This window comes from Flavicella sediminum, assembly GCF_006381105.1.
Lineage (GTDB): Bacteria > Bacteroidota > Bacteroidia > Flavobacteriales > Flavobacteriaceae > Flavicella > Flavicella sediminum.
Window position 1 is genome coordinate 1 of the sequence record NZ_VDET01000027.1, and the last position, 44,317, is coordinate 44,317.

A 44,317-nucleotide genomic window follows, 5' to 3' on the forward strand; every position below is an offset into this window, starting at 1 on the left:
ACGTTTAACGCCAAAATCAAAGACTTTAGAAGGAATTTTAGAGGCGTAACTGACCTAAAATTTTTCTTATTTAGATTGACCAAAATTTATGCCTGCACAGAAGAGAACCCAGAAATTGCACCTGATCCGTAATTATCAAAATCCCACAACTTTTACGACTGACCCTAAAAAAGCTCCACATAAAAAATGTGAAGCTTTTTGTGACCGGGCTGGGGCTCACTTCGACAGGCTCAGTGTAAACTTCTTGCCCCAAACCAAATTAGAATAAAAAAAGCTCCACATAAAAAATGTGAAGCTTTTTGTGACCGGGCTGGGGCTCGAACCCAGGACCCTCTCCTTAAAAGGGAGATGCTCTACCAACTGAGCTACCAGGTCGTAGTTAAAAATAAAAAATTGAAATATAGTGGTGAGAGAAGGATTCGAACCTTCGAAGCTTGCGCAGCAGATTTACAGTCTGCCCTCGTTGGCCACTTGAGTATCTCACCAATATTTCAATAAAAGTTAAAATTCACTTTCGCAAATTTTTGTATCCAGAATATTCAGTAAAAACTTAGCATTCTAAACAGTTTCGTAAAAAAAGCTTCACATAAAAAAATGTGAAGCTTTTTGTGACCGGGCTGGGGCTCGAACCCAGGACCCTCTCCTTAAAAGGGAGATGCTCTACCAACTGAGCTACCAGGTCAGACTAAAACTAGAAAATAGATTGAAATATAGTGGTGAGAGAAGGATTCGAACCTTCGAAGCTTGCGCAGCAGATTTACAGTCTGCCCTCGTTGGCCACTTGAGTATCTCACCAATATTTCAATAAAAGGAAAATTTACTTTCGTAAATTTTGTGACCGGGCTGGGGCTCGAACCCAGGACCCTCTCCTTAAAAGGGAGATGCTCTACCAACTGAGCTACCAGGTCATTATTTCCTTTGTTTTAGCGGGTGCAAATATAGAACCTTATTCCAATAAAACAAACATTTTTATTAATTAATTTCATTTAAATAAGCCTGTCTAACTTTCTTAAATAAATTAGAGCTGTAAACAAAATCTACAACCGATTCATTATCAGTTTTAAAGATCTCTTTTGAAGTTCCTTCCCATGCTTTTAGTCCATCTTGTAAAAAAATAATTTTTTCTCCAATTTCCATTACTGAATTCATATCATGGGTATTTATAACCGTTATGATTTGATATTCGTCTGTAATTTCTTGAATTAAATTATCGATGACAATGGCCGTTTTTGGATCCAATCCAGAATTTGGCTCGTCACAAAATAAATATTTTGGATTCATTACTATAGCTCTGGCAATGGCAACTCGTTTTTGCATACCTCCAGAAAGTTCCGCAGGAAACTTTTTAAAAGCATCTGGCAAGTTTACTCTATTTAAAACAGCACTAACTCGATCTTGCATTTCTGAAAAAGATTGGTCCGTAAACATTTTTAAGGGAAACATGACATTTTCTTCAACCGTTAAGGAATCGAATAGGGCAGAACCTTGAAAAACCATTCCAATATCTTGTCGCAGTTGACGTTTGTCTTTTACGTCCATTTGACCACTAATTCTGCCATCAAAGGAAATTGTTCCTTCTTCAGGGACATGCAAGCCTAATAGACTCTTTAAAAAGACGGTTTTACCAGAACCACTTTGACCAATAATTAAACTTGTTTTTCCCTTTTCAAAGCTAGCACTGATTCCTTTCAAAATTTTTGACTCCCCAAAACTTTTGTGTATGTTGTTTACTTCAATCATTTAGCTTAAAAGTAATTGTGTTAAAAAATAATTTAAAAGAATGATGACAACACTGGTCCAAACTACGGCTTGCGTACTGGCTCTACCCACTTCTAAAGCACCACCTTTTACATAATAGCCATGGTAAGAAGGTACCGTTGCAATAACAAAAGCAAAGACCACCGCTTTTATGGCAGCATATTTTAATAAAAAGGGATTGAAATCCATTTGTATTCCTTCAATATAATTTACAGAATGAAATAAATCGGTTAATGCACCAGCTACCCAACCTCCAAATATTCCTAAAAATATAGCCAAGGCAACTAATAAAGGGTAAAAGAAAACAGCAGCAATTATTTTGGGCAATACCAAGTAGTTAAGTGAATTAATTCCCATAACCTCCAAAGCATCAATTTGCTCAGTAACCCGCATAGTACCAATACTAGAGGTAATAAAAGAACCTACTTTACCTGCTAAAATAACAGAAGCAAATGTAGGTGCAAATTCTAAAATCATGGCTCGTTTGGTGGCAAAACCAATTAAATATTTGGGAATAATTGGGCTTTCAAGGTTTAAGGCTGTTTGTATGGCAATAACGCCACCAACAAAAAAAGCAATAAATGCAACAATACCAACAGATTTTAGGCCTAAATCTTCAATTTCACGGAATAAAGCATCTTTAAAAACATTCCATTTTTGGGGGCGTTTAAATACTTGTCCAAGCATTTGAAAGTACTTCCCAACATGTTCAATATAATTCATGTATAATTCTTGTTTTTTGCTAAAGTATTAAATAATGGTAAGGTTTAAGAAATTCTACATTTAAAATTTTTTAGAATCTGATGTTTGTAGTAAGTTTGGGCAAATTCTAAGATCTAAAAAAATGAAAAAATTATTTTTCTTATTGATGGCATTAAGTACTTTGGCTAGCTTTGCTCAAAAAACAGAACGACCTAAATTGGTGGTTGGTATTGTTGTTGATCAAATGCGATATGATTATTTGGTTCGTTTTGCAGATAAGTTTGGTGATGATGGTTTTAAAAAAATAATCTCTAAAGGTTTTCATTTAGAAAATGCTCATTACAATTATATTCCTACTTATACCGCGGTTGGACATAGCAGTATATTTACAGGAACTACACCTAGCAATCATGGAATTATTGGGAATAATTGGTATGATAAATTTTTGAAAAAAAGTATTTATTGTGTAGATGATAGTCGTTATACCTCTCTAGGAGTTGCTTCGAAAGCAGGACAGAAGTCGCCATACAGGTTGCACGTAACAACGATTGCCGATCAGTTAAAGTTAGCGCAGAATAACAAAGGAAAATCGATTGGGATTGCCATAAAAGATAGGTCTGCTATTTTACCTGTTGGGCATACAGCTAATGCTGCCTATTGGTTTGAAGGAGGTAAAGAAGGGAAATTTATTAGTAGTTCTTTTTATGGTGAAGCTTTGCCGAGTTGGGTGACCAATTTTAATAGCAACGGAAAAGTAGCTTCTTATGTAAACCAAGTTTGGAATACGTATTATCCTATAGAAAACTATACGGAAAGTATGGTCGATGACAATATGTATGAAGGAAAGTTTAAAGGAGAAGAGAAGCCTGTTTTTCCGCATGATATTCCAACATTGAAAAATACGAATGGAAATTATTCTATTTTAAAAGGCATTCCTTTAGGAAATACAATTACCACCGATTTTGCAGAAGCTGCCATCGTAGGAGAAAACTTAGGGAAGTATTCAGTAACCGATTTTTTATCGATTAGTTATTCAAGTACCGATTATGTTGGGCATAAATATGGTGTAGATTCGAAAGAAATTGAAGACACCTATATCAGAATGGATTTTGAAATTGCACGCTTGCTAAAATTTCTAGACAAGCAAGTAGGGAAAAAGAAATACACTTTGTTTTTAACAGCGGATCATGCCGTAGCGCAAACACCTAATTATTTAAAAGAATTACATATTCCTGCGGCTTATTTTGATGATAAAGGTTTTAATGCTTTTGTAAAACAATTGGTAAATGAAAAATTTGGTTCAAAAGAACTCATTGAAAATATTTCTAATTATCAAATCTTTTTAAATAAGAAGAAATTAAAAGAATTGAAGTTAAGCAGCCGAGTGGTTGAAGAGTTTTTAGTGGATGAAGTGGTTGCTTTTGAAAATATTTACAAAACGGTAAGTGCGCATACTTTACAAAACACATATTTTGATGCAGGCTTGTTGAGTTTGGTGCAAAGGGGCTACAATCAAAAATTGTCTGGTGATGTATTTTTTATTCCCAACCCAGCTACTTTAAGCTCTGGGTATAAACATACAGGTACGAGTCATGGTACAGGTTATAGTTATGACACCCATGTGCCCATGATTTTTTATGGTTTTGGAATTAACCAAGGGAGTTCTAAAAAGTACCAAGCCATTACAGCTATTGCACCAACTATTTCTAGTTTGTTGCAAATTGAATTTCCAAATGGAAATACAGGAACTGTTATAGAAGAGGTGTTAAAGTAAGGCTTGAGTTTCAGTAAAAAACAGGTATTAATACCTAGCTGTAAAAGGTGAATAAAAATAAAAATCCCTTGATCTATTCATAAGATCAAGGGATTTTTTTATTAATTGAAAATGTTTGATCGTTAATCAAACTTTGCGTAAAATTTTCCTTTCCATTTGCCTTGTACACGCATAATTTGTTCAATAACATCACGTACACATCCTTCGCCACCTTTTTTAGGTGAAATATATTTAGAAACTTCTTTAATTTCTGTTGCAGCATCTTGTGGAGCACAAGGAAAACCTACTAATTCCATAACAGGATAATCAGGGACGTCATCACCCATATATAATACGTTTTCAGGTAGTAAATTATACTTGTCAATAATTTGGTAATACTGTTTTATTTTGTCGTGTGCTCCTAAAAAAATATCTGTTAAGCCTAAACCTTGCAAGCGAGTTCTTACTGCTTCATTGCTTCCGCCAGAAATAATACAAACTTTGTAACCAGCATCAACTGCCGTTTTTAAAGCATAACCATCCTTTATGTTCATTTGACGAACCAACTGTCCGTCAGGAAAAACAGTCACCATTCCGTTAGTTAAAACACCATCTACATCAAAAATTAAGGTGTCAATTTGTGGCATTAATTCTTTATAACTTACTTCCATTTTTTTTAGGTTTTTAAAATTGCTGCTGTCAGCAATTGATATATTTCTTTTTGTTGTAAATCCAATTTGGATTCGTGAATTTTTATCGTTTCTTGATCGTTTCTACTAGCAGGTCCTGTTTGTGCTTCTGTTGGTGACAGTTTGTTTAACTTTGTCGCTGTTTCTAGAATTAAGGGATGCAAAATTTCAAAAGGAATTTTATTTTCTGTACAAATGTCTTCTCCAATTTTATAGAGGTGATTCACAAAATTATTGACAAATACAGCAGCAATATGTAAAGTTTTTCTTTGAGAAGAATCGATGCGGTATACTTTAGTGGAAATTTTTTCAGCCAAGTCCTTTAGTAATAAAACGTCCTTTTCAGTACTTGCTTCTATGCAAATAGGAATGTGTTGAAAATCGACGGGTTTGTTTTTGCTAAACGATTGCAGTGGGTAAAAAACACCTTTTTTTTCTCTTTTACCTAAGATAGCTATATCCATAGCGCCTGAAGTATGCACAAGCAATCCTTTTTTGTTTGTCAGTTGGTCAGCGATTTCCTTTATGGATTTGTCTGCAATACATATGATGTATATGTCGGCCGCTTTTAAATTGTTCAAACTATCGGTAAGTTCGGTGCTGTTTTTAAAAGCACTAATCGCCTGTAAATTCCGATTGTAAATTTGTAGCAATTGAATACCCGGGGTTTTTATAAATAATTCAGCCAAATGCGTGGCTAAATTTCCTCCTCCAAGTAGTGTAATTGTAATCATAAAGCGAAGATACTAACTAATATTATTTTGCGCACTTTTTGAAAGGGAATTTGTACTTTTGAAAGGAATGAAACTAAAATTATAAAGAGATGAAATATATTTTATTATTGGTGGTAGTACTTACTTTGGTGGGGTTTAACTATTATAAAAAAACGAAGAATAAAAAAGCTGCTTTGGGGGTTTCTTCCATTTATGACTTTAAGGTAAAGGATTTGCAAAATAAGGAGTTTGATTTTTCGAGTTTGAAAGGCAAAAAAATAATGATTGTAAATACGGCTTCTAAATGTGGACTGACACCACAATATGAAGGTTTGCAAAAATTATACGAAACCTATAAAGATGATGGATTTGTTATTGTAGGTTTTCCTTCCAACGATTTTTTATTTCAAGAACCAGGAACCGCAGATGAAATCGCTTCTTTTTGTCAGTTGAACTATGGCGTTACTTTTCCAATGATGCAAAAAGTAAAAGTGAAAGGAAGTAAACAACATCCCGTCTACCAGTATTTAACAAAAAAAGTAAACAATGGATTACAGGATTCTAAAGTGAAGTGGAATTTTCAAAAGTATTTGATCAATAGAGAAGGAGCTTTAGAAATGGTTATTTCGCCTAAAACAAAACCAAACGACGCTGCTATTATTAGTTGGATAGAAAAATAGTTTTTTAACAAACTGAAAAAATGAAATTCAAAAGTAGAAAAGATTTTTTTATGAAGGGCATGACCTTCGGTACCAGTATTTTTTTGATGGTTATTTTATTTATTAGAATTCTAACAGAAGGCTACAGTCAGTTGGGCTTTGTTTTTTTAGATCTTATAATCTTAACCACAATTGGTTTGCTGGTTTGGATTTATGTAGGTACTGCTTATGAATTGACGTCAACGGAATTAAAATACAAAAGTGGACCTTTAAGTGGTGCGGTGAAAATTGAAAAAATTACGGAAATAATTGTGGGAGGAACTCTTTGGTCTGGTGTAAAACCCGCAACAGCTTTGAAGGGTTTGCTGATTAAATTTGGCAAGTATGATGAGATTTATATAAGTCCGGAAACAAATGCCACATTTGTTGAAAAAATTAAGACACTAAACAAAAACATAAAAATAACGGAGAAAAAATAATTTTCTTCATAAGAATCAATTACCCAAGAATTGTAGTTGGGTAGAAAAATTAACAAACATGAAATTAGATATATTGGCTATAGGCGCACATCCAGATGATGTGGAATTAGGATGTTCAGGAACATTGGCAAAAGAAATTTCTTTAGGGAAGAAAGTCGGCATTTTAGATTTAACGCGTGGAGAACTAGGAACAAGAGGTTCTGCAGAAATTAGAGACGCTGAAGCAGCGGCAGCAGCAAAAATTTTAGGAGTTTCGGTTCGTGAAAATTTAGCCTTTCAAGATGGCTTTTTTGTCAATGACAAAGCACATCAATTAAAGATTATAGAAATTATTCGAAAATACCAACCAGAGATTGTTTTGTGCAACGCTATAGACGATCGTCATATAGATCATCCAAAAGGAAGTAAATTAACTTCAGACGCTTGTTTTTTATCAGGCTTGCGAAAGATAGTAACCGAGCATAACGGAGAAGTGCAGCAGGAGTGGAGACCCAAAAAAGTGTACCATTACATCCAATGGAAAAATTTAGAACCCGATTTTGTTGTAGATGTTACAGGATTTATGGATGTGAAACTAAAAGCGGTAAAAGCATACGGTTCGCAGTTCTACGATCCTAACAGTTCTGAGCCAGAATCGCCTATAACTAGCAAGAATTTTTTAGATAGTGTGGTTTATAGAGCAAATGATTTAGGAAGAATGATTGGAGTGGAAAGTGCAGAGGGTTATAATTCAGAACGTTATGTAGCCGTTGAAAAATTAGATGATTTAATTTAAAAAAAAGTTTGCAGGATTAATGAAATAGTGTAAATTTGCATCCGTTAAACATGGTGGTTGTAGCTCAGTTGGTTAGAGTATCGGTTTGTGGTACCGAGTGTCGCGGGTTCGAGTCCCGTCTTCCACCCAAGTTTTCAAAGCTTCTCAGAAATGAGAAGCTTTTTTTTGTGCTTGTTTTTTTGAAATATAGAGAAGTCTTAGCGTAGACTGCAAAAAAAAATTAGGCTGTCTGAAAATAAAATTTCAGACAGCCTATTGCTTGTTTAAGAAAGGTTGTGCTTATTTCGCGGACAGTGCAAAATCGGAGTACTGCTTTTTAAGAGATCTCAGTCCTTTTATGGTAGGCATTTCAGGGTAACTAACCAAGAAATTATGCTCGTCAATTAAGTTAAGGATGTAATGTGTAGTTCCTTTAGGTAAAGTTACAGTTACAGTGCCATTTGAGTTTATTTTCGCCTGTAATTTAAACCATTCCTCATATCTATGTCCGCCATTTTTGGTGTACATTAAATTTGCGATTGCTATTTTAGCACCATGTTCTTTAAAAGTGAATGTAACTTCGTTTTTCTTTTTAGAAGTACTGGTTACTGAAGGTACCGTTTCTTTATGTTCCATTTCGTTCTTGTTAGAAGGATTGTAAGAAGGGTAGCTGGCTTTCATTTCGGTCAAGATAGCAGTTAGCTGGGCGTTCATTTCTTGTGTTTTTTTAGGCTGAGCGCTTGCTAAGTTTTTAGCTTCTTCTATGTCTACACGTTTTGCAGTTCCATTCGTAGTTTTGTACAATTGATAAAGCTCAAATTGCGGAGTTCTTGGGTTGTTTTTATAATCGTAGTTTCTAATTAATTTATAATCGCCAACACGTAAGGTACTTTGGTAAGAAGAGTGAGGGAAGTGCCACATCATGGTAGTTCTTTCTTTCCCTGTTTTGTCTAGTACCAGTTTAGCATCGGTTGGATCTTTTAATAACAGGTTTGATAAGTCATCACCATCTAAATGTTTGTTCTTTGGAGTATCTACATCTAATAAAGATAAAATGGTAGGATAAAAATCGAGTCCGTTAACCACTACGTCCGATTGAATTCCTTTTTTTATTCCAGGACCTGCAATAAGTAAAGGGACTCTCGTACCTCCTTCTTTAGCGTTAATTTTTCCTTTGTCTAGTGGGTAGTTGTCGGTAATAATTTCTCCTGGATGTTTTTCCATTCCTCCATTATCAGAGGTGAAAATAATGTAAGTATTCTCACTTAATTTATGACCTGGCCAACGAGGATCATCCGTCGTTTCTAAATAAGTAAAAACTTGTCCAACATAATAATCCAACATTTCTACCATGGCGCAGTAAAAAGGATTGCTTTGTCCTTCTACGGTCCATTTTTTTGGGTCTGTCGGATAATCGACACCTAGTTTTTTACAGTATTTTTCTAAAAGTGCTTTGCTTCTTGTGTGAATAGGAGCGTGTACTAAAAAGGTTGCGAAGTACAAGAAAAAAGGATCTTGTTTGTTTTCTTTTAAGAATTTTAGAGCATCTTGGCTATTTTGATGGTAAGGAAATCCATTCTCATCTAAACGATAAGGGTCTGAAGCTTTATAGGTAGCAAAATCGGTTAACCTATGAGGTTTTTGGGGGGTTGTCGCGCCACGGTTCGCGGTAGATATATCAAAACCTTGGTCTAATGGCTGAGGATAGGCAAAATGATTGATGGCCATATGCCATTTTCCAGCGTGTCCAGTTTTATATCCTTTTTGTTGCAATGCTCTAGCTAAAGTCATTTCATTTTCAGGCATACGTCCACTGTACCATGGATCCATAATTCGTTGTATGTTTTTGTTCGCATAGGTTGTGGGAGGTGCTCCACCTACAACATGTGTTTTTTGAGCTCTAGCAGGGTGGGTTCCACTCATAATAGCACATCTACTAGGTGCACAGGTTGGAGCAGGAGAGTAGGCTTGCCAGAACTGCACACCCTTTTGAGCAAAGGCATCTAAGTTTGGAGTTTCGTAGGGCGAAGGCTGGTCTATATCGTAACATTTTACGTCCTGCCATCCTAAATCATCTGTAAGTAAAAGAACCACATTGGGCTCCGGTCTGTTTCCATTTAAATCTTTGTAACTAGATTTTTTTTGAGCAGTGGCTACCACAGAAATGCTACAAGCTAAAGCAAGCTGCAAATAATTTTTTAAATTCATTTGATAAGGTGTTTAATTTTTTAGACTAGGTATTCTATGTATATTTTGTTTGCTACGAGGCTTTCCGCATAAAAAAACATTCTACTTGTTAAATGAGTTGCATTTAGGTCGAGTAGGCTAATAATGCAGAGTAATCTCGGTTATATTGTAAATCAAAGATCTCATATTTTATTATTAAACAGGGTCTCAAATCTATTATTCCTTTGCTCATTTTAGTTTTATGGCGATTTATAAGTCGAATTTTAGTTTGTGTTGATGGTTCAATTTGCGCTATACGTGTGTTTTGTGTGAAAAGAGCAAAATTGTCTAAAATTTTTAGGAGAGTTTGTGTAGAGTAGTTAGGTGTGATTTTAGGGTAATGCAAAAAAAAGGCTCTCTAAAATTTAATTTTAGAGAGCCTTTTTAGAGTTGTTTTTATGAAACTTAATTCACAGATGCCAAAGCATTGTTTAACAAAGCACTTGGTCGCATAGCGGCAGCAGCTTTTTCTACATTAGGGTAGAAATAACCACCTAAATCTATAGCAGTTCCTTGTGCATTATTCAATTCAGCTAAAATAGCCTCTTTGTTTTCTGTTAATTGTTTTGCTAAAGGAGCAAAAGCAGCTTGTAATTCAGCATCTTCAGTTTGGTCAGCCAAAGCTTGAGACCAATACATAGCTAAATAAAAATGACTTCCTCTATTGTCCAATTCACCAACTTTACGAGAAGGAGAGTTGTCGTTTGTTAAGAAAGTAGTATTCGCACTGTTTAAAGTTTCAGAAAGTATAGTAGCTTTTTTGTTGTTTGTTTTGATACCTAGATCTTCTAAAGAAACAGACAAAGCTAAAAATTCACCTAAGGAATCCCAACGTAAATGTCCTTCTTCCACAAATTGTTGTACATGCTTTGGAGCAGAACCACCAGCACCTGTTTCAAACAATCCACCACCATTCATTAAAGGAACAATAGATAACATTTTAGCAGAAGTTCCTAATTCTAAAATTGGGAATAAATCTGTTAAGTAATCACGCAATACATTTCCTGTTACAGAAATTGCATCTTTTCCAGCTTTGATTCTTTCTAAAGTTACCTTAGTTGCTTCCACAGGAGATAAGATAGAAATTTCTAAACCAGTTGTATCATGGTTTGGCAAATAGGTATTCACCTTTTTGATCAATTCAGCATCGTGTGCTCTATTTTCATCTAACCAGAAAATGGCAGGTGTTTGTGTGGCTTTCGCTCTAGTAACTGCCAATTTGATCCAGTCTTGAACAGGAGCATCTTTTACTTGACAAGCTCTAAAAATATCGCCAGCTTCAACTTCTTGTTCTAGTAAAACAGTTCCGTTGGCGTCGGTTACCTTAACAGTTCCAGCAGCAGCTATTTGGAAAGTTTTATCGTGAGATCCATATTCTTCAGCTTTTTGAGCCATCAATCCAACATTAGGAACAGTTCCCATGGTGGTTGGGTCAAAAGCACCATTTTTCTTACAGAAATCAATTGTTTCTTGGTATACACCCGCGTAACATCTGTCTGGAATTAATGCTTTTGTATCTTGTGCTTTGCCATCAATATTCCACATTTTACCAGAAGTACGAATCATTGCTGGCATAGAGGCGTCAATAATTACATCACTTGGAACGTGTAGGTTGGTAATTCCCTTGTCAGAATTTACCATTGCCAAGGCAGGGCTATTTTCGTAAACAGCTTCAATAGCTGCTTTAATTTCTTCTTGCTCAGCGGCAGGTAAAGAACCTATTTTATTATATACATCTCCAATTCCGTTGTTTGAAGAAATTCCTAATTCAGCAAATTTAGCACCGTATTTGTCAAAAACATCTTTGTAAAAAACTTCTACAATTGCTCCGAAAATAATTGGGTCAGAAACTTTCATCATGGTTGCTTTCATGTGTACAGAAAACAAAACTCCGTTTGCTTTGGCATCTTCAATTTCTTTGGCAACAAAAGCTTTTAATTTAGAAATACTTAAAGCAGAGGCATCAACAATTTCTCCCGCTAGTACAGGTAAACTTTCTTTTAATACACTTACAGAACCGTCATTTGCGTATAAAGCAATTTGTAAAGTTCCATCAGCTTCAATGGTTACAGCTTTTTCACTTCCGTAAAAATCTCCTTCTTCCATACTCGCTACATGCGATTTTGAATCAGAAGACCAAGCCCCCATAGAGTGTGGGTTGTTTTGTGCGTAAACTTTTACAGGTCCGGCAACTCTACGATCAGAATTTCCTTCTCTTAAAACAGGGTTTACAGCAGAACCTAAAACTTTAGAATAATTGGCTTTGATTTCTTTTTCTTCATCAGTTTGTGGAGCTTCCGGAAAATTTGGAATAGCATATCCACTAGCTTGCAATTCTGCAATAGCCGCTTTTAATTGCGGTACAGAAGCACTAATATTTGGTAACTTAATAATATTTGCTTCCGGCTTTTTAGCCAAAGCTCCTAGTTCAGCCAAAGCATCAACAACCTTTTGCTCTTCTGTTAAATAACTAGAAAAATTAGCTAAAATTCTAGCTCCTAAAGAAATATCCTTCCTCTGAATTTCAATATTTGCTTTTTTAGTAAATGTTTCTACGATAGGTAAAAAAGAGTGTGTAGCCAAAGCAGGAGCTTCGTCCGTAATTGTGTACACAATTTGAGATGTCTTTGTTGTCATAGGTTAAAATTTAATGAGAATTGTTGTTAAACAAATACTCGAGGATTCATTTATAGCAGTGGCTATAAAATAAAAATTAGTAAAATAAAACTATCTGATCAAAACACAGTTGTTAGGCTGTTTTTAAGCAGTACAAATGTAGTGATTATTAGTAATAAAGTGAGTTTTAAAATAATAGAAATCTAGGCTGGTTTTTGTTAAATGGTTAAATATTAGTTGTTCTTTTTGTGTTATTCTGAAAATGCTATTTTTTTAAGGCAATTCTTTGCAATTCATCTAAAGAATTGTGGCTACTTAACAATTCTGTAACAAGAAATTTATTTTATTAATATATACATAATCTTGTGGCGTTCTTGTTATAAAACGGAAGTTCTTTTTTTGTGTTACTAATACACGTACTATGAATTCAGCTTTTTTGAAAATTCAAATGAAACAAGTTTTCGGTTTGCTTTTGTTTCTTGTTTTATTTTTTCTTTTTACCGATCAAAATTTACACTTGTTCGTCAATTCTTATCACAGTCCATTTTTTGATGTGTTTTTTAAATATGTCACGTTTTTTGGTGATGGGGCTTTGTTCGGTGTTTTTATCATTACCTTTTTTATTGTCAAGAAAAAACATTGCTTAAAATTTGTGATTTCAGGACTCCTGACCTTGCTGATTACTTTTGTACTAAAGAAATTAATTTTTTTAGGAACGCCAAGACCGGTTGAGTATTTTGGCGAAGAAAAATTGCATTTAATTGAAGGTGTAAAAATGTGTCATTGGAATACCTTTCCTTCGGGGCATGCCATGGCTGCTTTTGCCATGTTTTTCATCCTATTTATCATCAGTAAAAGTCCCTATTTAAAATGGGGAGCTTTGTCCATCGCTTTTTTAGCAGCTCTTTCTAGAGTGTATTTGTCGCAGCACTTTTTATTAGATATTCTTGTTGGAGGTATGTTAGGAGTAGGAATTGCTAGGCTTAGTAATTATTGGGGGATTTTATGGTTCAAACAAATAAAAAAGAAAAGGAAAATGGCGAAGAATAAAATTTCTAAAAGAGGATTGGAGAATGAACTTTTTTAATAATTTATCGCATCAAAAAACAGCTTATTTTTTTATTTTTCTGTCTACATTGTTCCGACTTTTTCTAGCTGGAAGTCTTGAGTTTGGTAACGATGAAGTATATTATTGGTTGTATGCATTGCAGCCAGATATCAGTCATTTTGATCATCCGCCAATGGTGGGTTATTTTATTCAATTTTTTACTGCAGATTTGTTTTTGGATTCGGAATTGTGGATTCGATTGGCGGCTATAATTCCTGGTAGTTTGACTATGTTGCTGGTGTATAAAATAGGTGTGGAGTTGGATAATGAATATACCGGGCTACTTGGTGTGTTGTTGTATCAAATCAGTCCATATGGATTGCTTATTTCTGGTACGCTGATTTTACCTGATGCACCTTTGTTGCTGTTTTGGATGGCTGCATTTTATTGTTTTTTAAAAAGTTTGCCTTTTCAGCCCGATGGAAAGAATACAGTTTATTTATTATTTGGTTTTGTGTGTACGGGCTTGGCTATTTATTCCAAATATCAAGCAGTGTATTTGTTATTTGGAGCGGTAGCGTATGTTGTTTTTTTGAATAGGAGTTGGTTAAGAATTCGTCAGTTTTACTTCGGTTTTATTGTGCCTATTTTAGTTGTTCTGCTTATTTTTTCTTGGAACTATGAAAATAATTTTAGTTCGTTTTCATTTCATGGCGCTAGAGTCGCGTTTTGGGGGTTGAATTTTAATTGGTCAAGTTTTCTTCAAGAGGTTGTGGGACAAATAGCTTATAACAATCCGTATATCATTGTGTTGGTTTTGTTTGCTATTTTCAATCTAAAAAAGCTGACCACACCGTTAGAGTTGAAAAAGAAATATATGTTTTTGTTTTTCTCCTTACCATTAATAGCGACAGTGATTTATTTGTCTTTGTATAAAAGTACCTTACCGCACTGGTCTGGAGTTGCTTACTGTACTTTATTGCCGTTGGTTGCTATGTTTTTAAGTGTTCGAAAAAAAATAGCCAAACAGTTTTATTACGGAATTGCGGTGTTTTGGATGTTAGTATTGGTGCTTGTAGGATGTATTAATTGCGGCTGGTTTTCTGTTGACATAGAAAATGTTTCAAAGAAAACGCTAGGAAATAAAGATTTGACCTTAGATATGTATGGTTGGCAGCAAGCTTCAGAGAAATTGGCTGTTTTTTTACAAGAGAATACACAATTAAAAGCTTTGCCTATAGTCATCAATAAATGGTATCCAGGAAGTCATATTCATTATTATTTGGCCAAGCCTAACAATAGAGAAGTATATGCTTTGGGAAGTTTAACGGATATTCATAAATATTATTGGTGGAATGAAAAACTAGGGCGTAAACCAAAAGCTGCCTTGTATATAACAGATAGTAGAAATTACACAGATCCAAATAAAATTTATGATAGGGATTATGCTAAGATTCAATTGTTGCAAATACTTCCGATTGAGAGAAACGGGCAACTTGTAAAAAATGTATTTGTCTTTCGGTTGCAAGAATAGCGCAGCGTTTGTATCAAAAAAAAACTCGTTTGAAAAGTATCAAACGAGTTTTTATATTTTTAAGAGAAGAAATCTTATTTACGACGGATTTCTTTGATTCTTGCTTTTTTACCAGTAAGTTCTCTAAAGTAGAAAATACGAGCTCTTCTTACTTTACCTTGCTTGTTAACTTCAATTTTTTGAATAGCTGGTAAGTTTAATGGGAAGATACGCTCTACACCAACTGTTCCAGACATTTTTCTAATTGTAAAAGTTTCTGATGCTCCAGCACCTCTTCTTTGAATAACAACTCCTCTATAAAACTGAGTACGAGTTTTGCTACCCTCTTTAATTTCATAATACACAGTAATTGTGTCTCCAGCTTGAAATTCTGGAAGATCGTTTTTTGTTACAAATTCGTTTTGTACAAAATCTACTAAATTAGCCATTGTTTTCTATATTTAATGGGTTTTCAACAAATCAACATTCACGATTCTCGTCAGAGGTTAATTTTGAGGTTGCAAATATATATCTTTTTTTTCTATTCTTACGCCGTAAATTCTTTTTTTATAGGTAAGATCTTTTACACCGTTTTAAAAATGTTCTTGTTGAAAATCAGTTTGTTAGGTAATGTGTTCTACGGGCTATTTATTTGCTAAGTAATTTTTACAGTGGTATACCCAAAATTTACGAATGTCTTTGTCTCCTTTTTTAATAAAAATAGGGGCTAGTTGTTCTACTTCAGTAAAGTAGTCGGTTAAATCTTTTCTAGGTTTGTCGTTTTTATCTCTGTTTTTAAAACGTTTGTCAGAGTCTATAAAAATAGCATCCTTACCTTTTAATAACTGCAAATCGTCACCAATATAATCAAAATGCAGGGCAGGCTCACCGATGATGTTTTGAGAGTAAATTTTTTGTTCGGTAAAAAAGGTCATACAGGCGGCCGTTTTGTAGCTGTCTGCTGAAAAAATAAATGTGTCAGGATATCTTTCTTGAAGTTTTTCCGTTTCTTGTGTTAATTCTTCCCAACCTAACCAGGTATCATCACTTTTAATGGGAGCCACATAAAAAAGGATTTCTACAGCTACCAATAAGTGAAAAATAAGAGAAATAATTAAATGTGATTTGATCAGTTTTTTAGAAATAAAAATACTAGCCAAAATTATCCCTGTCATATAAGAAGGCATCATCCAGTTAAGTTTAACCCAGTAAATAGGAGTAAGCAAAAAGAAACCTAAAAAAGTAGGCAGAAAAAAGGCCAATAAAAATAGAATATGAGCAGAAGGTAATTTGAATTTGGTTAATGCTCGTTTGCTGTATTTGAACAGTAAATTAAAAAATACACAAAGTAAAATAGGCAATAACAAAAACAATTGATGCCCTAAAGCTCCGAATAAAAAGTTGGGCTTGAATTCAAATTTCGAAATGTCACCAGTTCTTGTCGAAGATTGAAAGAGAAAACTAGCAAAATCATTTTGATAGTTCCAATACCAAACAGGGAAAGTAACTAGGGCAGAAATGAGTAAGCACATCCATAGCCATGGCGATTTCAATAATTTTCTATGCGTATTCGAAAAAGCTAAAAATAGCAGCAATCCTATTTGTAATAATAAGGCCGTGTATTTGCTGTCAAAAGCTAATCCCATAAGAATACCAGCTACAATCCAATATGTTTTTTGTTCTTGAAATAAGGCTTTGTATAAAGCAATTAGCGATAAAGTCCAAAATAAAATCAACGGAACATCTGGCGTAGAATTAAAACTAAGTATCGAAATAAATAAGGTAGAACTTAATAAAACCAGCGCATTTAAGGCTTTTTGCTTGCTTAAAAAATAACTAGCGAGTTTGTGGAAACTTAAAAGTGTAATTGAGGTCACAAAAAAATCGGCAAACTTAACCACAAAAACTGTTTTGCCAAAAACGGTGGTAAATAATCGCAAAATATAGGCAATCATTCCAGGGTGATCAAAATACGAAAGCGATAAATGTTCTCCGTAAAAATGATAATACGCATCTTGAGGCATCAATCCCATAAAAGGCAATAGCAACAATCGGAACAATTGAAAACCGAGCACAATGCTTAAGGCAGGGTGTTTTTTTGAGAAGTTTATAATAGTATTCATACTAGGATGTTGCAATTAATCTTTTTTCGCAGCTATTTGTTAGTCGTCTAACAGCTCAGGTTTGATTTGTTTGGTTCTTTCGTAGGCTTGTTCAGTTCTCCAATCGTCAATTTTTGGAAAATTACCAGAAAGTAAAATTTCAGGAACTTTTGCCCCTTTGTATTCTGCCGGACGCGTATAAACAGGTGGCGATAATAGATTGTCTTGAAAAGAATCTGTCAATGCAGAAGTCTCATCTCCTAAAACACCAGGAATCAATCGGATGATACTGTCGCATAAAACGGCTGCACCTAATTCTCCTCCACTTAAAACATAGTCGCCAATAGAAATTTCTTTGGTAATAAATAAATCACGAACACGTTGATCTACTCCTTTATAATGCCCACACAAAACAATAATATTTTCTGTCATTGAAAGTGTATTGGCAGTTTGCTGATTTAAAATTGGCGCATCAGGAGTCATGTAAATAACTTCATCATAATCTCTTTCTGCTTTTAATTTTGAAATGCATTTGTCAATAGGTTCTATCATAAGAACCATTCCTGCACCACCACCAAACTGATAGTCGTCAATTTTATTGTATTTGTTCAGTGCAAATTCTCTTAGGTTGTGAAAATGTACTTCAGCCAAGCCTTTTTCTTGGGCTCTTTTTAAAATAGAATACTGAAACGGACTCTGAATCAATTCTGGGGAAACGGTAATAATGTCAATTCTCATTTTGCAAATATACTTAATATTAGTTGTGAGTGCTAAGTGTTGAGTTGTGAGTTTTTTTTTCTGAAAAATTAGCGTTTCGATTTCGTCATTCGGTGGTTGCCAAAAATATCTTTGCGCAACTCGTTTTGTGTAAAACCTAATTCTTCTAATAAATTAAGGGTTTCAGCTCCCAAGTACTGATTGATTTCAAAATAAAGCACTCCTTTTGGTTTTAGATGTGTTTTTGCCAATTCTGCAATTTTTTTATAAAAAACCAAAGCATTATCGTCAGGAACAAATAAGGCAGCATGAGGTTCGTTATTTAAAACATTGTTTTGAATTTCTTCCTTTTCCAATTCGCGAACATAAGGAGGGTTGCTGACAATAACATCAAATTTTTGAGTCAGTGCTTCTGTGGCTAAAATATCAGTTTTTATAAATTGCACAGCAACTTTGTTTAATTGGGCATTTTTTTTGGCAGTGATTAAAGCTTTTTCTGAAAAATCAAGCGCAGTAACCTTTGAATCTTTGCTGTTTTTGGCTAAGGAAATTGCAATACAACCACTACCGGTTCCAATATCTAAAATATCAATGTTTTTTTTGTCTTGAAAATCATCTAAAATCCATTCCACCAATTCCTCTGTTTCTGGTCTAGGAATCAAAACATTTTTATTCACATGAAACGGCATACTGTAAAATTCTGTTTTGCCAGTAATGTATTGAATCGGTAATTCATTTTTTAATTGTTGAATACTTTCCGTAAAAAAGGTCAAATTTTCATGCAGCACTTCAATATGCGGTTGCAAAGCCAAATCTACACGAGTCAGACCTAATTTAAATTCGACAAGAATGTTAAAAAAAGAAGTGATTTCTGTTTTAGGGTATAGTTGTTCTAATTCAGAATAAAATAATGCTTTTAGTATCGTAATTTTCATATAACAAAAATAAGGCAAGAAAAATTAAGGTTGGCCATGGAACAGGCATTGAATTTAATTAATTCATAGTTTCTATATGGCCTTGCCTTTTACAACTTAAAGTTTATTTTTGCAGCAATGAAGAATCACGAACATTTTATAGCGCGCTGTTTAGAATTGGCAAATAAAGGAATTGGGACAACCAGACCAAATCCATCAGTAGGTGCCGTTGTAGTTTGTGATGGACTTATTATAGGTGAAGGTTATACAAGTCCTTATGGAGGAAACCATGCAGAGGTAAATGCCATTCATGCGGTAACCGACAAATCTTTGTTAAAAAGAGCTACTATTTATGTGACTTTAGAGCCTTGCGCACATTTTGGAAAAACACCACCCTGTGCCGATTTAATTGTGTCTTCTAAAATTCCAAAAGTTGTAATTGGCTGTATAGATAGCAATGCACAAGTTGCCGGAAAAGGAGTGGAGCGTTTGTTGCAAGCAGGTTGTCAAGTGGTTGTTGGCGTTTTAGAAAAAGAATGTTTGGAACAGCACAAACGTTTTTTTACGGTTCAAAATAAAAAACGTCCTTACTTAATTTTAAAATGGGCCGAAACTCGAGATGGATTTATAGCGCCTTTGAAAAAAGAAGAAAATAGACCTGTTTGGATTAGCAATGGTGCCAGTCAACAATTAGTGCATAAATGGCGTAGTGAAGAACATGCTATTTTGGTAGGTACAGAAACCGCCATTGCCGACAATCCTAAATTGGATGTTCGAAAGTGGGGAGGAAATAATCCGATTCGTGTGGTGTTGGATAAAAGTTTAAGAATTCCTTCGGGTTATTCGTTGTTTGATCAAAGTGTGAAAACAATTGTATTGACAAGTAAGAAAAATTCTATAGAGAAAAAAGAGACCGAAAATTTGATTTATAAAGGCATTGATTTTTCAGAAAATATGGCCGCTCAAATTTGTGAGGTGCTAATGGAAGAAAATATTCAGTCGTTGTTGGTAGAAGGAGGAAGGCAGACCTTGCAAAGTTTTATTGAGGCAGGTTTGTGGGATGAAGCGAGAGTGTTTGTTGGTCCGGTTTCTTTTAAAGAAGGAATTTTGGCCCCAAAACTAGAAGCAGGAATGTTTGAAGAAAAGGATATTAAGGGAACAAAATTAAGTCTGTATAAAAATTCAAAGCAAGCCTAGTCGTTGAAAGAAATCATAGATTCATACCGTACTTTAGCAAAAGCCTCTGAAGAATCTTTATTCAAAGAGAAAGGCAGTAAGTTTTTTGGTTACGCTTTTCCTGTGACCAAGGAAGCAGAAATAAAAGAAATAATAGTTCAAATAAAAAAAGAACACTATGCCGCTAGGCATTGGTGCTATGCTTGGAAGCTAGGTGTTGAACAAGTACAGTATCGTGTCAATGATGATGGCGAACCAAGTAATTCTGCAGGACAACCAATTTACGGACAAATTTTATCGGCAGAGATCACCAATGTATTGGTGGTAATTGTTCGGTATTTTGGAGGGGTGAAATTGGGCGTAGGTGGTTTGGTAAGAGCTTACAAAGCGGCAGCAGAATTAACAATTGAAAATTCGGAAATAGTTGAGAAAATTATTGAAGAAGAATTGGTCTTGGTTTTTGAGTATGCGCATATGAATAAAGTCATGCGATTGGTAAAGCAATTAAATGTGACAATTCAACAACAAGAAATGGCATTGAATTGTCAATTAACTTTGTCGATAAAAAAATCAGAATATGCACAGGTAAAAAGTGCTTTTGAAAAACTTCATTTTTTAAGCATACCCAAGAATGAAGAATAGAATTGTTAATAACCTTTGTTAATAACGAATATAAACAGTCTTATTTTACAAATTTTTCCAATAATTGTTGCGGTATTTTTACGGGCCTATTTTTAGTAGTGTCGAAAAAGACCAAAGTGGTATTTCCAGTTGTAATTAACTCCTTGTTTTCATTTGTAATTTCGTACTCAAACTCAATCCGTACAGAAGGTGTTTTTTTTAATTTCGTTTTTAAAGTCACTAAATCATCAAACTTAGCAGGTTTAAAAAACCGAGTATCTATAGAGTGTACAGGTAGTATTAGTCCGTCTTCCTCCATTTTTTTATAGGACACACCAATGGTTCTCATAAGTTCCAGTCGGCCCATTTCAAAGTATTGTGCATAGTTACCATGGTGGGCATAACCCATTTGATCTGTCTCCGAATAACGGATTCTAAAAGTCATTATATTTTCAATCATTATTTTTATTTTGATGATTGATATTTTACGGAAAAAATAAATAGAAACCTATACCCTTTTCATTTTTTTATACTAAAAAATATTCACACTTTTGTACAACGAAAAACAAGGCCTATTTTCTGCTTTTTTTTTCAAATATTAACCAAATATATTACCCTATAATAATAATGACGAAAGTAGCCACTACGGTTTGGGAGGAATGTTTATCTTTTATACAAGATAACATCAAACCGCAAGCATTTAAAACATGGTTTGAGCCTATTAAACCAATTCGAGTTACCGGCGAGGTTTTAACAGTTCAGGTACCTAGTAAATTTTTTTACGAATGGTTGGAGGAGCACTATATTAAACTATTAGGTGTTGCTTTAAAACGTCAGTTAGGTAATGGTGCAAAGTTAGTATATGAGGTAAGAATGGAAAATTCTTACAGAAGTAATAGTCCACAAATAGTAAAAATTCCAAGTTCAAATAGAGCGCCTTTAAAATCGCAAAATGTTTCGGTTCCTTTGGAAATTAATAAAAGAGAATTAAGAAATCCTTTTATTATTCCTGGTTTGCAAAAGGTGAAAATTGAATCGCAATTAAATGCCAATTACAATTTTGAAAGCTTTATTGAAGGAGATTCTAACCGTTTGGCAAGATCAGCTGGTATGGCTGTGGCAAATAAGCCTGGTGGAACTTCCTTTAACCCACTTTTAATTTATGGTGGTGTTGGGTTGGGTAAAACACATTTAGCACACGCTATTGGTGTTCAAATAAAAGATAAATACGCAGATAAAACAGTTTTGTATATTTCTTCAGAGAAATTTACACAGCAATATATTGATTCTGTAAAAGGAAATACAAGAAATGATTTTATTCATTTTTATCAAATGATTGATGTTTTGATCATTGATGATGTGCAATTTCTTTCTGGTAAAACCGGAACGCAAGATGTATTCTTCCATATTTTCAACCATTTACATCAAAATGGAAAACAAGTAATTTTAACGTCTGACAAAGCTCCTGTAGATATGCAAGACATTGAACAACGTTTGTTGTCTCGTTTTAAATGGGGATTGTCGGCAGAATTGCAAACGCCAGATTTTGAAACTAGAATTTCTATTCTTCAAAATAAATTATTTAGAGACGGTGTGGAAATGCCTGACGAAATAGTGGAGTATGTTGCAAAAAACATCAAATCAAATGTTCGTGAATTAGAAGGTGTGTTAATTTCTATGATTGCACAAGCTTCTTTTAACAAAAAAGAATTTACGATGACTTTGGTAAAACAAATTGTAGATAAATTTGTTAAAAACACCAAACGCGAAGTTTCTATTGAATACATTCAAAAAGTAGTTTCGAAATATTTCGATATGGATGTTGCTACTTTACAGTCTAAAACACGTAAAAGACATATTGTACAAGCCAGACAGTTGGCCATGTATTTTGCAAAAAGAATGACAAAATCTTCTTTGGCAAGTATTGGTTCTCAAATTGGAAAACGAGATCATGCTACGGTATTACATGCTTGTAAAACAGTGGATAACTTAACGGAAACAGACAAGCAGTTTAAAAAATATGTAGAAGATATTACCAATAAATTGACATTCTAAATTTATGGTTGCCGTTTTAATGGTTTGTCTCGGAAATATTTGTCGTTCGCCTTTGGCGGAAGGTATTTTAAAATCCAAAGTTGATCCTTCAAAAGTATATGTAGATTCTGCTGGAACTGGTGCTTACCATGTTGGTAATTTACCCGATCCAAGATCTATTGAAGTGGCTGCTAAATATGGAATTGATATCACAGATCAGCGAGCAAGAGCTTTTTCAAAAAAAGATTTTGACACCTTTGATGTGATTTATGCCATGGATGCTTCTAATTATAACAATATTTTAAATTTGGCTCAAAGCGATCTGCAGCGAGCGAAAGTTAAATTGATTTTAAATGAAATCCGTCCCGATAGAAATGAACAAGTTCCTGATCCTTACTACGGTGGTGATAATGGATTTGAGCATGTCTATCAACTTTTGGATGAGTCGTGTGAATTGATTGCCAAGCAATTATAACAACAATAAATTATGAGTTTAGGGAAATTATATCTAATTCCGACAACCTTAGGAGAAAATGAACCTTTGGAAGTAATGCCTATTTCTGTAAAAAAGGTGGTGGAAGAAATTGATTATTTTATTGTTGAAAATGAAAAATCTGCACGTCGATTTATAAAAAAAATAACTCCAAAAAAATCACAGCCAGGTTTAGAAATCATGATGCTTGATAAATATGCGGATGCTTTGGAAGTACGACATTATTTGGATATTTGTCAGAAAGGAATTTCTGTAGGTTTGCTTTCAGAAGCCGGTGTCCCTGCTATTGCAGATCCTGGAGCTGAAGTGGTAAAACTAGCACATGAAAAAGGTATTCAAGTTGTCCCTTTGGTCGGACCTTCTTCTATTTTAATGGCCATGATGAGTTCTGGTATGAATGGACAAAATTTTGCTTTTAACGGTTATTTACCTATTGACAAAGGGGATAGAAAAAGAGAAATTAAATTTTTAGAAAAAATATCACTGGATAGAAATCAATCGCAAATTTTTATAGAAACACCTTATAGAAACGACAAAATTTTGGCCGATTTAAAAGCTTTTTTAAGTCCCGCAACACGTTTGTGCATTGCAGCCGATATTACTTTGTCTACCGAGTACATTAAAACCTTGACCATTCAAGAATGGAAAAACGCCAAACCCGATTTACATAAAAGACCTGCTATATTTATCATTCATAAGTAGTATTTTTTCTACTGTTTGAATAAGCCTATCAAGCTTGTTTATTAGGATTTCTTTAAAATAAAAAAAACTCAGAATTGATTTCAATTCTGAGTTTTTTTGTTTTAATAAGATTTTTACTTTTATACCGTTACAATTGGCATTCTGTCTGCTACAATATCCGATGTATCATAGGCTGCAAATAATTCTAAATAACTAGCAACCGTAGTTCCAAATGCGTCTGCAAAACCATTTTGGCCTTGACTACGTAAGAATTTTTTTACATTTCCTGCGCCTGCTAAATGTGCAGCTGCTAAAATTCCTGATTCAGTAATAAGAATTCCGTTAATTTTTTTACCAACAGAACGTCGAATATCCTTTCTTAAAATCCATTTGTTAACAGCACAAAGCGCTAAAAATGCTTTTTCTTGTAGCTCAGGATCTTTTAAAAATTCATTGGTGTCATAAATTTTAAAACGCTCTAAGGTAGTTCTCCCAAATTGGTATTTTCCTAAATACCCCAATTTGTTTACAACAAGGTAGTTTCCTTGTGATTCTTTAAAAGCCAAAGCTTCTTTAAAATCGTCAAATTCATGTTTTGCGTAAGGAGGGGCAAAATTAGTAATTGCTTCCTCTTCAGTTAAAACACTAGCAATTGTCTCTTCAGGATTTTTTGAAAATAAACTGCTTGCATACATGGTACATATTCCTAGTCCAAATGCCACACTTAAAAAACTCTTTTTTCTGATAGATTCCATACTGTTTTCTATTTCGATTTAATTTTGTTTTTCGAGCTGCAAATATACGAACTATATATTAATTGATTGTAAATCAGTAATTAACTGTTTTTTAAAAGTATAAAAGATGCGTTTTGATCTTTCCTTTACTAGTAAACTCAATGGCTGGCGCTGGTATTTTAATAAAGTTAATGGTGTTGAAAAGAGCCTTTAAAAATTTTGATTTGGTTTTTATTTTTGTCAAATCTACGTCCAATCCGGCGTAAAACTGCCTATATGGAGTGGGAAGTGAAAGTTCTTGATTTTTATTTTGGCTGTATAGCATTCCTTGAGCTCCAAAACCTATGGCAATATTTAACCATTTAGGAAAGTTGCTTTTTTTATGGAAGGACCAAATATTAGCAGATAGCCAGTAAGTTTGTCCGTTGTAATCTTTTAATAATTCTTCTGAAAAATTGGATCCTAAGGTGTTTGGTCTTTGTGCTGCAAATGAGGTTCTATGAAATGAATATTTTAATTTGATTCGCTGTTCGTTCCAAAGCAGTTCTTGTCCAACTAACAATCCAGTTCCAGCGGCATTGGCTAAAATATCTCCAGGCGAAGCGCCCCATTCTTTTGAATAGCCATCAAAGACTTCTACCGCTGTTAAAAAAGCGAAACCTAGCGTAGCTCCATAAACTAATTGTTGCTTCTTAGAAGAACCTGCCCAGTCTAAACTAGACATACCCAATTTACCTATATAGTAGGAAGTCATCATATGACCCATCTTATCCATTTGTAACCAATCTTTGTTATCGTTGTTGAAATGAAATTTTGATTTAGGGAAGTCCGCATACCAAAGTTGATGCAAACCAACCAAGGTAACTGTGGCCAAAGTAGCTTCGGTAAGGTACACTCCCTTTAACCTAGAGTTGTTTAAGGTGTCCGATTTTTGAAAAAAAGTACGCTGTGCGTTTGTATTGAATACAAATAGAAGGGTGCATACGATAAAAAGAAAATGCTTTTTTTTCAAAATATTTTTAATTTAATTAGGATGCGTTTGTGACTTCTACAAATGATAGTGTTCGTTATTTGTTTGAATTTTATAATGAATATTTTACAAAACACAAAATAGGCTTATCTATTCACACCTTGTTTAGACAACCATTTTTGATATTTCCGTGCATTTTTGTTATGCTGACGTAAACTTTTAGCAAAAGCATGCGATCCAAATTTTTCAATACTAGCACACATATAAAAATAATCGTGATTGGCTGGATTTAAAACGGCATCAATTGAAGAAATATCCGGCATTGCAATTGGACCTGGAGGCAAACTCACATTTTTATAGGTGTTGTAAGGAGAATCAATTTTTAAATCTTTAAGTAAAACTCTTTTGATGATGGTGTCCTGTCCATATTTTTCTTTGATGGAAAAAATAACCGTAGGATCGGCTTGTAAAGGCCATTTTTTGTGAAATCTGTTCAAATACAAACCCGCAACAATTGGTCTTTCTGAAGTGATGGCGGTTTCTTTTTGTACGATAGAAGCCAAGATACTCACTTCTTCAATAGTTAACTTTTGTTGTTGTGCTTTTGAAATTCTATTGGCATTCCAAAAAGTATTGTATTCTTTAAACATTTTGGCTCTAAAACCTTCGGCATCCGTATTCCAATATAGATCATAGCTGTTAGGAATATACATGCTTAAAGCTGTCGCTTTTGTAAATCCATTTTTTTGTAAAAAAGATTCGTCTTTAAAAGCAGTTAGCAAACTTAAAGAATCGGCTTCTAGTTGAGAGGCAATTCTACCGGCCAAATCTTCTAAGCTGTGTTGGTTGTTAAACGTTAGGTTGACAGTTGTTTGTCGTCCGCTTCTTAAAAAATTAACCAATTCATTGTTATTCATTCCAGCTTTTAGCTGAAATTTACCGGCTCTTATTCGGGTGTTGTATTTTTTCTTTTGAGCCACCCATTCAAAATCATCTAAATTTAATAGCTCATCTTTTAATTGCTCTTTAACATCAGCCAATGTTGCATTGGTTGGAATATAAATGATAAAGTCCGAGGTTAAATTCTTTGCGTAAATTTTTGAATAATAATGGTATCCTACAAACACACTTAAAATAACTCCCGCAATGGCAATGAAAGTTATAAGTTTCTTTTTGTCTAGCATTTTTTAGCCTTCAATTTTATGAATAAGTTGATAAAGTGCTTCGTCTTTGTAATTTTGGTCGACAAAGATCCAGTCTTTTTTTATGCCGACACATTCAAATTTGAAACTTTCAAACAAAGCAATACTTGCTTTATTATCGGTGGTGATGTTGGCAAAAAGTTGGTGTACGTTTAAATAGTGAAACGCATAAGAAAGCAGCAAGCGCAAAGCTTCTTTAGCCACCCCTTGTCCTTGAAATTCTTTCTCTATTAAGATGCCTATACCGGCTCTACGGTTTATAGGATCAAAGTCAAATAGATCAATCATTCCCATAGGAATGTCCGATTTATTGGAAGCAATAACTAAACGCAATTGCTTTGCTTCGTAAATATCTTGGTGTGCATTTTCAAGATATTTGACCAATAAAAATTTAGAATAGGGCGCCTGTGTACAACTGACTTCCCAATGGTCTTCATTATTTTCTGAATCGAATAAAAATTGAAGATCTTCAGGTTCAAGTGCACGTAGGTGTACGGTATTCCCTTTTAAGGTTTGCATTTGTTGTTGTATAAAAACGAAACGTTTCCTGTTTTTTTAAGCTTTAAAGTTTCCTTTGAAAACAAATTTTGCAGGACCTTTTAAAAATACGTTTTTATATTGAGAATTTTCTTTTTGAAAAGAAACTTCTAATTCGCCACCTTCAACCAGTAATTTTATTTTGGAAGAATTGGTTAATTTTTGTTCAAACATAGCAATGGCCACAGCAGTAACTCCTGTTCCACAGGCTAAAGTTTCATCTTCAACACCTCTTTCGTAGGTTCTAACTCTAAAAGTAGCGTCGTTTATAGCTTCTGCAAAATTTACATTTGTACCTTCTTCAAAATAAGGAGCCCCATAACGAATGGCTTTCCCATTTTTAAAAACATCATATTGGCCAATGTTTTTAACCAGTTGTACATGATGAGGTGAACCTGTGTTTAAAAAAGCTGAATCAGCATTGATTGTTATTTCTGAAACATCAATCATTTGTAAATCTACGAGGCCATTTTCAATGGTAGCATGGTGCAAACCATCTATAGCATCAAAGGTTGTTTTGTTTGTAATAACTCCTAAGTCGTGTGCAAAAGCTACTAGGCAGCGACCTCCGTTACCACACATCGTTCCTTCATTTCCATCGGCATTGTAATACACCATGGTAAAATCGTATTTGTCAGAAGGATTTAATAAAATCAGTCCATCTGCACCCACACCAAAACGTCTGTCGCATAAATTATGTACTAATTGAACATCATCTTGAGGGAAATGCAAATCGCGATTGTCAATCATCACAAAATCGTTTCCTGTTCCTTGGTATTTATAAAAATTTACTTCCATTAGTTCTTTTATTGGCAGACAAATTTACAGAATATTTGTCGTTAAATGTACTTGTATTTAGGGATTAACGAAGTTGTACAAAATGTTTTATTTTCAACAAACTAGTTTTGAATAGCACATTTTTCTGCACATTTTTCTCCATCGATGGCTGCTGAAATAATTCCACCAGCATAGCCTGCACCTTCTCCACAAGGATACAATCCTTTAATTTGTGGATGCTGCAAGGTATCACTTTCTCTAGGTATTCTTACTGGAGATGAAGTTCTAGACTCTGGCGCATGCACCACCGCTTCATTGGTTAAATAGCCATGCATAGATTTTCCGAATTGCTTGAATCCATTTTGTAAGGTTTTGTAAATAAAATCAGGAAATACTTCTGATAGTTCTACAGAAGTTGTTCCGGGCTGGTAAGAGGTCTTTGGAATTTCTGAAGATCTTTTACCTTCCGTAAAATCGACTAATTTTTGCGCGGGTACTTTTTGCGTTTTGCCTCCCAAATGCCAAGCGGTTTGTTCTATTTGTTTTTGAAATTCCATAGCTGCCAAAGGGCCGCGTTTGTGAAATTCGCCAAAATCCTGAATTTTTAATTCTACGGCAATTCCAGAATTTGAGGTAGGCTGATCTCTTTTTGAAGGTGACCAACCATTGGTTACTACTTCTCCTGGACTTGTAGCGCAAGGAGCGATAATCCCTCCTGGACACATACAAAAGGAATAGACACCTCTGTTTTTAACCTGCTTTACAATACTATAAGGAGCAGGAGGTAAGTGTTCACTTCTTATATCGCATTTGTATTGTATTTGATCAATAAGTGTTTGAGGATGCTCTACACGAACTCCTAAAGCAAAAGGTTTGGCTTCAATTAAAATATTTTTTTTATGCAATAATTCAAAAATATCTCTGGCAGAGTGTCCTGTGGCCAATATTAATTTAGAGGCATGAATAGTACTGCCGTCTTTTAATGCAACACCATCAATGCTGTTATTCTTTATCAATAGATCAGTCACTTTTGCCTCAAAGTGGACTTCGCCGCCATGTGCAATGATAGTCTCTCGCATGCTTGCAATAATCTTGGGCAATTTATTGGTTCCAATATGAGGATGTGCATCAATTAAAATATTTTTAGTAGCGCCAAAAGCGACTAACAATTCTAATACAGCATTTACATCTCCACGTTTTTTTGAACGCGTGTATAATTTTCCGTCAGAATAAGTTCCTGCGCCTCCTTCACCAAAACAATAATTAGAATCTTCATCAACAAGATGAAATTTATTAAGTGCTGCTAAGTCTCTTCTCCTTGCTCGCACATCTTTTCCTCGTTCTAATACAACGGGTTTTAAGCCTTTTTCAATTAATTTTAAAGCGGCAAATAAACCTGCTGGTCCAGCACCTACAATTAGCACACTTTCTTTTGTGCTTACGTTCGGGTAATTGGGTAAATCAGGTAAAACTTCTTCAAAATCTTCCTTGATATAAACAGCGACTTTTAAATTTATTTTGACAGATCTTTGTCTTGCATCGATAGATCGTTTTAAAATTTCTACATGCTTAATGTCATCAAAAGGAACTTTTAATTTAAAGGCGACTTCTCTTTTTAGTAAAGTATCGGTAACCGCAACTTTAGGTTTGACTTGTAATTGTAACTCTTGTGGCATTTTTTAATTTTTAAAGGAAACGATTGCTGATGATCGAAATAAAATTAATTAAAGAAATTCCATACAACGCCAAATCGTATAACAAAATCTCTATAAGGTGTATTGGGTGCTGAATAATATGTAGCTGAGCTAATTTTAGACAACACGTTTTCGGCTCTTAAAAATATACGGGTTCTTCTTATTTGCCCGTTTACAAAAAAGTCTAGGATTGGTTTTCCTCCAATAGATTGTGTGTCTTGAAGCATAAAATCTCCTACAACGGCATTGTATTGATTTGCTTTGTATGCAGAAAAATAATTGGCAGTAACACCCGTTTGTAAAAACAAAGATCTCTTTTTAAAGAAGTAACTGGTGTAATAAAAACTACTTCTTCCTACAGCAGTAGGAACTCTAAAAACAGAAGCTCCGTCTGCTACTTTTTGATAGAGTACAGTGGTGTTCAAAGCAAATTTACCGACTTTAAATTCATTGTTTGCTTGTAATTTTAAATAATTGACGGTTCCGCCATATTGTGTGGCAGCTGTTTGTTCATCGGCATTAAAGTAGATGTAATTTTCTATTTGTGTAAGCGTAGCTGACGTATTGATCCATTTGGTTTTTATCTCAAATTTCAAATTTCTCGTGTCTACATTTTTAAAATCGTTGTACCAATTGTAAGCAATAAAATTACTTTGCAACAAGGTTTGTGTATAATCAGGTGCTCTAGAATTTAGTTGCAAGGAAGCAGAGACTTCTGTTCCGCTTTTATTTTTGTAATAGGCTTTGGTATATAAATTGGTTCCTGATAAGCTGCCACCAATACTTTTTGTTGCTTCTGCATCAAAATAAATATTTTGAATAACGGCATTCCATTTAGCACCCAAGCTGATATTATTTCCTTTTAGGTAGGCGGGTATAGTTTGATTGTTATCAATAACAATGGCTTTGTAGCCTTGGAAATAATGTTGGTAATCTGCTAAAACTCTAAAATTTCCTAATATATAAGGAGAAGTAAAATCTAAATAAGCCTGATTGTTAACGGTTTTATTTGAGGTACGATCATTGGTGGTTGTTTTAAAGCTATCTCCAAAAAAATCGGTACTTGTATCAATATTGTATTTAAACTGTTTGGTTTCGTAGTTGAAGATATGTCCAATTTTTAAATTGGATATTTTTTGCGGCAGACTGTCGTTTGTTTTGAATAGTTTGTAGCTTTGATCAAAATAATATCTTTTTCCTACCAAATAACTGGTTCCACTTTCCAAGTTTACATCTATTTTTCCACGATCGTCAAAATCGGCGACATTGTCTTCAAAATTAGAAACATGAGCGTCGGTGATTCCTCCGTTTTCTTGGTTTTCTATGGTTTGAGAAGCAATGTGCATTCTTAAGTTATAGCGACTGTCTTTTGAGTCATAAGAAACAGTTCCTCTAAAATTTACATGGCTGCTTAATGAATTTCTGTAACTTCCTAAGGAACGCAAACCTCTATAGGAAAGTGATAAATTCAATCGGTCGTGTATATTAATGGCAATTCTAGAATCTAAAACCTGCCCCTGTTCCAAACCTGTTTTGTACAAAAACTCTGAAGCAGGTGTGGGGAAACGGTAATATTTTATGTCTTCAACTTCGTAATAATTTATGTGTTTTGCTTTGGCTCCTAAGGAAGGGAAGATGTCATTGCTATTAAAATCGTAGGTTAAAGATGTATAGACTTGCCCCATGTTTTCATAGGAATGCAATCCAAATAAATCTTTACGCAAATAATTCATTTGGTATTCTTTCTGAATAGTCAATGTGGTGTCTATAAGCGTGGTGTCGTTTAAATGCGAAATTATTTTATAATCCAAATAATTGGCTTTTCCTGACTCTTCATCTACTTTGTGCTTTTCTTCTTCTTTGGCTTTTTTTCTTGAAACTTTTCGGTATCGTGCTTTTAGGCTGTCTCTACTTTTTGTGTTTGCATTTTCAACTTTTTCTAAGTTGATGGTTGTAGGTTCTGCAATAGAATCTAATTCTTGGGCAAATACACCTGAGCAAAAAAATGAAAAAGTAAGAATTAATAAAAGATGCTTCATATTTGTGGTAAGGCATTTGTAAAATACCCCTATCAATTTTTCAATAATTATGGAAGCAAAGGTAAATTAATTATTGCGAATTAAAAGGGTTAAAAAAGTTGAATGTTTGTTAAGGTTTTTATCAAATATTCCAATCAGATACAAGTAAAAATTGCTCGTTTTAGTTTGATAAAAAAGCTTATTTTTGACAACTTAATTTGTTGTATGGCATTAGCAAAAAAGTTTTCGAAATTTAAATTAGAAGTCGGTACCGACGAGGCTGGAAGAGGTTGTTTGTCGGGACCAGTAGTTGCGGCTGCTGTTATTTTACCTGCTCGATTTTCACATCCTTTATTAGACGATTCGAAAAAACTAACGGAAAAACAACGGGAAATTTTAAGACCGATTATAGAAAAAAAAGCTTTGGCCTTTGGTGTTGGGATTGTAGATGAAAAAGAAATTGACAAAATAAATATTTTACAGGCTTCTATTTTGGCCATGCACAAATCTATAGAGGCCATGGATGTGGTCCCTGAATTTATTATTGTGGATGGAAACAAATTCAAATCCTATAAAGACATTCCGCACGAAACCATTATAAAAGGAGATGGTAAATACCGAAGTATTGCCGCTGCTTCAGTGCTAGCAAAAACATACAGAGATGCTATTATGGAAGCCTTAGACAAAGAACATCCTGAGTATAATTGGAAAAAAAATAAAGGATATCCAACCAAAGAACACAGAACTGCCATTCGTGAAATGGGAAGTTGTTCATATCATAGAAAATCGTTTAGATTGTTGCCTGAAGGAGAAATTGCAAAAGAAAAAAACTAGATCAAATCTTTGAACAATTCAAATTTTAAATTGCGCCATTCTTCTTTAAGTATGCTATAATATACCGTAGTTCTTCTATGTCCGTCTAACATTAGGGTATGACTTCGAAGTTCGCCTTCAAAGGTAGCTCCAATTTTTTCTATTGCGCGCCTAGATTGTAAATTGCGACTGTCGGTTTTTAATTCAATTCTTTCAAAGCCAAGATTTTCAAAAGCATATTGAAGTAATAAAAATTTACATTGTTTGTTGATTCCTTTTCCCTGTGCCGATTTATCTAACCAAGTCCATCCAATTTCTAAACGCTTATCATGATTGGAAATATTTCCATAGGAAGTACTGCCAATATAAGTTTTCAATCGTTTGTCAAAAATAACAAAAGCATAACGTTGTTTATTTTCTCTACTGCTTAAGGCTTCTTGAATGTAAAATTGTAGATTTTCTTTATTGCCAAAAAGAGAAGGAGAATATTTTAATAAGTCGGGATGTTTTAAGGCAATAGGCACCAATTCTGTAAGGTGTTTTTCCTGAAGAGGAATTAACCGAATGAAATTATTTTCTAAAATGATATTTTCTTCGAAATTTAAACCCATAGTCTAACGAAGATAAGAATTTTAGTTCTTGAAAACTAAAGTTCCTCTAGCGTAGAAGTTCCAACCGATTTGTCGCCAGAAGTCCATTGCCATTTTTCATGCAACAAGATTTTTCCATTGGCAAGAATTTCTGGAGTTGAAGTACAAATTCCGGTCATTAATTCTTTCTTCAAGTTTATTTGTTGGTAACTCATTTCAATGCTGCCATCAGTATTGACCAAACCTAATAATTCACCTTTGATAATAGTGCTGTCTGAATAGCTACAACTTAGAATAGTTCCGGTTTGCTGGTAATGAAAAATCATTTGAGTGCTTAGTGCTCCATTTTCAGAATTGGAACGCACTCTAAATTTTTTGTTGTGGTAATTTATGAAGGACATAATTCTAAAATTTTGATTGTTTCTACAGCCTCTTTAACATCGTGTACACGTAACAACTGACTTCCTTTTTGTAGCGCAATAGTATGTGCAACACTGGTGGCATTTAGCGCATCTTGAGCAGAAATATCCAAAGGTTTGTAAAGCATCGATTTTCTAGAAATTCCCGTAAGAATTGGGCAATCTAAACTTTGAAACAGGTCTAAGTTTTTTAGCAATTCATAATTATCAGAGACTGATTTTCCAAAACCAAAACCAACATCAAAAATCAAATCGTGTAGCCCCATTTTTTTTAATTGAAAAGCTTTCTCAGAAAAATCCTTTAAAATATCTTGGGTGATGTTTGAGTAGGTAGGGTTGTTTTGCATGGTTTGTGGTGTGCCCTGCATATGCATTAAAATATAAGGAACTTGCAATGAAACGGCGGTTTCAAACATGGCATCATCTGCATTTCCACCAGAAATATCGTTGATCATACAAGCACCTTTTTCAATACATTCTTTAGCTACTTTGTTTCTAAAAGTATCAATGGAAATTAAAATACTAGGAAAATGCTGTATCAGCAATTCTATAACAGGAACAATACGCTCTAGTTCCTCTTCTTCAGAAATATGCGTAGCACCAGGTCTAGAAGAATAAGCCCCAACATCAATAAAGCTAGCCCCTTCTATCAACATTTTTTCTACTTGTTTTAAAATACTTTCTGGCGCATTGTATTTGCCGCCATCAAAAAAAGAATCGGGAGTAATATTGAGGATTCCCATTACTTTTGGGGTTGCTAAATCAATTAAAGTGCCTTTGCAGTTGATAGTGCTCATTTTAAGGGAGATAAAAAAACAGATTTCTATGGAATTTGATAAAGTTTTTTATAATTTCGTTTGCGTTATTTTTCTTCTGAAAAGGATAAAAAACAGAAGCGAAATTTACATAATTATTTTGAAACTTACCTATGCAAAACACAGCTCAACAATACGATGCTATTATAGCCACTTGTAAAACTTTATTTGAAAATAAAATGACCGATTATGGGAGCGCTTGGCGTATTTTACGTTTGGCATCTTTAACGGATCAAATTTTTATCAAAGCCCAAAGAATTCGTCAGTTGCAAGAAAACGCGACTAGAAAGGTTGATGAAGGCGAGGTTTCTGAATTTATTGGAATTATCAATTATGCCATCATGGCGCTTATTCAAATTGAAAAAGGAATTGCCAACCAGCCAGATATTGATACCAAAGAAGCAGTTGCTTTGTATGAAAAACATATTGGGATTACAAAAAGCTTGATGGAAAACAAGAACCACGATTATGGGGAGGCTTGGAGAGATATGCGTGTAAGTTCATTGACCGATTTAATTTTACAGAAATTATTACGTGTCAAACAAATTGAAGATAATCAAGGGAAAACCTTAGTTTCGGAAGGAATTGACGCCAATTACCAAGACATGATTAATTATGCCATTTTTGCAATGATTCATTTAGGACAAGCAGAATTATAAGATTTTACAAAAGTATTAAATGACACAACTTCAGTATTTCAGTAAAGATTTGACAAAGATGCTTGGAAAGTATAAAATCCGTATACTTCATGTATGGATGAGTAGAGTGTTTTGGGGAATTTTTATGTATAGATTTGAAAGAAGTTTGTTTTTAGTATTTAAAAAATACTATCCTATTTTAAGAGTTCCTTTTATTCCTCTGTTTTATATGATTCAAATGTATTCAAATGTAGACATTCATTATAAGGCCAGTATTAAAGGGGGACTGTTGGTTTTGCATCCTGCCTGTGGGGTGGTAATTTCAGGGCAATCTGTCATAGGAGAAAATTTATTATTGACAGGAGGTAATTTTATAGGATTAAAAAAGAGAGCAGAAAACGGCAATTTTTCTATTGGTGATAATTGCTATATGGGAGCCAATGCCACTTTAATAGGTCCACTAATAATAGGCAATAATGTAAAGATTGGTGCTTCTGCATGTGTTACAAAATCTTTTGAAGCAGATAATATTGTGTTAGCTGGAGTTCCTGCTAAAGTCATGTAATTTAGGTTTTAAATAATAATAAAAAATACGTTATGAGAATATTAGTTTTTATCATAAGAATTTTAGTTTCCGCTACTTTTTTGTATTCTGGTTTTGTAAAATTGGTTGATCCTACGGGTTCTGCTTATAAATTTCAAGAATATTTTGGCGCAGATGTATTGAATATGGAATTTTTAATTCCCTATGCTTTGCCATTTTCAATTCTGTTGATATTGACAGAAATTATGCTAGGTGTTACTTTATTGATAGGTTACAAACGTAGAATAACGGTTTGGGCACTTTTTGGTATTACTTTGTTGTTTTTGTTTTTAACCTGGTATTCTGCCTATTATAATAAGGTAACAGATTGCGGCTGTTTTGGCGATGCTTTGAAATTAAGTACCTGGGAAACCTTTTATAAAAATGTAGTTTTAATTGTTTTTATTTTATTCTTATTGGTGAAAAAAGGGGCTATTTACGCTATTTTTTCTGATAAGATTTTACGAAATATAACCATCGCTTTCTTTGTTGGTTTTTCTTATGTGGTTTATCATGTGTTGGTGCATTTACCAATTATCGATTTTAGAGCCTATGCGATTGGGAAAAATATTCAAGAGGGAATGGAGTTTGTTGATGGGAGTGATGAATTGCCACCAGTGCACGATTTTTTCTTAGAATCGGATGTAGATGGCGACTTAACAGATAAAATATTGTCGGCAGAAAAGGCCATGCTTGTTATTGCTTTTGATATAAACGAAAGTGACCAACAAGGTTTTGCAGCCTTGCAGGAAGTTGCTCAAAAAGCCAAAGAAAAAGGCTATTTGGTTTATGGAGTTTCTGCTTCTTCTACAAGTGATTTGGTACAGTTGCAAAAAGATCAAAATTTGCCTTTTGAATTTTTGTTTTGTGATGAAACGACTCTTAAAACAATTATTCGAGCCAATCCAGGAATTGTAACGCTAAACAAAGGTACCGTCGTCGGAAAATGGAATTGGATTGATGCAGACGAAGTATTTGCTAGGGAATAACTGCTTTTTTAAGGAGTATTGAGGAAAGGAATAAAAAGGTTATTTTTATAAAAACTAATTTATGACTTTATTTATGCGGACGTCCTTACTTGTATTTTTATCATTTTTTTTGAATTTCAACTTGCTAAGTTGTAAAAAAAATGAAGAATCCATAGATACTGTAGAACCCGTATCAATGGATATTTCTATTACTTCCTCTGTAAACTTAATTCGTTGGTCTGATACGAACGATTTGACACAACAACTTGAAAATGTAATTAGTTATGATTTTGCAGGTTTAGACGAAGATAAAATTGTAAAACAAGAAGATTTTAAGGAAGACATGACAGCAGTTACGCTGGCAGTTGCTATTAAAACTGAATTTATGTCGATGTACAAGGATTCAAATCTAACTAATAATTCAGTAACTATTCAACTTGAAAAAGAAAGTGAAGAAACAAGCAAAGGAATTGCTCTAAAGGCTGATGGACCAGGAAATACCTACGAATTAATTACATCTGTTTTGGCTCCAAATTACAGCCCTATAGAAACTCCAGATTGCAATCATTCAGATTTTGGAAAGCATATTGATGAAATATTTGATGCGGATTTAGATAGCAATGTTTTTCGATTTTTTATCCATACAAGTCCAGATAATGATCGCTGTCAGAAATTTGATCGACAACGGAATGAAATCAAAACCTATGACCGTTCTCCTGATAACTTATTAGGAGTAGAAAATGAAAAAGTTGTTTATCAATGGAAGTTTAAATTGCCACTCGGATTTCAATCCTCATCAAGTTTTACCCATATCCATCAGATAAAATCGGTTGGGGGAGATTTAGCAAGTATGCCTATGTATACGTTGACGACAAGAAAAGGCAGTCCAGATAAATTGGAGTTGCGTTATGCAGAAACGGATAAGCAAATTACTTTAGATCAAGAGTCGTTGGCACCATTTCTTGGAAATTGGGTAGAAGTAACGGAAACCATTTTATATGGAAGGTCTGGAACGTATGAAATTGAAATCAAAAATGTTAAAGATGATACCGTATTATTTTCCTTTAGGGATGATGCAATAATAAATTGGAGGCCAGGTGCCGATTTTGCAAGACCTAAATGGGGAATTTATAGGAGTTTGTTAAAAGCGGAAGACCTGCGAGATGAGGAACTTTTATTTGCCGATTTTTATATAGAGGAATTGATTGGTGAATAAGGAATAAGTAAGAAATGGAGAAGTGGAGAAGTGGAGAAGTGGAGAAGAAAACTAACTAAAAAAGCGATACATCTGTATCGCTTTTTTTAGGCTTTAATAAAATTCAAGAGCAGAATTATTTTTTCAATATTCCATTTTTAACGCCCGCTTCAATGGCAATGTCTAAATGGTTTTCTGCGGGAGGAATGGGACAAGAATATTTATAATTATACGCACAATAAGGATTGTAAGCTTTGTTAAAATCGATAATTATTTGATTGTTCACGATATCACTTATAAAAACATCAATATATCTACCAGCTCCATAAGAACTTTCTCCATTGGTCAAATCTTTAAAAGGCAAAAACAAATAATCCTGGTATTCTGGATTCATTTTAGAGTCTTGACTTCTGTAAATACTCAATTGGTAACCCGCACCGTCAATAATAAATCGCGCTATAGCATATTGTCTGTACAAAGGTTTTCTTTTTGTTGAAGTCGTTAATGGAAACATGGGCGCTTCTGGTGTAAGTTGCAAAGAAGCTAATATTTTATATTTTTTATCAATTTTAAAAAAAGGCAAGGCTTTAAAATCAGATAGGTCTTTTTTAGTTAAAGGCGAAGAATCTTTTGTGGCGTATTCATGAATTAATTTTTCTTGAAAAGCGGTTATTTTTTTAGTGTAAGCATCTTGTGCAATAGCAGTAACGGTACTAAGAAAGCATATAAGTAAAACGATTTTTTTCATGATCTGTTTTTTGTTTTATAGAGGATTGTTAATTTGGCAAGATAGTCGTAATGTTCTCCTTCAGCAAGTAGTTCGCAATGCAAACCGTTGTAATTGGCACAGCGTTGCAATGTGTTAAAATCGACATATAACCAATCAAATTTTGGTGTTTTTTTTCCTTTATAGCCCATTTGAAAAGTTACTTCACCATAATAAGCTTGCTCACTATCAATCCAATGGTCTCCATTTTCATCTTCAAACATATAAATTATATCAGAAGAATCAATCAATATTTGTCCGTTTGTAGTGAGTATACTTTTAAGTTGACTTAAAAAAGGGCCGAGGTTTTCTAGTTTTCCACAGATTCCCGTTCCGTTCATTAAGGCCAGAAGTGTATCGTATTTTTCTTCTTTCAACGTCCAGATATCTTCGGCTTTACTTTGAGAAATACCTCTTTGCTGACAAACAGCAATGGCTCCTTTAGAAATATCTAAAGCCGTAACGTTTTTTTGTTGGTTTTGTAAATACAAAGAATGACTTCCAGCACCTGCGCCAATATCTAAAATATTTCCCTTGCAGTGGTTTAAAGCAATTTGCTCTAGTTTCGGCATGTCAGAAAAAGTTCTAAATAAATAAGCCAAAGGAATGCTGTCATCTTCAGTGATAGATGAATAAGTGGTAATATCTTCTGAATAATTGCCCTGTTGAAAATCTAACAAAGCGTCTCCATAAATATCTTCTGTCATGCTAAAAATAATTTTAGCAAATCTAGCGATTTTAGTTGTAGTTCAGAAGGAAATTTAAGGGATCTTGTTTAAGAGGAGCAGACCTTGCAATCAGCTTTGTCTTTGTGTTCTCCTATTAAATGGCCATGTTCATCAAGTGTGTAATCACAACAAGCAATAAAACCTTTTTTCAAAGCTTCACGGCCTCGTAAAATTCTTGATTTAGCAGCTGGCAGACTTATTTTTAATTGATCGGCGACCGCTTGTTGTTTCCAACCTTTTAGTTCACTTAACAGCAAAGCCTCCTTGTAATGCTTCGGCAAATTTAAAATAAGGGGTAACAGACAGTCTTTGGCGTCGTGATTTTCGTTTTTACTTGTGTCGGCTGCCTCTTTTAATTCATTGGTTGTTGCAAGCGTATGTTTTCTAAAATAATCATTTATGGTATTGTTGCAAATTGTAAATATCCACGATTTTAATCGATCTTTTTTTTGAAGTGTTTCTTTTTGTAAATGTATTTTTATAAAAACCTCTTGTAAAATATCATCGGCCACAGTGGGGTTTTTGACTTTACTTAGAATAAATTTCAGTAAAGAATTGGAAAATTCCTTCCATATTTTTTCTGTTTCCATGCTGCTTTTTTTTGAAGTACTATCAAGGTACAATTAATAAAACGATAGATTTCAGTAGCTCTTATTAATTCAAGAATACTGAAATCTAAAGTTGATTTGTTTTTAGCAGTTGCAATTCGTGCAAGTACACGATTCACAAGTACAGTTGCTACATTGTCCGTTTTTACATGCTTTACATTCACATGTACAATTTGTATTTCTCATAATTTCTAACATTTATAGGTTAAAGTTATTCATAAGACGGGATTGTTCCAAAAAAGATGCAGAAGAATGCAAAATAATTTCATAATAAAAAATGAGTTGTCTTAGAAAGTTTATTTTTGCCGAATATTTAAAAGTATACAAATGATGAAAAAAATAGGTTTACTGGTTTTGTTGATCCAATTAACAGCTTGTGCAGAATTACAAACAATTGTAAATAATTTACCAATTTCTAAAGAAGCGGTCTTGTCAAACGCCCAAATAGGAAATGGTTTAAAAGAAGCATTAGGAAATGGAATTCAGCATCAGGTAACTAAACTAACTCAAGAAAACGGTTTTTATAAAAATGAAGCGGTGAAAATTTTATTGCCAGCAGAGTTGCAAAAAGTAGATAAAACTTTGCGCGATCTTGGTTTAGGAAATTTGGCAGATGAAGGATTAAAAGTATTGAACAAAGCCGCAGAAGATGCCGTAAAAGAAGCAACACCAATTTTTATAGCTGCTGTTAAAAATATGAGTTTTACAGATGTGAAATCTGTTTTGTTGGGAAATGAAAATGCAGCAACAACCTATTTACAAAGTAAAACAACGACCGATTTGTATGCTAAATTTAATCCTGTAATTAAGAAATCATTCGACAAAGTAGGAGCAGATCAAATTTGGACAAATTTAATAAAAAGATACAACAGCATTCCGTTTGTAAATGATGTAAATCCGAATTTAACAGATTATGTAACGCAAGAAGCTTTAAAAGGAGTGTTTACCATGATTGCTGTTGAAGAAAAAGGAATTAGAGAAAATGTGCAGTTACGTACATCAGCACTTTTGCAAAAAGTTTTTGCTTTACAAGATAAAAAATAACAGATGTCTGGCTTTAATTTAGCTCCGTTAGAAGAAGGAGATTTTTATTGGAATGAAGACGGTTACCGTGTGTTTACAGAACAATTTCATTTAAAAAGAGGGTATTGCTGTAAAAGTGGATGCAAGCACTGTCCGTACCACTACGATAAAAAAACAGATTCGTTTAAGCAATAAGTAAATTATGAACTCACAATTTGTTGCTACTTTATTAAAAGTTACAGGAGCAAGCAATTATTTTGAAATAGAAATGATTCAAAGCTTGTGGAGTGGATATGGTAAAATTATACGTGTGGGTTTGCAAGATTCTGTGCACAAAACAGTGGTGTTAAAACATGTTCGCTTACCAAAAACAGAAAACCACCCAAGAGGTTGGAATACCGATATTTCTCATCAAAGAAAAATAAAATCTTATGCTGTAGAAAGTAATTTTTATAAAGATTTTGCTTCGGAATTAGACTCGGCAAAAATCCCCAATTGTTTGGCGGTTGATTTTTTTGAAGAGGAAGTTTTGATGGTGCTAGAAGATTTGGATGCTGTCGGTTACCCAATAAGAAAACAGTCGGTAAACTGGCAAGAAATTCAAATTTGTTTGCAATGGTTGGCTAATTTTCATGCCGCTTATTTACATACAAACCCAAAAGACTTATGGGAAATTGGCAGCTATTGGCATTTAGATACTAGGCCAGAGGAATTAGACGTTTTGTCAGATATTCCTTTAAAAGAAAAGGCTTCGAAAGTAGATGCACTTTTAAATAATGCGAACTACAAAACCTTGGTTCATGGAGATGCCAAATTAGCTAATTTTTGTTTTTCTGAAAATGGAGAAAAAGTTGCTGCTGTCGATTTTCAATATGTAGGCGGTGGTTGTGGAATGAAAGACCTTGCTTATTTTGTAGGAAGTTGTTTGCATGAAGAAGACTGCGAAAAATTAGAAGAACCGATTTTGACCTATTATTTTGAACAATTGAAAATTGCTGTTGATAAATCGAGTAGGCCAAGCTTTTCGAAGTCTATTAATTTTAAAGAACTAGAAAAAGAATGGCGCAAATTGTATCCGGTGGCCTGGACCGATTTCCACAGATTTCTAAAAGGTTGGAGTCCTGGTCACTGGAAGATCAATTCTTATAGTGAAAGAGTGGCTAAAGAAGTACTTGTGAGATTAAAATAGTTCTCAAGTTTAAACACATAAAAGAGGGTTTCTTGAGCACTCTAATTAAATATTTTTCCTAAATATACTCAATATTGAGTATGGGAAATTTGGTTTATAATTATATCTTTATGGTTTACGAATCGTTAAATTAAATACTTAATAAAAGTTTTTCTTATTCACTATGTAATTTATACTGCCTACTCAAGTATAAAGTTCATTCACTAATTAATTAGTAATTTGTTCGTTTTATAAATCGGATTTTTTTCTTTTTAAGTTAGTTTTGTTAAAATTTCACTGTTTAATAATTAACCAATTGTTCTTGCAATAGATGTCGTAAATACGTTTGTATTGTTGGGGCTTAAAAACTTTTAATTATGAAAAAAAACTTACTTATTTTTAGAAAAAGCTTAGTATTACTAGGTTTTTTTCTTGTAACTTCTGTAGCTTTTGCAAGCCATTTTAGATATGGTGACATTAGTTATAGAGTAGATGGAAATGACCCAACGGGGAGAACTATTATATTTAAAGCAAATACAGGTTGGCGCTGCTGTCCTGGAGTGTATCTTCAATTTACGGGTGATTCCTACGGAAGCATAGGTTCAGTTCCTCAAAACTTAACAGGTAACGCTAATGGTGCTGAGTATTACTCCGGAGAAATATCCTATACGTTTCCTGCTGATGGAAGCTATAAAGTTTATTATAGTGGAGGAGCTAAGATTGGTGGGTTATCCAACAATGCAAACGGAAGTTGGTATGTATATACTACTGTAAATGTAGGTTCGGGAAATAATTCACCTGTTACTTCAGTTCCAGCGATAGTAAATGTACAAGTAGGTTTGCCAACAGCTACCTTTGCAATTCCTGTAGCCGATCCAGATGGAGATTCAGTAACTTATAGATTGGCAACTACTGCTGATGGATGGAATGGAACGCAACCATCTGGTTTAAGTATTAATCCTACTACTGGTCAAATTAATTGGAGTACACAAAATACTTCTATAGGCCAATTATGGAATACAGCAGTTGTAATTAGAGATTCTAAGGGTTCTGAAATTCTTGTTGATTTTATCATGCAGATTACGCAACAGTCTAATCCTCCAGAATTTGATTATAATAGTACACCTGCAAATGGTTTTGCTTATCAATCAGCACCAGGACAAACAATTTCGTTTCCTTTAAATGCTTTTGATACGGATCCAGGAAGTACTGTTTCAATGTTTGCCGCTGGATTGCCAATAGGAGCCTCTGTTTCTCCTGCTTTTGGTGCCGCAGCCAACCCAATAAGTCATGTGTTTACATGGACGCCAACTCCTTCTCAATTTGGTCAGTTTTTGATCAATTTTACGGCACAAGATAATAATGGAGTACAAGTTGCTACAAGTGTTTCTATAAATGTTTCGTTAAAGCCTACGTTTGACGTTCCTCCAACACCTGCGTCCGGTATCCATACGGTGTATACTCCAGGAGATTTGATTAGTTATACGGTACAAGCTTCTGATCCAGATCCTACGGATGTAGTTCAAATAGTTTCAGTAGAAGGGAAAAATTCTATGGGAAATCCAATTCCAATTTATTCAGGGGCAAACTTTTCTACAATACCTACAGTAGCTTCTAATCCAACTTCAGGAACGTTTACTTGGGCTACTTCGGCAGCTGATTGGGGGCATAAACATGTTTTCTTTACAGCTAGAGATAGTTATGGTGACGAAACCATACATGAGATCAATCAACTTATAAATACACCTCCAGTTTTTGCTTCTTTACCAGTGTTGACAGCGGATGTTGGACAGCCATATTCTTACACGGTTCAAATTACAGATCCCGATCAGGCTTATGGAGACCAAATTTCAATTTTAGGAATATCATTGCCAACATGGTTAACTCTTGTAGATAATGGTAATGGAACGGCAACTTTGTCAGGAATACCAACAACAGCTGATGCGGGAAATAATAGTATTAATGTTCAAGCTGAAGATACACATCATCATGTTGATGTCAGAGGAATCGTTAATCAATTTTTTAATATAGAGGTGAATAATTGTTCAGTTTCTGCTACTGCAAAAAATATAACAGTTCAGTTAGATGCATCAGGTAATGCAACGATAAATGCTGCTGATGTAGATAATAACTCTATAGCTACATGCGGAGTTGAAAGTTTAGTTGTTAGTCCAAATTTATTTACCTGTGCTAATATTGGTGTAAATACGGTAACATTAACCATTACAGATGTTCATGGAAATATAGCTTCAGTAGATGCACAAGTTACTGTAATGGACTCTGTAGCTCCTTCGGTTTTAGTAAAAGACCTTGTGGTGAAGTTAGATGAGAATGGAGTTGGTTTAATTGCTTGTGCAGATGTAGATAATGGTTCTTTAGATGCTTGTGGTATTGCTAGCGCTGTTTTAAATACAACGAACTTC

44 protein-coding genes and 6 tRNA genes are annotated in these 44,317 nt (G+C 34.1%); 21 read left to right on the forward strand and 29 right to left on the reverse strand.

Going from position 1 to position 44,317, the window contains the following annotated elements; genetic code table 11:
- Positions 1–302: 302 nt before the first annotated feature.
- The 7 genes from FGM02_RS16005 to FGM02_RS16035 form a co-directional block, all read right to left on the reverse strand.
- Positions 303–375, reverse strand: a tRNA-Lys gene (locus tag FGM02_RS16005).
- Positions 376–404: 29 nt separating this feature from the next.
- A tRNA-Tyr gene (locus FGM02_RS16010) sits at positions 405–485 on the reverse strand.
- Positions 486–609: 124 nt separating this feature from the next.
- Positions 610–682: transfer RNA gene (locus FGM02_RS16015), tRNA-Lys, on the reverse strand.
- 32 nt (positions 683–714) lie between these two features.
- Positions 715–795 (reverse strand) — tRNA-Tyr (locus FGM02_RS16020).
- Between the two features lie 40 nt (positions 796–835).
- A tRNA-Lys gene (locus FGM02_RS16025) sits at positions 836–908 on the reverse strand.
- 64 nt (positions 909–972) lie between these two features.
- Positions 973–1,740, reverse strand: a complete 768-nt coding sequence (locus FGM02_RS16030; RefSeq protein ID WP_139959511.1) for an ABC transporter ATP-binding protein — start codon at positions 1,738–1,740, stop codon at positions 973–975.
- Positions 1,741–2,481: an MlaE family ABC transporter permease gene (locus tag FGM02_RS16035; RefSeq protein ID WP_139959512.1), complete on the reverse strand. Its 741-nt coding sequence runs from the start codon at positions 2,479–2,481 to the stop codon at positions 1,741–1,743.
- Positions 2,482–2,602: 121 nt separating this feature from the next.
- On the opposite strand from FGM02_RS16035, the gene pafA reads away from it, so the two are divergent.
- Positions 2,603–4,234, forward strand: a complete 1,632-nt coding sequence (gene pafA, locus FGM02_RS16040) for an alkaline phosphatase PafA (RefSeq protein WP_139959513.1) — start codon at positions 2,603–2,605, stop codon at positions 4,232–4,234.
- Between the two features lie 122 nt (positions 4,235–4,356).
- Here pafA and FGM02_RS16045 read toward each other — a convergent pair whose 3' ends face one another.
- Both FGM02_RS16045 and FGM02_RS16050 read right to left on the reverse strand, forming a co-directional pair.
- Positions 4,357–4,884 (reverse strand): KdsC family phosphatase, encoded by a 528-nt coding sequence (locus FGM02_RS16045; protein ID WP_139959514.1) that lies wholly within the window; start codon positions 4,882–4,884, stop codon positions 4,357–4,359.
- Between the two features lie 5 nt (positions 4,885–4,889).
- Positions 4,890–5,636, reverse strand: a complete 747-nt coding sequence (locus FGM02_RS16050) for a Rossmann-like and DUF2520 domain-containing protein (RefSeq protein ID WP_139959515.1) — start codon at positions 5,634–5,636, stop codon at positions 4,890–4,892.
- Between the two features lie 89 nt (positions 5,637–5,725).
- Here FGM02_RS16050 and FGM02_RS16055 point away from each other — a divergent pair, with 89 nt between their 5' ends.
- The 4 genes from FGM02_RS16055 (at position 5,726) to FGM02_RS16070 (ending at position 7,656) form a co-directional block, all read left to right on the forward strand.
- Positions 5,726–6,295 carry a glutathione peroxidase gene (locus FGM02_RS16055; RefSeq protein WP_139959516.1) on the forward strand — a complete coding sequence of 190 codons (570 nt, stop codon included), beginning with the start codon at positions 5,726–5,728 and terminating at the stop codon, positions 6,293–6,295.
- 20 nt (positions 6,296–6,315) lie between these two features.
- The gene (locus FGM02_RS16060) at positions 6,316–6,753 is read left to right on the forward strand and encodes a PH domain-containing protein (RefSeq protein ID WP_243739432.1); all 438 of its coding nucleotides are present in this window, start codon (positions 6,316–6,318) and stop codon (positions 6,751–6,753) included.
- A 58-nt stretch (positions 6,754–6,811) separates the two neighbouring features.
- Positions 6,812–7,528 carry a bacillithiol biosynthesis deacetylase BshB1 gene (gene bshB1 / locus FGM02_RS16065; RefSeq protein WP_139959517.1) on the forward strand — a complete coding sequence of 239 codons (717 nt, stop codon included), beginning with the start codon at positions 6,812–6,814 and terminating at the stop codon, positions 7,526–7,528.
- Positions 7,529–7,580: 52 nt separating this feature from the next.
- Positions 7,581–7,656: transfer RNA gene (locus FGM02_RS16070), tRNA-His, on the forward strand.
- Positions 7,657–7,807: 151 nt separating this feature from the next.
- Here FGM02_RS16070 and FGM02_RS16075 read toward each other — a convergent pair.
- Together FGM02_RS16075 and FGM02_RS16080 are read right to left on the reverse strand one after the other, a co-directional pair.
- Positions 7,808–9,715: a sulfatase gene (locus tag FGM02_RS16075; protein ID WP_139959518.1), complete on the reverse strand. Its 1,908-nt coding sequence runs from the start codon at positions 9,713–9,715 to the stop codon at positions 7,808–7,810.
- Positions 9,716–10,138: 423 nt separating this feature from the next.
- Positions 10,139–12,370 carry an NADP-dependent isocitrate dehydrogenase gene (locus tag FGM02_RS16080; RefSeq protein ID WP_139959519.1) on the reverse strand — a complete coding sequence of 744 codons (2,232 nt, stop codon included), beginning with the start codon at positions 12,368–12,370 and terminating at the stop codon, positions 10,139–10,141.
- Positions 12,371–12,770: 400 nt separating this feature from the next.
- Here FGM02_RS16080 and FGM02_RS16085 point away from each other — a divergent pair, with 400 nt between their 5' ends.
- Positions 12,771–13,436 carry a phosphatase PAP2 family protein gene (locus FGM02_RS16085; RefSeq protein ID WP_139959520.1) on the forward strand — a complete coding sequence of 222 codons (666 nt, stop codon included), beginning with the start codon at positions 12,771–12,773 and terminating at the stop codon, positions 13,434–13,436.
- Positions 13,423–14,931: an ArnT family glycosyltransferase gene (locus FGM02_RS16090; protein WP_139959521.1), complete on the forward strand. Its 1,509-nt coding sequence runs from the start codon at positions 13,423–13,425 to the stop codon at positions 14,929–14,931. Before FGM02_RS16085 ends, FGM02_RS16090 begins: the two co-directional genes overlap by 14 nt.
- A 74-nt stretch (positions 14,932–15,005) precedes the next feature.
- Here the strand turns inward: FGM02_RS16090 and rplS are convergent, their stop codons facing one another.
- From rplS to prmC, 4 genes are all read right to left on the reverse strand, one after another.
- On the reverse strand, positions 15,006–15,359 hold the full coding sequence (gene rplS / locus FGM02_RS16095; protein ID WP_139959522.1) for a 50S ribosomal protein L19: 354 nt from the start codon (positions 15,357–15,359) through the stop codon (positions 15,006–15,008).
- A gap of 195 nt (positions 15,360–15,554) precedes the next feature.
- Positions 15,555–17,033: a glycosyltransferase family 39 protein gene (locus FGM02_RS16100; RefSeq protein WP_139959523.1), complete on the reverse strand. Its 1,479-nt coding sequence runs from the start codon at positions 17,031–17,033 to the stop codon at positions 15,555–15,557.
- A gap of 39 nt (positions 17,034–17,072) precedes the next feature.
- The gene (gene trmD, locus FGM02_RS16105) at positions 17,073–17,750 is read right to left on the reverse strand and encodes a tRNA (guanosine(37)-N1)-methyltransferase TrmD (RefSeq protein WP_139959524.1); all 678 of its coding nucleotides are present in this window, start codon (positions 17,748–17,750) and stop codon (positions 17,073–17,075) included.
- 68 nt (positions 17,751–17,818) lie between these two features.
- Positions 17,819–18,664, reverse strand: a complete 846-nt coding sequence (prmC, locus tag FGM02_RS16110) for a peptide chain release factor N(5)-glutamine methyltransferase (protein ID WP_139959525.1) — start codon at positions 18,662–18,664, stop codon at positions 17,819–17,821.
- 117 nt (positions 18,665–18,781) lie between these two features.
- Here prmC and ribD point away from each other — a divergent pair, with 117 nt between their 5' ends.
- On the forward strand, positions 18,782–19,840 hold the full coding sequence (ribD, locus tag FGM02_RS16115) for a bifunctional diaminohydroxyphosphoribosylaminopyrimidine deaminase/5-amino-6-(5-phosphoribosylamino)uracil reductase RibD (RefSeq protein ID WP_139959526.1): 1,059 nt from the start codon (positions 18,782–18,784) through the stop codon (positions 19,838–19,840).
- 3 nt (positions 19,841–19,843) lie between these two features.
- Positions 19,844–20,461 carry an IMPACT family protein gene (locus tag FGM02_RS16120; RefSeq protein ID WP_394344446.1) on the forward strand — a complete coding sequence of 206 codons (618 nt, stop codon included), beginning with the start codon at positions 19,844–19,846 and terminating at the stop codon, positions 20,459–20,461.
- A gap of 40 nt (positions 20,462–20,501) precedes the next feature.
- Here the strand turns inward: FGM02_RS16120 and FGM02_RS16125 are convergent, their stop codons facing one another.
- Positions 20,502–20,900 carry an acyl-CoA thioesterase gene (locus FGM02_RS16125; RefSeq protein WP_139959527.1) on the reverse strand — a complete coding sequence of 133 codons (399 nt, stop codon included), beginning with the start codon at positions 20,898–20,900 and terminating at the stop codon, positions 20,502–20,504.
- A 167-nt stretch (positions 20,901–21,067) separates the two neighbouring features.
- On the opposite strand from FGM02_RS16125, the gene dnaA reads away from it, so the two are divergent.
- From dnaA to FGM02_RS16140, 3 genes are read left to right on the forward strand one after another with little or no spacing between them, the layout of a single operon-like run.
- Positions 21,068–22,495 carry a chromosomal replication initiator protein DnaA gene (gene dnaA / locus FGM02_RS16130; RefSeq protein ID WP_139959528.1) on the forward strand — a complete coding sequence of 476 codons (1,428 nt, stop codon included), beginning with the start codon at positions 21,068–21,070 and terminating at the stop codon, positions 22,493–22,495.
- Between the two features lie 4 nt (positions 22,496–22,499).
- Complete coding sequence (locus FGM02_RS16135; RefSeq protein WP_139959529.1) at positions 22,500–22,949, forward strand: low molecular weight protein-tyrosine-phosphatase; 450 nt, start codon at positions 22,500–22,502, stop codon at positions 22,947–22,949.
- Between the two features lie 12 nt (positions 22,950–22,961).
- A complete protein-coding gene (locus FGM02_RS16140; protein ID WP_139959530.1) occupies positions 22,962–23,669 on the forward strand; it encodes an SAM-dependent methyltransferase in 708 nt (235 codons plus the stop codon).
- Positions 23,670–23,788: 119 nt separating this feature from the next.
- Here FGM02_RS16140 and FGM02_RS16145 read toward each other — a convergent pair whose 3' ends face one another.
- The 7 genes from FGM02_RS16145 to FGM02_RS16175 form a co-directional block, all read right to left on the reverse strand.
- A complete protein-coding gene (locus FGM02_RS16145; RefSeq protein WP_139959531.1) occupies positions 23,789–24,403 on the reverse strand; it encodes a peptidoglycan-binding protein LysM in 615 nt (204 codons plus the stop codon).
- Between the two features lie 91 nt (positions 24,404–24,494).
- Positions 24,495–25,394 (reverse strand): DUF2279 domain-containing protein, encoded by a 900-nt coding sequence (locus FGM02_RS16150; RefSeq protein WP_243739434.1) that lies wholly within the window; start codon positions 25,392–25,394, stop codon positions 24,495–24,497.
- 104 nt (positions 25,395–25,498) lie between these two features.
- Entirely contained in the window at positions 25,499–26,536 is a 1,038-nt protein-coding gene (gene mltG, locus FGM02_RS16155; protein WP_139959533.1) for an endolytic transglycosylase MltG, read from the reverse strand.
- Between the two features lie 3 nt (positions 26,537–26,539).
- Positions 26,540–27,073, reverse strand: a complete 534-nt coding sequence (locus FGM02_RS16160; RefSeq protein ID WP_139959534.1) for a GNAT family N-acetyltransferase — start codon at positions 27,071–27,073, stop codon at positions 26,540–26,542.
- Positions 27,074–27,109: 36 nt separating this feature from the next.
- Positions 27,110–27,889: a diaminopimelate epimerase gene (gene dapF / locus FGM02_RS16165; protein WP_139959535.1), complete on the reverse strand. Its 780-nt coding sequence runs from the start codon at positions 27,887–27,889 to the stop codon at positions 27,110–27,112.
- A 101-nt stretch (positions 27,890–27,990) separates the two neighbouring features.
- Positions 27,991–29,544: an NAD(P)/FAD-dependent oxidoreductase gene (locus tag FGM02_RS16170; RefSeq protein WP_139959536.1), complete on the reverse strand. Its 1,554-nt coding sequence runs from the start codon at positions 29,542–29,544 to the stop codon at positions 27,991–27,993.
- Positions 29,545–29,588: 44 nt separating this feature from the next.
- The gene (locus FGM02_RS16175; RefSeq protein ID WP_139959537.1) at positions 29,589–31,601 is read right to left on the reverse strand and encodes a putative porin; all 2,013 of its coding nucleotides are present in this window, start codon (positions 31,599–31,601) and stop codon (positions 29,589–29,591) included.
- Positions 31,602–31,805: 204 nt separating this feature from the next.
- Here FGM02_RS16175 and FGM02_RS16180 point away from each other — a divergent pair, with 204 nt between their 5' ends.
- Positions 31,806–32,414, forward strand: a complete 609-nt coding sequence (locus tag FGM02_RS16180) for a ribonuclease HII (RefSeq protein WP_139959538.1) — start codon at positions 31,806–31,808, stop codon at positions 32,412–32,414.
- On the opposite strand, the gene FGM02_RS16185 is transcribed toward FGM02_RS16180, so the two are convergent.
- The 3 genes from FGM02_RS16185 to folP are packed head-to-tail and all read right to left on the reverse strand — an operon-like array spanning position 32,411 to position 34,199.
- Complete coding sequence (locus tag FGM02_RS16185) at positions 32,411–33,004, reverse strand: GNAT family N-acetyltransferase (RefSeq protein ID WP_139959539.1); 594 nt, start codon at positions 33,002–33,004, stop codon at positions 32,411–32,413. The two genes, FGM02_RS16180 and FGM02_RS16185, sit on opposite strands and share 4 nt — an antisense overlap.
- Positions 33,005–33,039: 35 nt before the next feature.
- Entirely contained in the window at positions 33,040–33,384 is a 345-nt protein-coding gene (locus FGM02_RS16190; RefSeq protein WP_139959540.1) for a n-acetylglutamate synthase, read from the reverse strand.
- The gene (gene folP / locus FGM02_RS16195) at positions 33,372–34,199 is read right to left on the reverse strand and encodes a dihydropteroate synthase (RefSeq protein ID WP_243739435.1); all 828 of its coding nucleotides are present in this window, start codon (positions 34,197–34,199) and stop codon (positions 33,372–33,374) included. Before folP ends, FGM02_RS16190 begins: the two co-directional genes overlap by 13 nt.
- Positions 34,200–34,330: 131 nt before the next feature.
- On the opposite strand from folP, the gene FGM02_RS16200 reads away from it, so the two are divergent.
- The 4 genes from FGM02_RS16200 (at position 34,331) to FGM02_RS16215 (ending at position 37,622) form a co-directional block, all read left to right on the forward strand.
- Complete coding sequence (locus FGM02_RS16200; RefSeq protein WP_139959541.1) at positions 34,331–34,876, forward strand: DUF1599 domain-containing protein; 546 nt, start codon at positions 34,331–34,333, stop codon at positions 34,874–34,876.
- Positions 34,877–34,895: 19 nt separating this feature from the next.
- On the forward strand, positions 34,896–35,420 hold the full coding sequence (locus FGM02_RS16205; RefSeq protein WP_139959542.1) for a serine O-acetyltransferase: 525 nt from the start codon (positions 34,896–34,898) through the stop codon (positions 35,418–35,420).
- A gap of 32 nt (positions 35,421–35,452) precedes the next feature.
- Complete coding sequence (locus tag FGM02_RS16210) at positions 35,453–36,427, forward strand: DoxX family protein (RefSeq protein WP_139959543.1); 975 nt, start codon at positions 35,453–35,455, stop codon at positions 36,425–36,427.
- A gap of 61 nt (positions 36,428–36,488) precedes the next feature.
- Entirely contained in the window at positions 36,489–37,622 is a 1,134-nt protein-coding gene (locus tag FGM02_RS16215) for a hypothetical protein (protein ID WP_208021540.1), read from the forward strand.
- Positions 37,623–37,737: 115 nt separating this feature from the next.
- Here FGM02_RS16215 and FGM02_RS16220 read toward each other — a convergent pair whose 3' ends face one another.
- The 3 genes from FGM02_RS16220 to FGM02_RS16230 all read right to left on the reverse strand — a co-directional run bounded on the left by FGM02_RS16220 (position 37,738) and on the right by FGM02_RS16230 (position 39,685).
- On the reverse strand, positions 37,738–38,349 hold the full coding sequence (locus tag FGM02_RS16220) for a DUF1684 domain-containing protein (protein ID WP_139959544.1): 612 nt from the start codon (positions 38,347–38,349) through the stop codon (positions 37,738–37,740).
- Positions 38,346–39,074: a class I SAM-dependent methyltransferase gene (locus tag FGM02_RS16225; RefSeq protein ID WP_139959545.1), complete on the reverse strand. Its 729-nt coding sequence runs from the start codon at positions 39,072–39,074 to the stop codon at positions 38,346–38,348. The genes FGM02_RS16220 and FGM02_RS16225 overlap by 4 nt, the downstream gene beginning before the upstream one ends.
- Positions 39,075–39,142: 68 nt before the next feature.
- Positions 39,143–39,685, reverse strand: a complete 543-nt coding sequence (locus FGM02_RS16230; RefSeq protein ID WP_139959546.1) for a sigma-70 family RNA polymerase sigma factor — start codon at positions 39,683–39,685, stop codon at positions 39,143–39,145.
- 348 nt (positions 39,686–40,033) lie between these two features.
- On the opposite strand from FGM02_RS16230, the gene FGM02_RS16235 reads away from it, so the two are divergent.
- The 4 genes from FGM02_RS16235 to FGM02_RS16245 all read left to right on the forward strand — a co-directional run.
- Positions 40,034–40,747 (forward strand): DUF4197 domain-containing protein, encoded by a 714-nt coding sequence (locus tag FGM02_RS16235; RefSeq protein WP_139959552.1) that lies wholly within the window; start codon positions 40,034–40,036, stop codon positions 40,745–40,747.
- 3 nt (positions 40,748–40,750) lie between these two features.
- Complete coding sequence (locus tag FGM02_RS18115) at positions 40,751–40,921, forward strand: DUF5522 domain-containing protein (protein WP_166461207.1); 171 nt, start codon at positions 40,751–40,753, stop codon at positions 40,919–40,921.
- A gap of 7 nt (positions 40,922–40,928) precedes the next feature.
- Positions 40,929–41,915 (forward strand): oxidoreductase family protein, encoded by a 987-nt coding sequence (locus FGM02_RS16240; protein WP_139959547.1) that lies wholly within the window; start codon positions 40,929–40,931, stop codon positions 41,913–41,915.
- Between the two features lie 356 nt (positions 41,916–42,271).
- Positions 42,272–44,317 (forward strand): putative Ig domain-containing protein (locus FGM02_RS16245; protein WP_139959548.1); only part of this gene is annotated, 2,046 nt, incomplete at its 3' end.

Bases quoted from the DNA above. Each gene is read 5' to 3' on its own strand.
- FGM02_RS16030 (WP_139959511.1), bottom strand. From the start codon at position 1,740: ATGATTGAAGTAAACAACATACACAAAAGTTTTGGGGAGTCAAAAATT.
- FGM02_RS16035 (WP_139959512.1), bottom strand. From the start codon at position 2,481: ATGAATTATATTGAACATGTTGGGAAGTACTTTCAAATGCTTGGACAA.
- pafA (WP_139959513.1), top strand. From the start codon at position 2,603: ATGAAAAAATTATTTTTCTTATTGATGGCATTAAGTACTTTGGCTAGC.
- FGM02_RS16045 (WP_139959514.1), bottom strand. From the start codon at position 4,884: ATGGAAGTAAGTTATAAAGAATTAATGCCACAAATTGACACCTTAATT.
- FGM02_RS16050 (WP_139959515.1), bottom strand. From the start codon at position 5,636: ATGATTACAATTACACTACTTGGAGGAGGAAATTTAGCCACGCATTTG.
- FGM02_RS16055 (WP_139959516.1), top strand. From the start codon at position 5,726: ATGAAATATATTTTATTATTGGTGGTAGTACTTACTTTGGTGGGGTTT.
- FGM02_RS16060 (WP_243739432.1), top strand. From the start codon at position 6,316: ATGAAATTCAAAAGTAGAAAAGATTTTTTTATGAAGGGCATGACCTTC.
- bshB1 (WP_139959517.1), top strand. From the start codon at position 6,812: ATGAAATTAGATATATTGGCTATAGGCGCACATCCAGATGATGTGGAA.
- FGM02_RS16075 (WP_139959518.1), bottom strand. From the start codon at position 9,715: ATGAATTTAAAAAATTATTTGCAGCTTGCTTTAGCTTGTAGCATTTCT.
- FGM02_RS16080 (WP_139959519.1), bottom strand. From the start codon at position 12,370: ATGACAACAAAGACATCTCAAATTGTGTACACAATTACGGACGAAGCT.
- FGM02_RS16085 (WP_139959520.1), top strand. From the start codon at position 12,771: ATGAATTCAGCTTTTTTGAAAATTCAAATGAAACAAGTTTTCGGTTTG.
- FGM02_RS16090 (WP_139959521.1), top strand. From the start codon at position 13,423: ATGAACTTTTTTAATAATTTATCGCATCAAAAAACAGCTTATTTTTTT.
- rplS (WP_139959522.1), bottom strand. From the start codon at position 15,359: ATGGCTAATTTAGTAGATTTTGTACAAAACGAATTTGTAACAAAAAAC.
- FGM02_RS16100 (WP_139959523.1), bottom strand. From the start codon at position 17,033: ATGAATACTATTATAAACTTCTCAAAAAAACACCCTGCCTTAAGCATT.
- trmD (WP_139959524.1), bottom strand. From the start codon at position 17,750: ATGAGAATTGACATTATTACCGTTTCCCCAGAATTGATTCAGAGTCCG.
- prmC (WP_139959525.1), bottom strand. From the start codon at position 18,664: ATGAAAATTACGATACTAAAAGCATTATTTTATTCTGAATTAGAACAA.
- ribD (WP_139959526.1), top strand. From the start codon at position 18,782: ATGAAGAATCACGAACATTTTATAGCGCGCTGTTTAGAATTGGCAAAT.
- FGM02_RS16125 (WP_139959527.1), bottom strand. From the start codon at position 20,900: ATGATTGAAAATATAATGACTTTTAGAATCCGTTATTCGGAGACAGAT.
- dnaA (WP_139959528.1), top strand. From the start codon at position 21,068: ATGACGAAAGTAGCCACTACGGTTTGGGAGGAATGTTTATCTTTTATA.
- FGM02_RS16135 (WP_139959529.1), top strand. From the start codon at position 22,500: ATGGTTGCCGTTTTAATGGTTTGTCTCGGAAATATTTGTCGTTCGCCT.
- FGM02_RS16140 (WP_139959530.1), top strand. From the start codon at position 22,962: ATGAGTTTAGGGAAATTATATCTAATTCCGACAACCTTAGGAGAAAAT.
- FGM02_RS16145 (WP_139959531.1), bottom strand. From the start codon at position 24,403: ATGGAATCTATCAGAAAAAAGAGTTTTTTAAGTGTGGCATTTGGACTA.
- mltG (WP_139959533.1), bottom strand. From the start codon at position 26,536: ATGCTAGACAAAAAGAAACTTATAACTTTCATTGCCATTGCGGGAGTT.
- FGM02_RS16160 (WP_139959534.1), bottom strand. From the start codon at position 27,073: ATGCAAACCTTAAAAGGGAATACCGTACACCTACGTGCACTTGAACCT.
- dapF (WP_139959535.1), bottom strand. From the start codon at position 27,889: ATGGAAGTAAATTTTTATAAATACCAAGGAACAGGAAACGATTTTGTG.
- FGM02_RS16170 (WP_139959536.1), bottom strand. From the start codon at position 29,544: ATGCCACAAGAGTTACAATTACAAGTCAAACCTAAAGTTGCGGTTACC.
- FGM02_RS16175 (WP_139959537.1), bottom strand. From the start codon at position 31,601: ATGAAGCATCTTTTATTAATTCTTACTTTTTCATTTTTTTGCTCAGGT.
- FGM02_RS16180 (WP_139959538.1), top strand. From the start codon at position 31,806: ATGGCATTAGCAAAAAAGTTTTCGAAATTTAAATTAGAAGTCGGTACC.
- FGM02_RS16185 (WP_139959539.1), bottom strand. From the start codon at position 33,004: ATGGGTTTAAATTTCGAAGAAAATATCATTTTAGAAAATAATTTCATT.
- FGM02_RS16190 (WP_139959540.1), bottom strand. From the start codon at position 33,384: ATGTCCTTCATAAATTACCACAACAAAAAATTTAGAGTGCGTTCCAAT.
- folP (WP_243739435.1), bottom strand. From the start codon at position 34,199: ATGAGCACTATCAACTGCAAAGGCACTTTAATTGATTTAGCAACCCCA.
- FGM02_RS16200 (WP_139959541.1), top strand. From the start codon at position 34,331: ATGCAAAACACAGCTCAACAATACGATGCTATTATAGCCACTTGTAAA.
- FGM02_RS16205 (WP_139959542.1), top strand. From the start codon at position 34,896: ATGACACAACTTCAGTATTTCAGTAAAGATTTGACAAAGATGCTTGGA.
- FGM02_RS16210 (WP_139959543.1), top strand. From the start codon at position 35,453: ATGAGAATATTAGTTTTTATCATAAGAATTTTAGTTTCCGCTACTTTT.
- FGM02_RS16215 (WP_208021540.1), top strand. From the start codon at position 36,489: ATGACTTTATTTATGCGGACGTCCTTACTTGTATTTTTATCATTTTTT.
- FGM02_RS16220 (WP_139959544.1), bottom strand. From the start codon at position 38,349: ATGAAAAAAATCGTTTTACTTATATGCTTTCTTAGTACCGTTACTGCT.
- FGM02_RS16225 (WP_139959545.1), bottom strand. From the start codon at position 39,074: ATGACAGAAGATATTTATGGAGACGCTTTGTTAGATTTTCAACAGGGC.
- FGM02_RS16230 (WP_139959546.1), bottom strand. From the start codon at position 39,685: ATGGAAACAGAAAAAATATGGAAGGAATTTTCCAATTCTTTACTGAAA.
- FGM02_RS16235 (WP_139959552.1), top strand. From the start codon at position 40,034: ATGAAAAAAATAGGTTTACTGGTTTTGTTGATCCAATTAACAGCTTGT.
- FGM02_RS18115 (WP_166461207.1), top strand. From the start codon at position 40,751: ATGTCTGGCTTTAATTTAGCTCCGTTAGAAGAAGGAGATTTTTATTGG.
- FGM02_RS16240 (WP_139959547.1), top strand. From the start codon at position 40,929: ATGAACTCACAATTTGTTGCTACTTTATTAAAAGTTACAGGAGCAAGC.